The sequence below is a fragment of the uncultured Bifidobacterium sp. genome (genome assembly GCF_949292005.1).
In the GTDB taxonomy this organism is placed as follows: domain Bacteria; phylum Actinomycetota; class Actinomycetes; order Actinomycetales; family Bifidobacteriaceae; genus Bifidobacterium.
On sequence record NZ_CASEXV010000029.1, the window covers coordinates 1 to 56227 of the forward strand.

Here is a 56227-nt window from a genome sequence, read left to right on the forward strand (position 1 = left end):
GGACCGGCCGCCGCCATCGGGCAGCAAGGGATTAACTTACACGCGCCACGCGCCCCACGCAAACCCACGCCCCCACGGACCCCGCCCGAACCCCGGAAGCACGCGCCCCGCACGGCGTGTCGCGACACACCCACCACACCCCCCACCAAACACACCCACAGCATCTTTGCCTTGCAGAACACTATGCCGCCTTCAACGAAATGTCTTGCGCCATGCGACGACCCTGTCACATCGCTTTGGACTCCTGAAGCAGAAGCCGTCGATGTTCCGCCCGTGGTCATTTCCCGATTCCCTAATGGCGGAGACGTCATCGAAACCGTTGATTGAAGCGATTGAATAACAAAAACCCGAAACCGTTGGAGAACCAACGATCCCGGGATATCTTGCGGATGAGGCGAGATTCGAACTCGCGGAGGATTTCGTCCTCACACGCTTTCGAGGCGTGCTCCTTAGACCGCTCGGACACTCATCCACTGCCACCCACTGGGCAACTCGCTTAGTATACGGAGAATCCACGTGACACGCAAACATGAGCGCGTCGGATCAATCATCAAGTGTTCTGAGCGCTTTGATGGCCTCCGCACGGACTGCCAGAGCGGAATCGTCAGGATATTCCACGTGCTCCAACGTCAATCCCCTAGCAGGAGCCGGTCCCGTGAAACCCTCTCGCAGGGGAACTGCGATTTTCGATGCAAGCCATTGCGGATCACGCACGCCCGACCCCACCGTGATTTCCGCTCCGACGAGGGACCGGACCATGTTGTGGGCGAATGCGTCCGCGCGTATGGTGAATTCGACGAGATCCGTCACCGAGTCACCCATGAACCCGTCCGGAGACCGCCCGATTCGCCTCCACGATGCCTCGAGAACATTCCGTATGGTGGTCCCATGCGGGTTGGGTATGGCGAACGAGCCAAAGTCATGTAGTCCGATCATCGAGCGCGCCGCCTCGTTCATCGCATCAAGATCGAGTCTGCGCCGACATGAGGAGACAAATCCGCGTAGACGCGGATCAACGACGCCGTCTCCATCCACCAGCCGGTACACATAGACCCTGTCAAGTGCGGAGAAGCGCGCATCGAATCCCGCCGGCGCCTCAGACACGCTACGAATCCGTATATCACCTGGAAGCAGATGGTTAAGCCTGCGCGTCATGGCGTCGTCCCATTCCACGTCCCCATGACCGTCAAGCCTTTGCAACAGGAAATCGTCGACATCAAGGTGGCACACCTGGTGCGCAGCATGGACACCGGCGTCGGTGCGTCCCGCGACAACAAGCCTCCCTATCGACGGATGAACGTTCCCCGACGTCCCGTCAGATCCCGGATCACGAAAGGGAGCGCGAAGAATGGTGGACAGCGCCTTCTCCACGGTGCCCTGAACAGTTGCCATCCCCGGTTGACGCGCCCAACCATGGAAACGGGTGCCGTCATACCCAAGATCGATTTTGACCCTCACCCGCACAAGTATATGGATTGCCCCAAACCGACCTGCGAAATCGAGCGTTGTGGCCACCGCCACGGCCACGGTACATCACAAGCGAATGCTGTTTTTGCGACGTTGTTATTTGAGGTGGGTTATTTGGGGGCGTGTTTGTTGCGCAGTATGCAGTCTCGTATGAGAAAGAGCGAGGCCCGTCATTGCGCTTGTCACGCAACGACGGGCCCAACCCGTGCTGACTGTTGATCATCACTTGGACGACTTGGCCGCATCCTCCGCAGCATCCGCGTTTTCTTCGGCCGATGCCTCAGCGGCATCAGCGTCGTCGGCAACCTTGTCAAGGTCGATGGCGGCCTGATCTGCGGCCTTGACGTCGGAGCCGTTCTCGTTGGCTTCGACAGCCTGCTCCACGGCGTCCTTGGCCGCGCCATCAGCGATGGACGCATCCGCGGCGGCCGCGACTTCTGCGGCGTCATCCTTGGCGGCGACCTTCGTTGCGGACTCCGCCTCGGCGACAACTGCCTTCTTATCACTCAACGGCTCTGTAACCAGCTCGATGATGGCCCTCGGAGCTGAATCACCCTTACGTGGAGCGATTTTGACGATTCGAGTGTAGCCACCTTCGCGCTGCTCCATCTGCTCGGCTATCTCAGTGAACAGAGTGTGCACGACGGACTTGTTGCGGATGACCCTCATCACCCGACGACGCGAATGAAGGTCGCCCCTCTTCGCAAACGTCACCAAACGCTCAGCAAGTGGGCGAAGCCTCTTTGCCTTGGGAAGCGTCGTGGTGATGTGCCCGTTCTGGAACAGGCTTGTGGCCATGTTCGCGAGCATAAGCCGCTCGTGCGCGGGACTCGAGGCCAGACGCGGGCCCTTCTTTGGTGTTGGCATGGTATGTGCTCCTTATTGCCCGGTGCTAGGTGGGCAAAAGCCCGAACATCCAGCACCGGGGTTGATTTTGAAGGTCGACGGCCTACTACTCGTCCTCGGGCGAGAAGAAAGTGCCGCCTTCCAGATTGTTGGTGTCGAAGCCCAGAGGCGAGGCCTTAAGCGAAAGCCCCATGGTCTGGAGCTTCTCCTTAACCTCATCGATGGACTTCATTCCGAAGTTGCGGATGTCGAGAAGATCCTGCTCCGTGTGGGAGACAAGCTCCCCGACAGTATGGATTCCCTCACGCTTGAGACAGTTGTAGCTACGCTGCGTGAGATTGAGGTTCTCGATTGGAACCGTCATCTCGGGATCGGCCTGCTCCACAACAGGGGCGGGCCCCACCTCGACTCCCTCGGCCTGAGCGTTCAGCTCTTTGCAAAGCCCGAAAAGCTCGACAAGAGTGGAGCCAGCCGATGCGACTGCATCCCGAGGCGTGATGGCGGGTTTGGTCTCCACGTCAAGAATCAGCTTGTCGAAATCTGTCCGCTGCTCGACGCGTGTGGCCTCGACCTTGTAGCTGACCTTAAGAACAGGAGAGTAAATGGAATCAACCGGAATCCGGCCAATCTCATCATTGTCCTGTTTGTTGAGCTGGGCCGGGACATAGCCACGCCCCCGCTCCACCGTGAACTCAATCTCAAGCTCTCCATCATCGGCCAAAGAGGCGATGTGCAGATCGGGATTGGCCACCGTGACACCCGCCGGAGGCGTGATGTCGGCCGCTGTTACTTCGCCTTTACCTGATTTGCGCAGGTACATGACAACCGGCTCGTCATACTCGCTGGTCAGCACGATTCCCTTGATGTTGAGAAGGATTTCGGTGACGTCCTCCTCGACTCCAGGAATCGTGGTGAATTCATGCAAAGCCCCCGAGATGCGCACCGATGTGACGGCTGCACCCGGAATAGAGCTCAAAAGAGTGCGACGTAGGGAGTTGCCGAGCGTGTATCCAAACCCCGGCTCAAGCGGCTCGAAGATAAAACGCGAGCGTTGCGGGGTGAGAGATTCCTCCGTAAGTGTCGGACGCTGTGCAATAAGCACTGTGATATCCTTTCAGCCTCTAAGCGGTGGTGCACTCACCGTTCGCAGGCACATTGGACGAATTGAGATGACGTAGTGCTCAGACGCGACGGCGCTTGGGAGGACGAACCCCGTTGTGCGCCTGGGGAGTGACATCGGTGATGGATCCGACTTCAAGACCTGCGGATTGAAGCGAACGTATCGCGGTCTCACGACCCGACCCTGGCCCCTTCACAAAGACGTCGACCTTCTTGACGCCATGCTCCATCGCCTTGCGGGCTGCGGACTCGGCCGCCATACCTGCAGCGTAGGGAGTCGACTTGCGGGATCCCTTGAAACCGACATCGCCACCGGATGCCCAGGACACCACCGCGCCCGACGGATCCGTGATGGAGATAATCGTGTTGTTGAATGTGGACTTGATATGCGCCTGCCCAACCGGTACCGACTTGCGGTCCCGGCGACGCGGCTTGCGCGCGGCCTGCTTCGTGGCTGCCATTGACCCTCGTTTCCTGAATATCGACCTGTTAATTTTCGTCCAGACGATGAGATATCACACTCGTGGCCCGGACAAAGCCACCGGATTACTTGGTGACTTTCTTCTTTCCAGCCACTGTGCGCTTCGGTCCCTTGCGGGTGCGCGCATTGGTCTTCGTCCTCTGTCCGCGAACAGGAAGTCCGCGACGATGACGCAAACCCTGATAGCAATTAATCTGAATCTTGCGGCGGATATCAGCATCGATCTCTCGACGCAAATCACCTTCGATTTTGTAATTGGACTCGAGGTAATCACGGAGCGTGATCAGCTGCTCATCCGTCAGATCTTTGACGCGGGTGTCCGGATTAATACCGGTCGCGGCAAGCGTCTCCTTCGCGCGAGTACGTCCAACACCGAAAATGTAGGTGAGGGCTATCTCGATGCGCTTGTCATTGGGGATGTCGACTCCGGCAAGACGTGCCATTGCCATTCCTTTTCTGCCTCGCAGGTCGTGCACCAAGTCTCCCGGATTCCCGGCCCGGGCCTGCGTCCCCGGGGTTCAGCGATCTGCTGTGACTTAGCGCCTTATGTTTTTTGTTGATGCCGCTGGGATCTGCTCAGCCTTGGCGCTGCTTGTGGCGCGGGTTGGTGCAGATCACCATGACACGGCCGTGACGGCGGATCACGCGGCAATTCTCGCAGATCCTCTTCACGCTTGGGCTGACCTTCATGGTTTTCCTTTGCCTTTACTTATACCGGTACGTAATTCGACCGCGGTTGAGGTCGTACGGGCTCATCTCGAGCACCACGCGATCCTGAGGCAGAATGCGGATGTAGTTCTTCCGCATCTTGCCGGAGATGGTGGCGAGAACGATGTGCTTGTTCTCCAGTTCCACGCGAAACATCGCGTTGGGCAGCGCTTCCACTACCTGACCTTCGACTTCGATCACACCGTCTTTTGCCATGGGCCTCATTCCATTCCTTGGCTGAGTTACGTGACGTGCCCAAAGACACACCAAATTACAATGATAAAGCACGCGGATGGTTTTCACCACCCGCGTGTCGCACATGAGAGCAGCAAGACTCCGCTACGTCCGCTACTTCTCCAATTCGGCGATAATCCTCGCCTGGATGTCTTTCACATCGCCGGTACCATCAACGGAGACCAGCTTACCGCGTTCTGAATAAACGGAAAGCAGTGGAGCGGTCTCCTTCTCATATGTCTTAAGACGAGTGGTGATGACCTCGGGCGTGTCGTCCGAACGCCCCTCCGACGCCGCGCGCTTCACCATTCTGTCAAGGAGAACATCACGATCCGCCGACAGCGCCACAGCCTTATCGAGATCGATGCCGAGTTCTCCAAGAATGGCGTCAAGAGCCACTACCTGACTGGCGTTACGCGGATACCCATCAAGGATCCACCCCTGCGCGGCATCCGGCTGCGCGAGACGATCCTTAACAATCGAATTGGTCAATTCATCCGGTACAAGCTCCCCCTTGTCGATGTACGCCTGCGCCTTGACTCCCAACGGGGTGTGGTTCTTCAGGTTGAAACGGAAAATGTCACCGGTCGAAATCGCGGGAATCCCGTAATGGGAACTCAGCAAAGCCGCTTGCGTACCCTTCCCTACACCTTGGGGTCCCATAATCAGAAGTCGCATTGAATCCGCGCGTCCTTTCGTGTCATTGTCCTTCGACGTGTGAGGTGTTCTCGAACAGAAAGCCGTTGTATTGGAACTGCTCGGTCTGCGCTTTGGCCTGACGGAGGGTGTCGAGGCCAACACCGGCGATTATCAGAATCGTGGTTCCACCGAACGGCAACGAGTTGCTCAGCTGAAGCCACATGATCAGCACCGTCGGGATAAGAGCGACGAAAAGAAGGTACACCGCGCCAACAGTGTTGAGCCTGTTCATCACATAGTTCAGATAGCGGCTGGTCGCGTTCCCCGCCCGGACGCCGGGAATGAATCCGCCGTACTCCTTCATATTGTCCGCCGTCTCATCGGGGTTGAACGTGATCGAGGTGTAGAAGAAGCAGAAGAAGACAATCATCAACGCATACAAGGAGATGTACCACACCGATGTCGTCGAGGCCAGATTCGTGTCGATCCACGACACCCAAGTATCTGAGCTGCTCCCGAATTGTGCGATCAACGTGGGTATGGCAAGAATGGAGGACGCGAAAATTGGCGGGATGACACCACTCATGTTGATTTTCAGCGGGAGGTACGTGGACGAGCCGCCATACATTTTCCGGCCAATCATCCGGCGCGTGTATTGAACGGGAATGCGCCTCTGGCACAGTTCGACATAATCGACGAAAATCAGAATCACCAGAAGAACGGACGTGACGATCGCGAACTTCGTCCAGTCGCCGTCGGTGCCGGTCGTCCCCCAGCCAATCTGCCACAGCTTGGGAAGGAAGCCGGAGCATATGGACATGAAAATCAGCACGGACATTCCCTGTCCGATGCCCTTGTCGGTGATAAGCTCGGCCATCCACATGATGAGGCCCGTTCCACCAGTCATGACCAGGACCATGACCACCAGGTTCCATACGGAGCCATCCGGCACAACCTGCGAGCACTGGTAGTTGAACAACGCTCCCGAACGTGCCGTCACAAGAATCGTCGTCGACTGGAGGACGGCAAGGCCGATAGTCAGATATCGCGTGTACTGCGTCAGCTTGGCCTCGCCTGACTGCCCCTCCTTGTGAAGAACCTCAAATCGCGGAATGACAACGCGAAGCAGCTGAATAACGATTGACGCCGTGATGTAGGGCATAACACCCAAAGCGAAGATCGAAAGCTGGAGCATCGCCCCACCCGAGAACAGATTCACCAAACCGATGAAGTTCTCGGACGTTGTGCTTGAACTGCTTATGCACGACTGCACAACGGAATAATCGACGCCTGGCGTCGGAATAAACGATCCAATGCGATAGATGATGATGATGCCGAGAACAAAAAGAATCTTGTTGCGAAGCTCTTTCGTTCTTAAGGCTTGGATTAGCGTCCTCACCTGGGGTTCCTCCCTTGTCCTGCGTCTCTATCGACGCGGATGGACCACTATTACTGCTTCAGCGGCCACGATGCATGAGTCTACCGTACCGCCTCTACCTTGAAGCACACGCACGGCCAGACAGCAATATCGCCATGGATTCGGCCCCTCCCGAAACTCGAAAGGGGCCGAATCCATCACAACTCATTGACCAAGGTTCCGGTCAGGATCAATCCTGAGTCACGGATCCTCCGGCGGCTTCGATTTTGCGAAGTGCCGATGCGGAAGCGGCAACACCCTTGACGGTGAACGCCGCGGTGGCCTCACCGTCACCGAGGACCTTGACGGGACGGCCAGGACGAACCGCGCCCTTGGCCACAAGATCCTCAACTGTGATGACGCCACCGTCCGGGAACAGATCGGACAACGCAGAAACGTTGACGACCTGGAATTCCTTCTTGAACGGGCTGCGGAAACCACGAAGCTTGGGAAGACGCATGTACAGCGGAAGCTGTCCACCTTCGAAGCCAGGACGAACCTGATAGCGCTTCTTCGTTCCCTTGGCTCCACGCCCTGATGTCTTGCCCTTCGAGCCCTCACCACGGCCCACACGAATGCGGTCCTTCTTAGCTCCTGGGGCAGGATGCAGATCATGCATCTGGAGAATTGCTGGCTCCTCGTTCGCCATTGTCAGTCGACCTCCTCTACGGTGACCAGATGACGAACCGTGTTGGCAAGCCCCCGGTTGGCGGGGGTGTCCTCACGGACGACGCTATGGCCAATCTTGTGCAGGCCCAGAGTCTGAACCGTTGCCCTTTGGCGTGGAGTCGAGTTAACGATGCCACGCACAAGTGTGATCTTGAGGTTGGTCATCACTCACCGTCCTTCTTCTCGGCAGCCTTGGCTTCCTCACGAGCCTTGCGGGCCTCGGCGATGCCTTCGGCGCGAGCACGGAGCATCGCGTCCGGAGCGACCTCGTCCAATGCCATTCCACGACGCGCCGCGATCTCCTCCGGCTCCTCGAGCTTGCGAAGAGCATCCACAGTCGCGCGGACGACATTGACCGGAGTCGCCGATCCCATCGACTTTGTCAGAATGTCGGTGATACCTGCGCACTCCATGACGGCGCGCACGGCTCCACCGGCGATAACGCCCGTACCCGGCGCTGCTGGACGAAGGAGAACGGTTCCCGCCGAATCATGTCCAATGACCGGATGGGTGACCGTTCCCTTGACACGGGGAACAGTGAACATATGCTTCTTGGCATCCAGCTGCCCCTTGGCGATCGCAGCGGGGACCTCACGGGACTTCCCGTATCCGACGCCCACGGTGCCATTCCCGTCACCTACGACGACAAGAGCCGCGAAGCTGAAGGTTCGACCGCCCTTGTGTGTCTTGGAGACGCGGTTGATGGTGACAACCCTATCAAGAAGCTCGTCTCCGCGGTTCTCCTCGCGACGTCCACGCTGGCCGCCACGACGCTGGTCTCCACGCTGTCCGCCGCGACGTCCACGACGGTCATCGCCATGTCCCTCGCCGGCTACGACGTTCTTGGTGTCCTCTGCCACTGGGGTTTCCTTCTGGTTGACGTTTTCGCTCACAGTGCCAGACCTCCCTCGCGGGCGCCCTCAGCCACAGCTGCGACGCGGCCATGATAGTTATTGCCTCCACGATCGAAGACAACCGTGGTGATTCCCGCCGCGGTGGCCTTCTGAGCCACAAGCTCGCCGACCTTGCGGGCGGCCTCGACCTTGGTTCCCTGGAATCCCTGGAAATCCGAAGTCAATGTGGAAGCACTCACAAGAGTCACGCCCTTGGTGTCGTCCACAATCTGAGCGACCATGTGACGATTGGAGCGTGTTACCACCAGACGCGGCTTCTCGGCCGTTCCTGCGATGCGCTTACGAAGACGAGCATGGCGACGGAGACGCGCGACCTTCGTACCTTTACCGAAAATCTTGACGCTCATATCACTTACCAGCCTTTCCGGCCTTGCGGCGGATGCGCTCGTCCGTGTACTTGATGCCCTTGCCCTTGTAAGGCTCCGGAGGACGAAGACGCCGAATGTTAGCCGCGACCTGACCAACGACCTGCTTGTCGGTGCCCTTGACAAGAACCTGGTTCGCGTTGGGAAGCTCGAACTCGATTCCTTCAGGTGGGTTCACGGTAATCGTGTGGGAATATCCCAGAGAGAACTCGATGCCCTTGCCCTTGAGCTGGGCACGGTAACCAGTGCCGACGATGTCGAGCGACTTCGTGTATCCCTGATGGACTCCCTGAACCATGCCAGCGATGATGGAGCGGCTCAGTCCGTGGCGTGCACGGGTTGAACGCTCATCATCGGCCGCCGTAAGCACGATTTCCGCGCCCTCGACGGTTCCTGTGATTCCATCGGGAATCACATAGCTGTCGGATCCCTTCGGACCCTTCGCCGAAAACTGCTGTCCCTCGATGGAGACCTCCACCCCCGCCGGAACGGCGACGGGGAGTTTGCCAATATGCGATGCCATGTTTAGCTCTCCCCTCTCACCACACGTAGGCGACGATCTCGCCGCCGATGCCCCGGTCGAGGCATTCCTTCTGAGTCAGCAATCCCGAACTTGTCGAGATAATCGCCACTCCCAGTCCTCCAAGAGGCATGGGCAGGGCGTCGGACTTCGCGTAGCGCCGAAGTCCGGGCTTGGAGATGCGCTTGATTCCCTGAATCGAACGCTCACCGTTGGGACCATACTTCAGCGTCAGCTCAAGCGTCTGTCCCACTCTGGCCTCTTTGGCGTCAAAGTCCTTGATGTAGCCTTCGCGCTTAAGGATCTCCGCGATGTGAGCCTTGAACTTCGAGTACGGCATCTCTACCGTCTCGTGCTTCGCCGCGCTGGCATTGCGCAGACGAGTAAGCATGTCTGCGATTGGATCTGTCATTGTCATGTGGGCTAACGCCCTTTCTCGCCGTGGTTTCCGGTGCCCGGCACATTGTAGGAATCTACCAGGCACGGACCTTCAGCGTCGATGTTTACCAACTGGACTTCGTAACTCCGGGCAACTCGCCACGGTGCGCCTTCTCTCGAAGGCAGATTCGGCACAGGCCGAACTTGCGATAGACGGAGTGCGGACGACCGCAAACCTGGCAGCGCGTGTAGGCACGCGACTGGAACTTCGGCTTGGAGGCCGCTTTGTTCTTCAGAGCGGTTTTTGCCATATCAGTTCTCCTTGAAAGGGAATCCAAGGTGACGCAGAAGAGCCTGCGCCTCCTTATCGTCCTTGGTGCTGGTCACCACGGTGATGTCCATACCGCGCTGGTGATCGATGGAGTCGGGATCGATCTCATGGAACATCGACTGCTCCGTGAGTCCGAAATTGTAATTCCCTTGGCCGTCGAACTGGTTCCCGTTGATTCCGCGGAAGTCGCGGATACGTGGAAGAGCCAACGTAAGAAGCCTGTCAAGGAACTCCCACATCCTGTCTCCGCGGAGGGTCACATAGGCACCGATGGCCTGGCCCTCACGAAGATGGAACTGGGCGACGGACTTCTTCGCCTTGGTCACCTTGGGCTTCTGCCCGGTTATAAGAGTCAGATCCCTGATCGCGCCCTCGATGAGCTTGGAGTCGCGTGCGGCGGCACCAACACCCATTGACACGACGACCTTCTGAACACGAGCAACCTGCATGGGGTTGGAATAATGGAATTCCTTCTCAAGCTCCGGGATGATCCGATCACGGTAATCCTGCTTGAGACGGGGGATCGCCGGCGCCTCGACTGTTGTATCGGTCATGCCAGCTCCTTTCCGGACTTCTTGGCGACTCGCACACGCACGGTTTTCACCCTGCCGTCGCGGGCCTCCTGCTTCACGACCACACCCACGCGGGTGGGCTGCTTGGTCTCAGGATCGATGAGCATGACGTTCGAACGATGAATCGGGGCCTCGGTGGGAACGATGCCAGCCTGCTGTCCCTGCTGGGTCGCCTTCACATGCCTCTTAACGATCTGCACACCCTCGACGATGAGCTTGTCGCCTGCGAGAACGCGGGTGACAGTGCCCTCTTTGCCACGATCCTTGCCACGGATGACCCTGACTTGATCGCCTGTTTTGATCTTGGCTACCATGTCAGATCACCTCCGGTGCGAGCGACACGATCTTCATGAAACGCTTGTCGCGAAGTTCACGACCGACAGGCCCGAAGATACGAGTGCCTTTGGGCTCGTGACCTGAACCGAGAATAACCGCAGCGTTCTCATCGAACTTAATGTAGGAACCGTCGACACGACGGTGCTCCTTGACTGTGCGGACGACAACCGCCTTGACGACATCGCCCTTCTTAACCGACCCGCCGGGTATGGCGTCCTTAACGGAGGCGACGATCACGTCGCCGATGCCGGCATAGCGTCGCTTCGACCCACCGAGCACGCGGATGGCAAGAATCTCCTTGGCACCCGTGTTGTCGGCGACGTGAAGCCGCGTTTCCTGCTGAATCATTGATTCTCCTTAGCCGAGCCGGTTCTCCACGTCCACCACAAGGGTGGGACGCGGAGCCTTGCCGAACCTTATTACTTGGCGCGCTCGACGATGTTATCGAGACGCCAACGCTTCGTTTTGCTCAAAGGCCGAGTTTCCATGATACTCACGAGATCGCCGACATGCGCGGCGTTCTTCTCATCATGAACCTTGACCTTACGAGTGCTGCGAACAACCTTGCCGTACAGAGGGTGGGTCGAACGCTGCTCGAGCTCGACGGTCACCGTCTTATCCATCGCATCGGACACGACGTAACCGCGACGCACCTTGCGGAAATTACGCTCCTGCTGATCAACCATGGTCACTTCTCCTTGGATGCTGTTTCGGTGGCTTCGGGCTCTTTGCTGATCCCAAGCTCACGCTCACGCAGGACTGTGTACATGCGGGCGATGTCGTGACGAACCGCCTTAAGACGAGCCGAATTCTCCAGTTGGCCTGTAGCGGACTGAAAACGGAGGTTGAACATCTCCTCCTTGGACTTCTTAAGAAAGTCCTCGATCTCGGCGGTCGTCTTGCCGTTGAGATTCTTGATGCTGTAGTCAGCTGTTCCAACCGACATCAGATGTCACCGCCTTCTCGCGCAATGATCCTGCACTTCATGGGGAGCTTGTCGATGGCACGACGGAGCGCCTCATGGGCGACATCCTCCGACACTCCACCGATCTCGAACATCACACGACCAGGATGGACGTTGGCGATCCAGAACTCGGGAGCGCCCTTGCCGGATCCCATTCGCGCTCCGAGAGCGTGCTTGGTCAACGGCCTGTCCGGGAAGATCGTGATCCACACACGACCGCCACGCTTGATGTAACGCGTCATGGCGATACGTGCCGCCTCGATCTGGCGGTTGGTGATGTACGCGGGGGCCAGCGCCTGAATCCCGAAATCGCCGAAGGCGATCTCGTTCCCGCCCTTGGACATGCCACGGCGGGTGGGACGCTGCTGTTTACGATACTTCGTCCTCTTAGGGATAAGCATTGCTCACTCCTTCGTTTCCGCGACGGCGGCACGGTCTGACTGGGCCGCGGCGTCGGACTTCGGCTGAGATTGCTGGGACTCGGGACGCTGACCACGACGGGGGCGACGGTCACCGCGGCGACCGGATCGTCCAGCGCCCTGCTGAGCCTGCTGCTCCTCGAACTCCTGCTCGGTCATATCGCCCTTGTAGATCCAGACCTTGACGCCGATGCGCCCGTAGGTCGTCTTGGCCTCAAAGAACCCATAATCGATCAGCGCGCGCAGCGTCTGCAGCGGAACGCGCCCCTCACGGTAGAACTCGGAACGGCTCATCTCCGCGCCGCCAAGACGGCCGGCGAGCTTGATCCTGATTCCCTTCGCACCCGCGCGCATGGCATCCTGCTGGGCCTTGCGCATGGCACGACGGAAGGTCACGCGGTTCGTCAGCTGCTCCGCGATGCCCTGGGCGACAAGCTGGGCATCAATCGCAGCGTTCTTCACCTCGAAGATGTTGAGCTGAACCTGCTTGCCCGTCAACTTCTCGAGCTTCGCGCGAACACGCTCGGCCTCCGCGCCACGGCGTCCGATCACGATGCCCGGGCGGGCTGTGTGGATGTCGATCCGCACACGGTCGCGCGTGCGCTCGATCACGATGCGTGAGACTCCGGCCCGCTCAAGATCCTTGCTCAGAACCTTACGGATCTTGTCATCCTCAAGCACGAAATCACGGTAACGCTCGCCGGCCTTGTTGGAATCGGAGAACCACTTGGAACGATGGCTTTCGGTGATGCCCAGGCGGTAGCCAAAGGGATTGATCTTCTGACCCATCTTTAGCGGGCTCCTTCCTTGCTGGCGACGACGACGGTGATGTGGCTGGTCCGCTTGTTGATGCGAGCCGCACGCCCCTGCGCCCTGGCGCGGAAACGCTTGAGGGTCACACCCTCGTCGACATACGTTTCCTTAATGAACAGCTCGTTCTCGCGGAACGGCTCACCATCCTTGTCGGCCTTCACGCGCGCGTTGGCGACAGCGCTCTCGAGGACCTTGCGAACGGGCAGCGCCGCGGCCTGAGGAGCGAACTTCAGGACGGTGATTGCCTCCGTCGCCTTCTTGCCGCGGATGAGGTCGACCATGCGACGAGCCTTGCGCGGCGTCACGCGGACGTGACGAGCGATTGCTTTAGCTTCCATGTGTCATGTCTCCTTAGCGGCGTACCTTCTTGTCGTCCTTCACGTGACCTTTGAAGGTCTTCGTGGGGGCGAACTCACCAAGCTTATGACCGACCATCGCCTCCGTGACGAAAACCGGAACATGCTTGCGGCCATCATGCACCGCGAACGTGTGTCCGATGAAATCGGGGGTGATCATCGACCGGCGCGACCACGTCTTGATGACGTTCTTCGTGCCCTTCTCATTCTGCTCGTCGACTTTCTTCTGCAGGTGGGCGTCGACGAAGGGGCCCTTCTTGATGCTACGAGTCATCTTATGGACGCTCCCTTACTTGCGGTTCTTACCATTGGGACGACGACGAACGATCATCTTGTTCGAGGCCTTCTTCGGACGACGAGTGCGGACCTCGCCCTTGCCCCACGGAGACACTGGCGGCTTGCCACCGCGGGTGCGTCCACCATGAGGATGGTCGACGGGGTTCATGGACTCACCACGCGTGATCGGACGCTTGCCGATCCACCGTGCTCGTCCGGCTTTGCCCAGCTCCACGTTGGCATGGTCGGAATTTCCAACCTCACCAATCGTGGCGCGGCAACGCGCATCGACATTGCGAATTTCGCCGGACGGCATGCGCAACTGGGCGTAGATTCCATCCTTGGCGACAAGCTGCACCGCAGCGCCTGCGGAACGCGCTATCTTGGCGCCGCCCAGAGGACGAAGCTCGATGGCGTGAATCACGGTGCCGGTGGGGATATTACGCAAAGGCAGGTTGTTGCCCGGCTTGATGTCGGCCTGGGCACCCGTCTCAATAACGTCGCCCTGCTTGATTCCCTCCGGAGCGATGATGTACCGCTTCTCGCCGTCGGCGTAGTGGAGAAGAGCGATGCGGGCCGACCGATTGGGGTCGTACTCGATGTGGGCGACCTTCGCGGGAACGCCGTCCTTATCCCACCGCTTGAAATCGATAAGACGGTACTGGCGCTTGTGTCCACCACCGCGGTGACGGGATGTCATGCGGCCGTAGGAGTTGCGCCCACCCGTCTTGCTGAGCTTGCGAACCAGCGACTTCTCGGGAGTGGAACGCGTGATCTCGGAGAAGTCCGAGACCGATGCGTTGCGACGACCTGCCGTCGTCGGCTTGTAAACGCGGATAGCCATAATGTAGTTCTTCCTTCGACTTTCTCGGCTAACCTTCAGTTACCGAAGATGTCAATCGTCTGTCCCTCGGCGACGGTCACGATCGCGCGCTTCTGATTCACGCGGCGGCCGAATCCCGTCTTGGTGCGCTGACGCTTGCCGGCGCGGTTGAGGGTGTTGACGTTTGTCACCTTGACATTGAAGATCTCTTCGACTGCCTGCTTGATCTGGACCTTGTTCGCTTCAGGCGCCACCACAAAGGTGTACTGTCCACGATCCGAGGCCGCATAGCTCTTTTCCGAGACAACAGGCTTGAGGATGACATCGTGAGCTGGGTTATGGATTGCGACCATAATCAGGCCTCCTTCACGGTCGGCTCGGCCTTCGCCGCGACGAAGGCGTCAAAACCCTCACGCGAGAAGACAACATACTGAGCGGTGACCACATCGTAGGTGTTGAGCTGGTCGGCGAACAGGACATGGACCGTGGGGATATTGCGCACGGAGAGCCACTCATTGATGTTGTCGCGAGACAACACGACTGTGGTGAAGCTGTTCGAGGTCAGCGGATTGAGAACGGAGACCGCCACCTTGGTGGACGGCGTCTCTCCGATGCCGAAGTCCACGACGGAGACCCTGCCCGCATTGGCCCTGTCCGAGAGGAGGTACCGCAACGCGGCAGCCTTCATCTTCTTGGGCGTGCGCTGCTCATAGGAACGGGGAACCGGTCCATGTGCGATGGCTCCGTGCGCCCACTGGGGAGCGCGAATCGAACCTTGACGGGCACGACCCGTGCCCTTCTGCTTCCAAGGCTTGCGTCCACCACCGGACACCGTCGAACGCGTCTTCACCGAATGGGTGCCCTGGCGCGCGGCCGCGAGCTGAGCGATGACCACCTGATGAATCAGCGGAACATGTGCCTGAATATCCTCGGCCGAAACACCGAAGATGGCTTCAGGAGCCTCAACCGTGCCCAGGGACTTGCCCTCGGCTCCGCTCACGTTCAGAGTAATGTTGGCCATGATGTTCAGGCTCCCTTCACTGCCGAACGAATGAGAACGATTCCACCTTTGGGCCCGGGGACAGCGCCCTTGACCGCGATGATTCCGTTCTCGACGTCCGAGGAGACGACGGTGAGATTCAAAGCGCTCGTGGTGTCATGGCCCATACGGCCCGCCATATGCTTGCCCTTAAGAATTCGGCTTGGCGTGGCGCATGCTCCGACGGATCCGGGACGACGCTCGTTCTTGTGCGATCCATGTGTGCGGCGATAGGACTTGAAACCCCAGCGCTTGATCGTGCCAGCGAAACCCTTGCCCTTGCTAGTCCCTGTGACATCCACCTGGACACCCTCCGCGAATTGCTCGGCGGTGAGTTCCTGGCCGGGCTCGTAGGAGTCGGCGTCCTCGGTGCGGACCTCAACGAGGTGGCGCCTCGGCGTGACTCCGGCCTTCGCGAAATGCCCGGCCAACGGCCGGGTCACCTTGGTGGGGTCAATCTGGCCATAGCCGAGCTGAACTGCCTTATAGCCGTCCTTCTCGCCATCCTTGACCATCGTGACCACGTTGGTGGAGACGTCGAGAAGCGTGACGGGAACGAAGTAACCCTTCTCGTCCCACACCTGCGACATACCAAGCTTCCTGCCGAGCAGGGCGCTACGGTTGCTTTTCTGCGACATTGCGATCCCTCCTCCCCTACAGCTTGATCTCGATGTTGACGTCTGCGGGCAGATCGATATGCATAAGGGAATCAACGGCCTTGGGGGTCGGATCCACGATATCGATCAGGCGCTTGTGGGTGCGCATTTCGAAATGCTCGCGCGAGTCCTTGTACTTATGGGGAGAGCGGATCACACAGAACACGTTCTTCTCCGTCGGCAGAGGAACCGGACCCACCACGGTGGCACCCGCATTCGTCACCGTTTCGACGATTTTCTTCGCCGACTGGTCGATGACCTCATGGTCATAGGACTTAAGCCTGATGCGGATTTTTTGTCCCGCCATTGCCGTCCGCCCTTTCTTGCGTTTGTCTTGCTGATTTACTTAACCCTGTTGCAATAGGACACCGGCAAAAGGCGTCGTTCTACGAAAGACACCGATCATCAGTGCGAGGCCAACCCCTACAGGCCCGAAGACCGGTTGAAGCGCCATCGCTCGCTTTTTTTCTAACAAATATGCGAGCCCAAAACAGGCAACTTCTCCATTAAAGCACCGCAGGCCGCCTATTGCAACGGCGTGTCGTCCGGCGGCGAGTCGTTCGCCGACCCGTGACAAGGGTCACATTTCATTGGCACGCACGGTGATGAGGGACGGAATATCGTGGAGGAGTGACAATCAACGAAGCCCAGAGCATTCGACCCATCAGCGAGGGCGGCGCCAACATGCTCTACCAGCATGGCACACTCGCCCAATTGGTTCCAGGCCTGCTCGAGGGAACGACGACGATCGGGGACATCCTCTCCCACGGCGACACCGGCATCGGCACCGGCGAGGGTTGGACGGCGAGATCATCATCATGAATTCCCACGCCTGGAAGGTCGGCGCAGACAGGCGCGCGATCGAGGTTCCGCCATCCTTCAGCATGCCTTTCGTAACAGTCCACAAAGCCGCGTTCCAATATCAATGCACTCGAAAAGACATCGGTCTGGAGGATCTGAACTCCAGGATCGTGGAGGCCAACGGACGCGCCAACACCTTCTTCTCCGTGATCGTCCACGGCCGCTTCAGTTTCATGAAAACCAGGGCCGTCATCAAACAGCACGCCCCCTATCCCACATTGGAACAGGTCGCGGACCGTCAGGCGATGTTTCTGGCGAACGACGTGGAGGGAACCATGTTGGGCTATTTCACCCCTCCCGTGTTCAATGGCGCCGCGATGGCCGGATTCCACGAGCACTTCCTGTCTGATGACCACACGGTCGGCGGTCACGTCCTCGATGGCGTGCTGGAGGAGGGGGATGTCCTCAGCCAAGTGTTCGACACCCTTGTGCAGCATCTTCCAGTGGACAATCCTCAATACCGCGAGCACGACTTCAGCGCCGACAGGGTTCAGGAGGCCCTTGAGAAAGCAGAACGGTAAGCGCATGACCGAATACGATCCGGAACGGGACGTGGACCGGAAAGGCGTCCGCAACCGGATCGCCCGGGCCCCTACGAGTGTGGGGGCCCGCCTCTGCGGTTGCCCCCACCTGATTCGTCGCCTTATCGGCGCCGCCCTCACAGCGATCAGATAACCGTCACAGCCTTTCCGAGGCCTCTTCGGTCGCGTCCTCTCCCTCACGCCGCACCCGCAGACGATGCCCCTCACTCTGGCTAACCCCGTAGTACGCCGCAATTGCGATGTCCTTCATGTCCTCGATCTGAGGAACCCGCGGATTGGCCGGGGTGCACTGGTCCTCGAACGCCCGCATGCCGATCTGATCGAGAACGCTCCAGAAATAATCCTCGTCAACGCCGAGCTGTTGGAAGCTGGAGTTCATGCCCAATTTGACGTCGCGGTATTCCTCAACGGCCAGAGCAAGGTTCTCCACTCCCTCCTGAGGCGTCTTTCCGGGATTGACACCAAGGTCGCGAGCCAGATCCTGATAGCGCTCGGCGGCCACGTACTTGTTGTACTTCGGCCAACTTGTCGGCTCCATCGGAATCGAGCCGTTGTACCGGATCACATAAGGCAGGAGCACGGAATTCGTGCGCCCGTGGGCGATATGGCACAGCGCTCCGATCGTATGGGCCATTCCATGGCACATCCCCAGGAACGCGGAGCCGAAAGCCATGCCCGCCATCGTGGCGGCGTTGTGCATTCGCTCCTTGGCCAGTGTGCGTTCCTCGCCGTCCTCACCGTTCACCGACATGTCGAGATTGTCCCAAATCAACCGTGCGGCATGCAGTGCCATCGCATCGGTGAAGTCGTTGGCGTAGACGGAGACATAGGCCTCCATGGCATGGGTCAAGGCATCGAATCCGGAGTCCTGGGCCAGTGTGCGCGGCTGGGTGCGCGCCAAGACCGGGTCGACGATGGCGACGGATGGCGTCAGCGCGTAATCGGTTATCGGATATTTATAGCCGGTCTTATGATCGGTGATCACCGCGAACGGCGTCACCTCGGAACCCGTTCCCGAGGAGGTTGGAATGCACACGAGTTTGGCCTTGTTCCCGAGCGGCGGAATCTTGAAGGCGCGTTTGCGGATGTCGAAGAACTTCTCCCGGACATCGGAGAAGGCGATCTCCGGACGCTCATAGAGGAGCCACATGATCTTCGCCGCGTCCATGGGCGATCCCCCACCAACGGCGATGATGGTGTCGGGCTGGAACTCGTCACGCATCATGGAGGCGCCCCGCTCGACGGTCTCCACCGAAGGCTCCGGCTCGACATAATCGATGATCCGGAAGGTCACACGGTTGTGCCTCGCACGAAGCTGATCGATCACCTTGTCGACGATGCCCAGTTGCTCCATAACCCTGTCGCATACGATGACCGCGCGCTCGATGCCATACATGTCGCGAAGATAGCGGATGGCGTTCGGCTCGAAATAGGTCTTCGCAGGAATCTTGAACCACTGCATGTTGTTGTTCCTCCGCGCGATCCGCTTGATGTTGATGAGATTCACGGCTTGTACGTTGCCCGACACCGAATTGCCGCCATAGGAGCCGCAGCCCAGCGTCAGCGAGGGCGCTATCGCGTTGTAGATGTCTCCGATGCCACCCAGCGAGGACGGGGAGTTCCAGATGATTCTGCAGGCATGCATCCGCAGCCCATACTCACGCACAAGATCCTCGTTGTTCGTGTGGATGGCCGCAGTGTGCCCGGCTCCGTGCTCCAGCATCTTCTCGCACATGAGGAAGCCCTGCTCCTGATCGTCCGCCTTGAGAACGGCCTGTACGGGAGCGAGCTTCTCCATGGTCAGAGGCTCATTCTCGCCCACCTCCTTGCACTCCGCGGCGAGGATGGTCACATCATCGGGAACCTCGAACCCCGCGGCGTGCGCGATGAACTGCGGGGACTTGCCGGGAACGACCGAATTGAGCTTCGGCGTCTTCCCGGAATATGAAACGCAGCCGAACATGTACTGCTCCAGCTTCGCCTTCTCCTCATCATTGACGAAATAGGCCCGGCGGCGCTTCAGCTCGTCGATAAGCGCGGAGTAAATCTCCTTGCGGGCGATGATCGCCTGCTCCGTCGCACAGATCATTCCGTAGTCGAAATGCTTGGACAGGACCAGATCGTTCGCCGCCCTGATCACGTCAACATCGGAATCGACATATGCGGGGGCATTTCCGGGGCCCACGCCCAACGCCGGTTTCCCTGAGGTGTACGCGGCCTTGACCATGCCGGGCCCCCCGGTCGCGAGGATGGTCGCCACCCCCGGATGGTTCATCAACGCGCCGGTGGCCTGAATGGACGGATGCTCGATCCATTGGATGCAGTTCTCAGGCGCGCCCGCCGCCACTGCCGCGTCGCGGACGATTCGAGCCGCCTCCGAAGAGCTCTTCTGCGCGAAGGGGTGGAATCCGAAGATGATGGGGCAGCGCGTTTTAAGCGCTATCAGCGATTTGAAAATCGCCGTCGATGTGGGATTCGTGACTGGAGTGACTCCGGCCACGACACCCACGGGCTCGGCTATCTCATCGATTCCCAGGACGTCATCCGATCGAATCACGCCTACCGTTCGCTGATTCGCCAGATAGTTCGTGACATGCTCGCAAGCGAAGATGTTCTTCGTGGCCTTGTCCTCCACAAGACCGCGGCCCGTCTCATCGACGGCCATCTTGGCGAGTACAAGGTGCTTATTCAGGGCGGCGATCGAGGCTTTGGCGACAATCCGGTCCACCTGCTCCTGATCGAGACGCTCGAACTCCGCCAACGCCTCTTGGGCCTTGCCCACAAGGGCGTCCACCTCGGCCTGCGCCTGCGCCTGGACCTCCTCGGGCGTGGGCTTGGCGAGATTCGCGTCATTGTGTTCGTCTGACATGCAGTCCTCCTCACATAATGCCCATTGCGCAATGGTCGACGGGCATCGTCAACGTCACCTATTTGTGACCTGCATCACAATGTATCGGACAAGATGTACGAGCCGCGGGACTGCGTGGAGTTGAGCGTTTCATGAATGAAGTCGGCCTGGGCATGTGCGGGGTTGAAACTATTGTGTGTGCTTCCGTGCGTTTAGGCGGCGCACCGGTCCGGGCACCGGCAAGCCCATGTCCGGATAAAAAATGCCGTCCCGGTCCCCATGGACCAGAACGGCAAGGACGGAGGTCGACGTTTAGCGCTTCGAGAACTGCGGAGCGCGACGAGCCTTGTGCAGACCCGCCTTCTTACGCTCGACAGCACGCGCGTCGCGAGTCAGGAATCCGGCCTTCTTCAAGGTGGGACGATTGGCGTCGCGGTCGATGCTGTTGAGCGCACGGGCCACACCGAGGCGGATGGCACCGGCCTGACCGGTCTTGCCTCCACCATCGACGAGCACGATGACATCGAATTTGTTCTCGAGCTTGAGCAGAACGATCGGGGAATTCACCTCGCGCTGCAGAAGCCTGGACGGGAAGTATCCGTCAAGGGTGCGCCCATTGATCGTCCACTGGCCGCTGCCGGGAACGAGACGGACGCGGGCGATGGCCTCCTTGCGGCGGCCTGTGCCGTAGCCCGGAGCGATCGCGGACGTGCCGGTGCCGGCCCCGGAGTTGGTCTCGGTGGTGTATGACGTCAGATTGTCCTCGGCCTCGACGGCGGAGGATGTGGTGTTATCAGCCATGGTCATTTTCTCCCTTCGGTTCACTTGGCCTGCTGCGAGACCTGAGTGATCTCGAAGATCGTGGGCTTCTGCGGTGTATGGGGATGCTCGGATCCCTCAAACACATGCAGACGTCCCAACTGAACGCTCGCCAGACGGTTCTTGGGCAGCATGCCACGAACCGCGGAGATGATGATACGGTCGGGGTTCGTCGCGAGCAGCCTTGCGTATGTGTCCGCGCGCAATCCTCCCGGTCGACCGGAATGGGAGTAGAGCTCCTTGCCCATCTTGTTGCCAGTCAAAGCGACCTTCGCCGCGTTGATGACGATGACATGGTTGCCGGAATCCGCGTGGGGCGCGAAGGTGGGCTTGTTCTTGCCGCGAAGCAGCGTGGCCACCTGCGTGGCGAGACGTCCGAGAACCACATCTGTGGCGTCGACGACATACCAATCATGAGTCAGATCGTCCGACTTTGGTGTGAACGTTTTCACGAGTGTACCTTTTTCTCGATATTGTGTTCCGGACCGCGGCCATCACGCGCTGACGCGCGAGGTGACAACTGGTCTCATTACCGTGGGCTCCCTGAAAGTCCTCGGTGGCGAGTGGGAAGCGCTTTGAAGGACCCCTTAGGGAAACACAACAATCCTTTACTATATCGCCGGTATGGACGAACCGCAACATGCCGGCTCGCGTGGGTCGGATTCCGACTCCAACCCACGCGAGCCCACACGGCAACGATCCAAACCCGATCAGCCGTTCATGATGTCGGCGAGCGACTGCATCCTCGGATTGTCGAACAGCGTCTCCAGCGGGACGACGTCCCCATTCGCATCGGCCAACGGAATCCTCCAATTGGGATACTCGTTGTTCGTGCCGGGTTGGTTCTGCGCGCGCCGCTCTCCCACGCCATCGACGACGGCCGCCGCGAGTAGCCTGCTCGGAGCCCCCTTGAGGGCCTTGTACAGGGCCTCAACGATTTCCTGCTGATGCGCGTCCTCATCCTTGAGCAGCTCCGGATCCAAAAATCCGTTCTCCACAAGCATCGCCATCATGGCGTTGTGCTCCTTGACCGCGTCGGCCTTGAACTCCTCGGCCGACGTGGTCAGAAGGTTCAGGCGCTGCCTGATCTTGACCTGCTCGTAGCTGAGATAGCCCGACGCCGGTGGAAGATCATGGGTATTCACCGAAGCGAGGGCGTTCACGCGCCACGACGACGGCTTGCGGAACACGCCGTTGCTCTGCTCGAACCACTCGACCGTGCAGCCGAACACCCCATGCTTGGATAGGGACTTCGTCACATACGGGGGAACGACTCCGAGATCCTCTCCGACGACGACCCCGCCGGCACGGCTGGCCTCGATCGCAAGGATCCCAAGCATGATCTCCGAATCGTAGTAGACGTACGCGCCATCTTTGGCGCTACAGCCCTCCGGAATCCACCACAGGCGGAACAATCCCAGAATATGGTCGATTCTGACGGCGCCCGCCTTGGCGAACATCCCATGGACCATATCGCGATAGACCACGTATCCGGTGTTCTCAAGCTCCACAGGACTCAGTGGGGGCTGACTCCAATTCTGCCCCTGCTGGTTGAAGTAGTCCGGAGGCGCACCCACAGTGGCGCCCTTCGCAAACCTTTCGGGATTCCACCACACGTCCGAACCCGTCGGGTGCACACCAACGGCCATGTCGGCCATGATGCCCAGACGCATCCCGGACTCCTTGGCCGACCTCTGCGCATCCTCCAACTGCTGGGTGGCAATCCACTCCAGCCAGCGATAGAAGTCCAAAGTATCAGGGAACTGCTGCCTGAGTCCGGCGACCTCGGGAGACTCGCGATTGAAGCGACGCTCCCAATTGTCATCGGAGTCGCCCGGCTCGCCCCACTTGTCATAGCACAGGCACCACGTGGCATATGACTCGAGATCGGCGCCGCTCTCGCTCCGGAAGGCATCGAACTCATCCTGCCGCTGCTTGGGGCGGCCGGACTTGAAGATGATCCACAAAGCCCTCATCTTGACGCGCCACATCGTGTCACGGTCAATCAGCTGGGCGTCTCCGTTGAGCGGCTCGACCTGGTCGTGGAGTTCGGTGATCTGATGTCTCACGTCGGCATCGAGCATCGCGTACTCGGGAATCGATTCTGGTCTGATGTAGGTGAAGTTCACGAACCGGCGCGAAATGGGAAGATAGGGCGATGGAGTGAGCGGAGCTATCGGCTCGCTCGCATGAAGAGGGTTGATGAGAATGAAGTCGGCCTTTGTCCTTGCCTTGGCGGCGACAAGCATGGACTTGAGATCCTCGTAATCGCCGACGCCCCACGATCCCTCGGAACGAATCGAGTACAGCTGCGCCATCCATCCCCAGAGCTGTTCCTTCTCAAGAAAATCAGGAAGCGCGATGTGGTCCGGCGCGGAAATCACCGTGGCATCCTGCGTGCGATCGCCCACACTGACATGCAGAGTGTGGTACCCCATGGGGAGATCGGACGGAATGGTCACCGTCGCGGTGGAAACGAACTTGTCCCCCAGCGAATATGCCTGGGAGCCATCTCCCGGACCGGTCTCAATCACACCCTCATATTCCGCTCCCGATTCCAGAGTGATCGAGGCCACGGGTATCTCCAATATCCCGGTGTTCACGGAGACCTGGGAATCCTCACCAGTGGTGTGGAGAATGGTGGGTGGAACGAGCCGTTCATGTCGAGCGTCAAGTATCTCTCGGATGGACTCATCAATGGCCGCATCGTTCGAGGCATCGATGCCCAGAGCCTTCAGGATGGCGACCAGAACCCCGTCGTCAATCTGGTGGTAGTCGTCGGACTGCCCAACATAGTCCGTGCCGACGCCAACAAGCTTGGCAAGACGGATGAGCGGACGGGCCAGACGTTCTTCGCTTTCGGTCTTCTCTGTCATACGGCCAGTGTAACCCCCCGACCCCGCTCACGCAGTGCGATGAGCCATGACACGCCGAGACTTATCAGGCCCCTTCCCGAGAGGCCATCCGGCGCACCCCGGAATCGGAATCCGAGGCCAGAGCGCGCCGGGTCTCATCGTCGCAGGAGCCGTTCGCAGCGACCGCACGACGAACCATGGCAGCGAGGACGGCGGGAGCCCCGTCATCCTCCCCCGCCCCCAGAGTCGCCAGAAAGGACAACGTTCCGGAATCGATCGCCGAATCCTCCGCCCCCTCAAGCCGCGTCCGCCATGAGGCCTGCGGGTTGCGCAAGGCGGCGGCCCTCACCCTAGAATCGGGGTCCTTCGCCAGTCGGCCCACAAGCCAGTTCTTGTCATTCGCATTTCCCGCCACAGCCGCCCGGACCAACGGATCATGATCCGTTGACAGCTTCACCAGCACGTTGGGAAATGGCATCTCGGTGGCAAGGTATATACGATCCTCGACGGGGGTCCTGTCATTCCCGGCCACCGCCTCCAGCAAGGCGGTGGCACGGGAGAAAGCCGCCTGATCCGACCTGTCGGGAAGAGGTCTGCGCGCGAATTCGCTCAGCGAGGCCGAGTCGTCCGAATGCCGCAACTTCTCGTAGGTGACGGTCAAAGGCTCAAAACCGTCGTCATCATTCGTCTGGCTCATATCCCCCACTTTATCCCCAGCCTCCATGACGCATCAGCTCCGATGGTGGACTAGGCGCGGATCGGTACCGCGATACGGACGACGCCCCGACGTTCCGGCTGGACGTATCCGGCGGTTCGCTCCCGGATCCCGAGCTCGAAACCAGAGGATTCGCCGCACGGCACGGCGATCTCGCATTCGACACGTTCCCCGTAATCGACCCGCAGAATGCGCGCGGACGATCGCGCGGCCACCGTCTCGACAACTGCGAACGACGCGTAATCGGCGACGATCGAATACGCCCAGCATTCGACGAGAGCCGCGAGACGCGCGGCATCCAGCGCTCCGGAGGCCGCCGCGGAATAAGCCCGCACAAGACCTCCCGCTCCCAGAAGGACCCCACCAAAATACCGAGTCACGACAACGACGCAATCAGTCAGATGTCTGGCACGAAGAATATCCAGCATCGGACGGGCCGCGGTTCCCGAAGGCTCCCCATCATCGCCCATACGCACATCCAGCGACCCTGGATCCGACCCAAGAATGGACGCATGAACGACGTGCCGCGCCTTGGGATTTCCACGCCGCGCACTTTCCACGGCCCGCGTCACACCAACCGCGTCATCGACATGGGAAACCCGCGCGAGGAAACGCGATCGGCGCTGGTCGTACTCATGGACGGCAGGGGTCCCGGGGTCATCTACCACGGTGAACAGCTTGTCCGTCATCCGCCACATCCCGTCGACAGTCCGTGGGAACCGGTTGCGCGGGACACCCGGAATCCCACTGGCCGGTAACCGGAAAAGCACCGGCCCGAAAATCAATAACAGGAATCACAAAAGGGCCCCGAAAACTCCCGAAGCCCCTGTCTTGCGGAGTCAGAGGGATTCGAACCCTCGAGCCGCTTACGCGACTAACACCTTAGCAGGGTGCCCCTATCGGCCACTCAGGCATGACTCCACGTTACGCGCTGGCGCAACAAGTGATTACTGTACCATCCCATGCGGATTTGACCCGCCGACAACACCGTGCGTCGACGAGCCCCTCCAATCGGCCGAGTCCGATCGACCGTTCCCGAAGGAGTGGCATCCCGGACTAAGCGTCACGACGATGCGTGATGAGCTTGAGATTGACGAACTCCCTCATGCCAAGCACGCCCATCTCACGCCCGAAGCCCGAATTCTTCACACCTCCAAAAGGAAGCTCGGCGCTGTCGGCGCCCGCCTCGTTGACATAGGTCATCCCCGTCTCCAGCCCATCGGCGAAGAACTCGGCCTCGGCGGGATCCGTCGTGAAAACATAGGACCCCAGGCCATAGGAGGTGTCGTTCGCCACATCCAGAGCCTCCGCGGCGTCGCGAACCCGGTAGAACTGGGAGACGGGACCGAAGAACTCCTCGTGGCGGGCATGCGAATCCCGGGGAATGTCCTCAAGAATCACGGGACCGAGATACGCGCCATGGTTGTCGGGATCGCCCATGACGAGGGACGCCCCGTCGTCCAGCGCCCTGTGGACCTGCGCGCTCAGTGACGCCGCGGCCTCGCGCGAGCATAGAGGAGCGAGATCCAACGCCTTCGACGCCACGACGAAGGATTCGAGAAAACGGTCGTACAGATCATCAACGATGATGAACCTCTTCGCGCCATTGCAGATCTGCCCGACGTTCTCGTACCTGGCAGCTATGGCGTAATCCACCACACGGTCGAGATCGTCGGCGCTCATGACGATGAAGGCATCGTTCCCGCCAAGCTCGCACACCACCTTCTTCAAAGCGCGCCCGGCGGTGGCGGCCACTTGCCGCCCGGCGCGCTCGGAACCGGTCAGCGAGACGCCGCGGACGCGCGGATCCTCGATAACGCGCCCGATCTGCTCGACTGTGGCATACACGTTCACGTAGGAGCCATACGGGAATCCGGCGTCACGGATGATGGATTCCATGGCGGCCGAGGACTTGGGGCACATGGAGGAGTGCTTGAGGATGATGGTGTTGCCTATGAGCAGATTGGGAGCAGCGAAGCGAGCGACCTGATAATAGGGGTAGTTCCACGGCATGATTCCCACCAGAGGTCCGATGGGCAGCTTGCGCACCACGGCATCGCCTCCCGCCACTCGATCCACCGGCATATCCATCAGAAGCTCCTGGGCATTGTCGGCGTAATAGTCGTAGATATCCGCCGAGAAGTCGACCTCGCCCAGCGCCTCCTCAACGCTTTTTCCCATCTCATGATGGATGATGTCGGCCAAAACGTCGCGCTGGTCGCGGTACGCGGCGGCCACCGCCTTCATCAATTCGACGCGTCGGGCAAGCGTGGACTCGTGGAACCATCCCCGGTACGCCCGATCCGCCGCCGCGACCGCCTCTGCGACCCGCTCGTCATCGAATGTCTCAAACGTCTCCTCGACCTCGCCAGTGGCCGGATTCGTAACCGCGTACATCGCACACTTCCTTTCCTCTCCGAATACGGCCTGCGCTCCGCACGAAGCCGCCGGACATCCCTCAGACCGGATTGGTCTCTCAGTCGGACATGAGATCGCGGGCCATCTGCGAGAAGGCCTCGATGTACGCGTCGCACGCCTTGTCGTCATGGGCGACGGAGAGGGTCCATTCCTCCTCGCGACCGGGCGTCATGAACACGCCCCTGTTCATGGCGTACAGCCAGCACAGCTGGTTCAGGTCCGAGCGCTGGCCCTGCCTGAACGTCACATAATCGACTATTTTGTGCGGCGAGAAGGTCACGCAGCCCTTGGCTCCGAATCCCACCGCGTATCCGGGGAATCCATAGCGATGAACCACCTCGCTGCATCCATCCATAAGACGCTTGTTGAGATGATCGAAATGATCGTAGGCATCCGGAGTGAGAACCTTCTCCAGGTTCGCACGCGCGGCGGCCACGCACAGAGGATTTCCGCTGTATGTGCCCACCTGGTAGACCTCTCCGCTTTCGACCACGCTCATGACCTCCTCGGTGCCTCCGATGGCTCCCATAGGAAGCCCGCCACCCAGCGCCTTGGCCATGGTGACCATGTCGGGACGCACTCCAAACAGCTTTGTGGCGCCACCGGGGCCTATGGTCAGACCCGTTTTGACCTCATCGAATATCAGCACCATGCCGTGCCGGGTCGTGATGTCCCTCACGGCCTCCAGATACCCCGGCTCCGGCGGCACGATGGACATGTTCATCAGACACGCCTCCATGATCAGGCAGGCGGGCGCCGATCCGTCCCTCTCCATCTCGACGATTCGATGCTCCAGCGCCTCGGCGTCATTGAAGGGCACCGGCACGGTCAGGGGGATTGTCGCCGCAGGAATTCCCGCTCCATAGGGAAGGGACCTCAGATGCAGACGATCGCCGATCTTGTCGTAATCCTCGGCGATGGATATCATCACCGCGTCGTGATGGCCATGGTAGGACCCGAATATCTTCATGATGGGGTCCCTGTGCGTGTACGCGCGCGCGATGCGAATGGCGTCCATTGTGGACTCGGATCCCGAATTCGTGTACCTCCACTTCGGAAGTCCGAAACGTTCCGACAGCTCGCCGGCGACAACGAAGTCATCCTCGTCGGGGAGCGCGAAGTGCGTGCCCTTGGCGAATCGCGTGTTCACCGCCTCGCCAATCACCGGATTCGCATGCCCCTGGACCATGGCGCCGAAGCCGTTGTGGAAGTCGTAGTATTCATTGCCATCCACATCCCACACGCGGGACCCCTCCCCGTGGTCCACGTAGATCGGCCACGGGTCACGCAGCTGATACGACGAGGCGACGCCGTTGCACAGATGCTCGCGCGCCTTCCCGTACATCTCGCGCGACTTGACCAGCTTCGCGTCGAGCTTGTCGGACTCCTTCGCGGTCAGTTCCTTGAGTCGTGTCGAATCGATGTTTCCCATCATGGGATTCTCCTTATGTCCATTCCCTAGACGACGACATTCACATCAGTAGACGCCGGGAACTTCGTTTTTAGTGGTGTTTTTACCTAATCAGATAATTATTTCTTCGCCGTGAACTTACAACAATTCGAATTCCATCGTCTCGTAGGAACGATTCGTTGCTTCCGCCGACGCGAGGCGTCATCTCTCATAAACCCGAGATCCGTCAAGCCACGTCCCCAGAACGCGCGTGCGGGCGATGTCGTCCGGGGGAATCGCTGTGATGTCCCTCTCAAGAAGAACCATGTCCGCATGGCGCCCGACATCGAGAGTCCCCCGGAATCCTTCGGTGAACCCCTGCATGGCGCTACCTCGGGTGGCCATGTCGATGGCGTCTTCGACGGCGATCCTCTCCTCGGGAATCCACCCCTCCTCCGGCACGCCCTGATCTGTCTTCCGGGTCACCGCACGCCCGATGGACATCACTGGATTGTTGCTGGAGATAGGCCAATCCGAACCGTGGGACAGCGTGACGCCGGCCTTGTGCAGGTCGGCCAAGGCATACTGGCGGCGAGATCTCACCTCACCAAGACGGGGCTCCGTGAGACGGACCATCAGTGCGTCCTGCTGCATCCACAAAGACTCGACGTTGACAATCACCCCCAGATCCGCGAACCGACCCATATCGTGCTCATCGATGATCTGGACATGGGTGACGACCGGCCGTCTGTCCCAACCAGCGTTGCGCCGCATCGCCGCCTCGATGGCGTCAAGCGCGTTGCGAACGGCGCGGTCTCCTATCGCATGAATATGCACCTGGAAACCCAAAGAATCGGCGAACATGACCGCCTCTGCCAGCTCATCGTGATCCCACACCTCCATTCCATTCCCGCCACCGTCATCGAGGTAGGGTTCGAGCATCGCTCCCGTCCCGGATTCGATGACTCCATCGGCGAAAAACTTCACTGTCCGCGCGTCAAGAAAACGCTCCTGCCCCATGTTGCGTATGTCCTGGCGAGCGCGTTGAAAACCCTCAAATTGCCTGCGCCAGTATCGGGAGTCCGCCCTGAAAGCCAGATTGGACCGCACGGAGAGATCCCCCTGTGACAGAAGATCGCGATACGGCAGATCCATGCCCTCATCCACCCAGGCGTCCTGCATCCACGTCACGCCGCACTTGTTCTGTTCCTCGCACGCGGTGTGCAACGCGCGATCTAAAGACTCACGCGACGGATGAGGGGCCACCTTCGCAAGCAAATCGACGGCCCCCCACTCACGAAGCGTCCCTTTGGGCTCGCCGCCCTCCCGTCGATCTATGCGACCAAGGGGAGGATCGGGCGTGGCAGCCGTTATTCCCGCCAATGCGAGCGCTCGGGAATTGCACCACGCGGTGTGGTAGTCGTGGGCCCGAAGCCACACCGGACGATCAGGGACGACCTCGTCTATCCATCGCGCGTCGAAGGATCCCCCTTGCGCGAGGGCGGGATCATAGCTCGCGGCAAAAATCCAACCGCCACCCGGATGCGAATCAGCCCAATCCCTCAACGCGTGCTGAATCTGGGGGATGCTCGTCGCATGAGCGACATCAGGACCCTGCGATTCCAATCCCCCGAAGATGGGGTGGCTGTGACCGTCGCCAAAAGCGGGAAGCAGCAGCCCCGAACGCAGGTCCACCACCTCGTCGGCCTCGGCGGACAAGTGCTCGGCGGCTTCCCCCAAGGCGACGACGACCGCTCCCCTCACTGCGATTGCGGATGTCGTCACACCCTTACGGACCCACACCCGGCCATTATGGAAAACGTGAAGGGCATCATCGCGGTGGTCTGTGCGCGACAGCAGCATCTGACTCATCATCACTCCTTGAATTGTTCCCAGATCTGGGTGTATTTGTTCACGACCGCCGTGGAACACTGCGGAACGTCCATGAGCTTGACATTGCTGGGAGTGATGATGGCCGAATCGTTCTTCAGGTCGGCAGGCATGAGGTCCTCGACCCCCTTGATGTATGAGTTGTAGTTGTTGTACTCAACCGCACGTAAAGAGTTCTTCGGTTTCATCATCCAGTTGATGAAAGTCATGGCCTGCTGAACGTTTTTCACCCCGCTCGGAATCGACCAGTTGTCCTGGTACATGAGCGCACCCTCTTTTGGATAGACCCAGATGAGGTTCTTGTTCTCCGCGGCCGCCCTGTGCCCGTAACCATTCCAGATCATCGAATCGGTGTTCTCGCCCGTCACCAAACGGTCCAATGTTCCGTTCGAGCTGATGTTTTTCACCCTCTTCTTGAAACTCATCAGAAGATCGCTGGCTGCCTGCAGCTCCTTGGCATTGTTCGTGCAGGGAGTCCCCCCTGTAGCCAGAAGCGCCGCGTTGACGCCGTCGTTCTGATCGTCATGGATTCCCGGAGTCGCCGACCATGCCGCGCTTGACGTGAAATAGTCCTTCCATGTGGTCGGCGCCTTTTCGCCTTTCGCCAGTTTGGAGGAGTCGTACATGTACCCCGTCACTCCATAGAGATAGGGAGCCGAGTACTCTCGATTCTTGTCGAAATAGGGGTGCCGCCCAGCCGTGGAAATGTACTTTCCATTGGGAAGATCCAGCGCATCGAACTTCATCAGCAGACCTTTGACGATCATTTCCTTGACCGCGTATCCGCTGGGAACGACAACGTCATATCCCGAAGTTCCCGCAACCTCCAACTTCGAGATGAGCTCCTCGTTGTTCTGGTAATAGTCGATCGTCGTCTTGATTCCCGTTTCCTTAGTGAAGGCCTTGAGCGCGGACTCGGGAAAGTAGTCCGACCACGTATAGATATGCAGCACCCCTGACGTCGCCGCAGTAAAGGCAGGCGCCTGGGTGTCCGAGGAGCCCGAGCCATCTGATGCAGAGGACACCGAGCACCCCGCTACAGACAGAACCAGCGCCACCGTCGACCCGGCAGCCCCGACAATGCGCATCATCGCATGTTTCGTCAACGACATAACTCTTCCCTTCTCGTGTTTTCCGTGCCTTGCGCTTTCCTTGTGGTGGTGGTGTTCCCGTCTTACCCGCCGTCCGTTCTGCAGTCGGCTATGCCGTCACCTCGCACGCCGACGATCCATGCGACGATGCAGATATGGCTAGCGACGGAAGTCCTCGAAAAGCTGCGTGTAATAGTCGTTGACCTTGTTGGAGCACGACTTCTCTATCCGCAGCGTCTTGAGTTCCACACTGGAGGGAACAATGACGTTGCTTTCCCGCATCTTCTCCGGAAGTAGCTCGTCCCCACCTTTGAGGACGCTTCCGGCGCCGCCCGCCTCCTCCACTGGTTCCTTGTTTTTCGGGTTGAGCATCCAATTGATGAACGTCTTGGCTTGGGCCACGTTCTTGGCGCCGGCCGAGATGGCCATATTGTCGACGAATTTCGACGTACCGTCGGTGGGATAGACGAATGTGAGATTCGGATTCGACGTAATGGCCTGATACGCGTCGTAACTCCACGCCATGCCATACTTCTCCTCTCCGGAGGCCAAACGGTCCGCGACCCCCTCGGAGCTGAGAACACCGACCTTGCTTTTGAAGTTCGACAGAAGCTTCGACGCCTTTTGGTAGTCATTGGCGTTGGTCGAGCACTGATCCGAGTCCACCGCCCTCAATGCCGCATTGGTGATCTCGATCTGATCATCGAGCACCTGGGCCTTGCCAAAAGACGAGGACAAGGCGAAGAACTTCTTCCATGACGTCGGCGCATCCGCGGCGGGAATGGTTGACGAATCGTAGACTATTCCCGTGTATCCAACGATGTAGGGGGCCGAGTACTCCAGCTTGGTGTCGTAGTAGGGGCTGGTGAACTCGTCGTCGATGTTCTTCGCGTTCGGAAGGCTGGACGTATCGAATTTGAGCAGCAGACCCTCGGAGATCATCTGCTTGACCATGTAATCGCTGGGCATGACGATGTCGTAGCCCGTTCCGCCAGTGGACTTCAGCTTGGCCTCAAGCGCCTCGTTGCTGTCGAAGGTGTCTACGGAAACTTTCGTCCCCGTGGCCTTCTCATAGGACTTGATCACGCTGTCCGGCAAGTATCCAGCCCAAGTGTACACATGCAATTCGCCACCTGTGGCCGCCGTGAACTTGCCCGTCGCCGCGGACGTGGACCCAGACGACACGGAATCGCTCACACCACCGCTACAGGCTCCTGTGGCGAGGACCAACGCGGCGACCAAACCAAACGGCACCATCTTTCTCATTACCGACATGGGCATCCTTTCTCCATTTCCCTGCTTTTTCTCTCCAGCGCCACCGGCGGCGCACCTGACACCCTTCGTGCACAGGTGAATGTCACGACTCATCCTTCCGACCGCTGGTCAGAAGTGTGGACACCACGGTCACGATGATCGCCATCAGCAGCAGCATCGTCGCCACGACGTTGATGCTGGGATTCACTCCCTTACGAATCAGGGAGAAGATATAAATCGGCAATGTGGTGGTTCCCGCGGATGTGAGGAAATTCGAGATCATGAAATCGTCCATCGAGATCACGAAGGCCATGAGCGCACCCGAGATGATCGCGGGGGTCAACATGGGAAGAGTCACCCTCATCACCGTCCGCATACGGGTGGCCCCCAGATCCACCGCCGCTTCGAAGCACGACTGATCAACGGTCTGGATCCTCGCCCGCAACGGCATGACGACGAAAGGTATGCAAAACGTCGTGTGCGCCAGAATCAGCGGGATGAATCCCGGCGACATTCCCAACAGTCTGATGAACGCCATGGTCGATATGCCCAAAACTACTTCGGGGATGATCAGGGACGCGTTGATCAGACCGGAGGCAAGGGCCGAACCGGCCCGCGACATGTTGTCCGCGGCGAGGACGAAAGCGACGCCGAGAATCGTGGATAGCGTCATGGCGATGGAAGCGACCTCCAACGACACGAGGGTCGCGGATATGATCGAGGAATCGGTGAAGACCTTGCCGAACCATCTCACGGAGAAACCCTTCCACAACAGAGCCTGCTGACCTCCGTTGAAGGCGAACACGACCACGAAGATCATGGGGACGTACAGAAAGAACAAAACCAGAATGCCTATGGGCGTCACTCCGGGAAACCTTCTTAGGGAGTTGCCGTTATGCCGCCCAGATCGTCGCGTGCTCAACGGCCGTCCAACGGGCTCACCGACGGTTCGAGACGATGGCGTCCCACCGTTTTCGGTAGTGGTGATGGTCGGTGACATACTCACATCAACTGCCCTGCCTTTCTGGATGCCCTGCCACCGAGAACAGTGGCGGCAGCCCCGCAAACGAATGTGACCAGAAGGATGATGGTCGACAAAGCCGCGCCAAACGGCCAGTTGCGGGCTTCCGCGAACTGTGAGGCGATAAGGTTGCCCATCATAAGAACCCGTCCTCCTCCTAAAAGAACCGGTTGGACATAGGATCCAAAAGCCGGAATGAAGCACAGAGCTATGGCCGACACCACCCCGGGCCTCGCGGCGCGCAGAATGATCCGGCGCATCACCGTCAGTTTTCGCGCGCCCAAATCGAAGGCCGCCTCGACCAAGCGGAAGTCGAATCCCGACAAGGCCGAGTACATGGGGAGTATGGCGAAGGGGAGGAAGGTGAAGATCAATCCGATCAAGGACGCCGACGAGGTGTACAGCAGTTGCCTGGTCCCCAACCCAAGCGCTCGCAGCACCACATTGATGGGGCCATTCTCGTTGAGGATCAACATCCACGCGTAGGTGCGCACGATGAGATTGGTCCAGAACGGAATCGTTACCAAAAGCACGAGGATTCGCTGGACGCGACGCTTCTGCAACGACATCCACAAGGCGATGAAAAACGACAGGACTATGCACGTGACCGTCGTGACCAGCGCCTGGAGAAAAGACGTCCAGAACACCTCGAGATAGCGGGAGTCCAGAGAGCGATTCCCCAGGAAGTCCTCACGGTAGATCAGTTGCTCATAGGCTTTTGTGCTGAATTGAAACACCACGCCGCCGCCGGACTCCGGCTGGCTCATGAAGGAGAACGCGACGATCACGCCCACCGGCCCAAGCGTGAAAAGAAGGCCAATGAGGATTGAAGGAGCCGCGTACCAACGCCCAAGCATTCCCGGCCGCACGACCTTTCGCTTCCGGGAATCGTGACGGGCTTCGGCGCCGGACCGGATGGACGATGCGTGCGTCGAGAAGCCGCGCCGCCCTCCCATCACTTCACCACCCTCATGTGATCACGACGGATGGTCACGGTCACCGGCGCCTGCGGGGACAAATCAACATCAAACGAGGATGGGGACAGTCTCGCCATCAACTCGCCTCCATCCGCCAGCCGCACCGAACACCTCACGTTCGCCCCCATGAACGTGACCCAGGTGACGGTCCCGTGAAGTCCCGAATCACCCGCCGGCGACAACGCGATATGCTCCGGCCTCACCGCGACGCACACCTTCTCCCCCTGCGGCACGGCCGTGATGTCCTGATCGAGTTCGAAGCTCGACCCCTCGAGAACGACCGAGTTGCCGCTTCCCTTGTGCCCGTCGATGAGGTTAATGTCCCCGATGAAATCAGCCACGAAGCGGTTCACCGGCTCGTTGTATATCTGTTCGGGCGTCCCCACCTGCTCGGGCCTGCCGTTGGAGAACACCGCTATCCGATCGGCCATCGACAGCGCCTCCTCCTGGTCATGGGTCACGAAGATGAACGTCACCCCGGTCTCACGCTGGATTCTTTTGAGCTCGATCTGCATCTGCCGCCGAAGCTTGAAATCCAACGCGGACAGGGATTCATCGAGAAGAAGGACCTCGGGGCTTTTCGCCAAGGCGCGGGCGAGCGCGACGCGCTGCTGCTGACCTCCCGACAACTGGTCAGGACGACGCGATCCGATGTCGCGAAGATGGACCAGATCGAGCATGTCGGACACGATTCGGCGAATCTCCTTCCTGGGCTTGCGCTCCATCTCCAGTCCGAAGGCGATGTTCTGCTCGACGGTCATATAGGGAAAAAGCGCGTAGCTCTGGAACACCGTGTTCACCGGACGCTCATATGGAGGCAGATCGTCGATCTTGCGGTCGTCGAGGTAGATCTCGCCCGCATCCAGTGTCTCCAGCCCTGCGATCGACCGCAGAAGCGTCGTCTTTCCGCATCCCGACGGCCCCAGCATGACGAAGAACTCGCCCCGGCGGATGGCCAGGCTCACATCATCGATGGCGTGGACCTCCCTGCCCTCGGCCGACCGGAAAACCTTGCTCGCCCTGTTGATGGTGAGTCCGGACTCCCGTAGCTCAACTTCCCGGTCCCGTCCAACCGTCGCATCCACCGCGTCAGTCATCGCGCCATCCTTTCATCCCACCGCAACGGCGGCGAAGAGCGAGGGAAACCACACCACCACAATCACCGACCGGAGAAGACGAAACGAACATCTTGCGATTTTTCATTTTCAGGTGCGGTTCACAAAGTAGATATGGTTTTTTGATTTGTTTTTATTTGCCTACATCAAAGTTTGTTTTGATTTCCATAGAGTAAAATCCATATTGCCGCTCACGCTTCTTCGTAACGACGAGTTTTCGTGCGAAGAGCCTCGCCGAGTCCGAGGGGATAATGGGGTCATGCCAACAGAACAGACGCACGACGAATCCCGACGCAACGACACCGGACCCCACGCACTCCTCGATGACATCAACAAGGTGATCATCAAACAGCTTCAGGAGAATGGTAGACGCTCGTACGTCTCGATCGGCAAATCGGTCGGACTGTCCGAAGCGGCCGTCAGAAGCAGGGTCCAGCGTCTGACCGAGGCGGGAATAATCCAGATCGTGGCCGTCACCAACCCACTGCAGCTGGGCTTCACCCGCCAGGCGATGATCGGGGTGACCATAGGCGGTTCGGCCAATCTGGACGAGATCCTCGACCACCTCAAATCCGTCTACAACATCGACTACATCGTGGTGACGGCCGGACGGTTCGACCTGCTTCTCGAGGTATTCAGCTCATCGGACGATGAGCTGCTGTCCGTGGTGACCACCATTAGGGCCATTGACGGGGTTCTCAGAACGGAGATATTCACCTATCTGACATTGGCCTCTCAGCGCTACGATTTTGGAGTCAGATAGACTTATCGACAACGATATGAACACTTAGTTCATATTCTCATAAAGAAAATCGAAATAATAAGCCACCATCATGACATCCATGCCCACATCCGCATATTCCGAAGAGACCGCGACTCGACCCGGCGGCGACCCGGTCGGACGCCGGAGGCTGCCCCGCCTCATGCTTGTGGCGGCCGCCGCCATCTGGGGCAGCACCTACACATTGTCGAAAGAGGCCATAGCCGCCATACCGGTCCAGCAGCTTCTAGCCATACGGATGCTCGGCGGCATCATCCTCATGTGGGTCTTCTTCGGCAAACGGATACTCTCCACGCTCACCGCGGCGTCCCTACGGTCCGGAGTCATCGCCGGAATCCTGTACTACGGCGCCTTCCTTCTCCAAACCGTCGGACTACAGGGGATGCCTCCAGGGCGCAATGCCTTTCTGACGGCCTCCTACTGCGTTCTGACACCATTTCTGATGTGGGTTTTCCGCAAAAGGGCACCCGGCGTGCAACATATCGGCGCATCATTGCTATGCCTTGCGGGAGTGGGACTTGTGGCCTCATCCCAGGGCGGAGGTCTTACGAACGGTACCACCCATGCGCTCTGCGACACCATCACTCTTCTCGGCGCGGTCGCATGGGCACTGTACTTCTTCCTCATCGCGATGGCCTCCGTGCGCCACGACCCCATCACGCTGACCTTCATCGTGTTCTGCAGCTCGTTCGTTCTCTTTCTGACCGGTTCCCTTCTCTTCGAACGCCGATTGCCAGCCTTCCCTCCGCAACCGCGAACCCTCTGGGTGGTCGCCATCCTCCTTCTGGCCACATTCGCCGCCCAAGTTCTGCAGAATCTCGGCATCGCGGGAACGCCGCCAAACGAGGCGTCCATCCTGTTGTGCACCGAAACGCTGTTCGCCCTGATCCTGTCGATCATGGTGTACTCCGAACGCCCCACGCCCGTCGCCGCGACCGGATTCGCACTGATCTTCGGTTCGGTGATACTGTCCGAAATCGCCAATCGTTGACGATTCGTGCCGTGGCCGCCGCCTCCCGGAATTCACGGCACGAATCGCCACCGCGTCCTAGGATGGCTACATGAGCACCTCGCCACGTCCACCCGAAGCCAGACGCGACTGGGGGCACGATGAAACGGGATGCCACATCTTGCACGTCGATATGGACGCCTTCTACGCGTCCCTTGAAATGGCGCGGCATCCCGAGCTTCGCGGACGCCCCGTGATCATCGGCACCGGCCCGCGATCAGTGGTGTCGGCGGCAAGCTACGAGGCTCGCAAATTCGGAATCAACTCCGCCATGCCCACTGCGCAGGCCCGGCGGCTATGCCCCGACGGGGTGTTTCTGCCGGTCGACATGACTTACTACCGCGCGGCGTCCCGTAGCATCTTCGCGAATATTCTGGGACGGGTCACCGATCGCATCGAGCAGGTGTCGGTTGACGAGGCCTATATGGATGTCGCCGGGGCGCTTCTGACATGGGAACGGCCCACCGCCGTCGCCCGTTGGATACGGGAGCAGGTGAGCGCCAGATTCCATGTGACATGCTCCGTTGGAGTGGCGTCCAACGCCATGGTGGCCAAATTGGCCTCGACGATGGCAAAGCCGGACGGTATGCTGCTCATTCCGCTGAACAGGCGCCGGGATTTCGTCGCACTGATGCCCGTGCGCTCGATTCCGGGAATCGGCCCCGCGATGGAACGGCGTCTGTCCGCATGGGGGATACACACCGTCAGCGACCTATCCAGCCTCGACGACCAGGCGCTGCGGTCGGCCGCCGGATCCGATATCGTCGCCGAGCGATTGATGAAGGTCGCGCTGGGAGACGACGACAGAATCATCAGACCCCGCTCAGGGGAGAAGTCCATCGGAGCAGAGAGAACGTTCACCGAGGACACAGCGGATGCCGACACAATAACCCGGCTGATTCGTTGGTGCTGCAAAGATGTGTCCGCCACCCTGCGCGACCATCACCTCGTGGCCAGAACCGTCACCGTGAAGGTCCGGTATCCCGATCTCCGCTATGAATCACGGTCACGTAGCCTGCCTTCGCCCATCGACCTTGAACCCAGCCTCCGGTATGAGGCCTCCCTGCTTCTCGGAAGGATCATCGGCCCGACCGACGGCACATCGTCGGCCGCCCGCTATGCGACGCCTATACGGCTGGCCGGCGTCTCGGTAAGCTCTCTGTCGCAAGCGGACGCGACGGCGATACAGCCATCGCTGGGTGATACGGCGTCCAACGGCTCCCCCACGCAATCCGACCTGTCCGACAAGCTTCGGCTGGCGCAGAACGCCTTGGACACCGTGCGCCGCAAATATGGATCCGACGCCGCCCAGATTGGACTGTGAGCACGGAATTATGGACACGAGATCAATGAACACCGAATCAATAAGTGCCTGGAAGCACGGGAGCATTCGACGCGCGCCGAATGCTCATTCGGGCAACGACCCGCATCTGTCAGAGCGCTACGAGATCGCGGGAAATGCGCTCGCAGGCGGTGTCGATGTCCGCGTCACGCGCCGTCGCCGAAAAACGCAGATACCGCGAATCTCCATAGAACTCACCGGGACTGGCAAGAACCCCCACACGGGCGAGGTTCCTCATATCCTCCCAGCAATCGCATCCAAGCGCGCGCACCCAAACGTAAAGCCCGCCTTCGGGCATGGAAGCGTCGTAGCCCGCCGTGGACAGTGCCCCCACGATGCGCGTCAGACGCGAATGGTAGCGCGACGCCTGCTCATTGACATCCCGCACGCCGCGAAGGGCTCCGACCATGGCGCCCTGAACCGGTCCTGGAACGATAAGACCCATCTGCCGGCGATATGACACTATCCTGTCGACGAGGGATGCGTCACCGGCCAGAAAAGCGGCACGATACCCCGCCATATTCGACTGCTTACTCAAGGAATACAGCATGATGACACCAGAGCAGTCGATTCCGCACACAGCGGGGTCGAGAACGCTTCTCGCCGGCAGACCCGACCATGACATCAGCGCGTAGCATTCATCGGACACGACAACCGCCCCGATGGATCTTGCGGCCTTCACTATCGCCGCCATCTGAGCCACGGAGAGCATTCTTCCCGTGGGGTTGGACGGAGAATTGACCCACACCATCCGCACGCGGTCATCATGCGACCACGATTCGACATCCGCCACATCGTCGACCTTGAGCACAGTGGCTCCCGCGATCTGCGTGCCGATCTCATACGTCGGATAGGACACCCGCGGCTGGACGACGACGTCCCCGCGTCCCAGACCCAGAATCGAGGCCATAAGAGCCACGGCCTCCTTGGACCCCACTGTGGGAACCGTGGAGGCACCCATCTGTCTGAGGTCCACGTCACGGAAATTCATGGTCCAGTCCGCTATCGCCGTTCTCAACTCCGGCGACCCTATCGTCGCCGGATATCCGGGATAATCCGCCGCATCCGCAAGCGCTATCATGACCCTGCGCGGCACGGGGTCAACAGGCGACCCCACGGACAAATCCACCGAACCGCCGGGGCACCCATCGGCGATATTCGAGTATTCCCGGAGACGGCCCCAATCGTACGGCGTCTCAAACGCACCTAGTCCCATGCTCCTCCTATCGCGGTCCGGCGTGCGTCCTCAGGATTGAGCCTGAGGAGGCAGGGCGGCGACCTGCGCCGGATCGTGGCCCAGAGGTCCGGCTGCGGACGCTCCTCCTAAATCGCCGACCTCGGAGAAGAAACTCACGGCGGCGTCCTTGTACCATGCCCACTCCTCAGGCAGATCCTCCTCGTAGAAAATCGCCTCGGTGGGGCACACCGGCTCGCACGCCCCGCAGTCGACACACTCGTTCGGATTGATATACAGTGAGCGATCCCCCTCGTAGATGCAGTCGACAGGGCACTCGTCCACACATGCCTTGTCCTTGACGTCCACGCAAGGCTGCGCAATCACATAGGGCATATCGTTCCTCCTTTATTCCACATCCATGCTCAGGCTACCCACGACAGAGGACTCAGACATCCCCCACCCCGCGGGGAACATCCGAGAGGGACGACATGGGATCGTCTGCAAGACCCACACGCGCATGACGATATCCATAAGAGAAATAGACGATGAAACCCACCGCGAGCCACACCACGAAACGGATCCATGTGAGAACCGAAAGATTCAGCATAAGCCACAGGATGGCCACCGAGATGAGGATGGGAACCCAGGGATTGCCTGGAACCGCGAAGGCGCGAGGAAGATCGGGACGCTTCCGGCGCATGATCGGAATGGACAATGCCACCAGCGCGAAGGCGGACAGCGTACCGATGTTGACCATGTCACTGAGGGCATCAATGCCAAGGAACGACGCGACCAGAGCCACGACCACACCTGCGGCTATCTGCAAAGCCACGGGGGTTCCACGCTTCCCCGTCTTCGACAGTCCGCGCGGCAGAAGGCCGTCACGGCTCATGGCGAACACGACGCGGGTCAGCCCCAGAAGAAGGACCATCACGACGGTCGCCAATCCCAGAACGATTCCGAAACTGATGATCTTGGCCGCCCAATTCGCGCCGACAAGCTCGAAAGCCGTGGCGAGCGAGGGATTCGACTGCTTGGCGAGATCACGGTAGGAGACCATTCCCGTCGTCACAAACGCCACAAGCATATACATCACGATGATGAGAGACATCCCCACTCCAATGCCCAGAGGGACGTTGCGGCGCGGATTCTCGGTCTCCTCCGCCGCCGTGGCGACCACGTCGAAACCAATGAACGCGAAGAACACCAGCGCCGCACCGGATATGATGCCGGTGACGCCGTACACGGTGGGCTGCATTCCGGTGACGAACTGCCACAGAGGCTGCGTCATCGACCCCTCAACGGCGGAGGCCCCGGACACCGACGAGGCCGGTTGGCTCGGAGGAATGAACGGCGTGAAGTTGGACGCCTTGACATAGAAGAATCCGACTATAACGACGAAGAAGACGATTCCAATCTTCAGCACCGTCATGGCGCCATCGACCCGCACCCCGATCTTCGTGCCGAACACCAACAGCGTGGTGAAGAACGCGACGATGACTATGGGAGCCACATCCACATGGACACCTGCCACGATGAGGTTGGTGTTCGCGTTCCATCCCATAAGACGGATGAAATCATTGAGATACACACCCCAGTACTTGGATATGACCGACCCCGCCATAAGCATCTCGAGAATCAGGTCCCATCCGATGATCCATGCCATGATCTCACCGATGGCGGTGTAGGTGAAGGTGTAGGCGGACCCCGCAACAGGTATGACCGATGCGAATTCCGCATAGCACATCACCGCCGCCCCGCAGACGACACCCGCGATCAGAAAGCTGATGATGACCGCGGGTCCGGCATGGAAGGCCGTTGCCTGGGCACCCACGGAGAAGATGCCTGCGCCGACCGCCACCGCGACACCCATGATCGCCAGATCCCACCACGTCAGATTCCGTTTGAGCATCCGGCCTTCCTCACCGGTCTCCGCTATGGTCTGCTCTACCGATTTGGTACGGAACAGCTGCATCGCCCTCATCCTCTCTCTCCACAAATCTCTCCACAGATGCCGCCGCCGGCAAGGCAGGCAGTCCAGATTTCGTCAGTCGTCGACGCCGATCACGCGTGTGCCAACACAGTCAATCCCACGGCCACCGGTTCCGGCACCAACGCCACTGCGAAGGCACGGTCCACGCCCGCCGCCACCGTGCGGGCAAGGTCCGCGATCTCGGCCGCGGTTGCGCCGCCTCTGTTCGTCAACGCCAAGGTGTGGCGGGTGGACAGCGACGCACGGGAATCCGGAGATAAGCGGAAGCCCTTCGGGAATCCCGCATGCTCGATAAGCCAAGCCGCCGATGTCTTGACCCCACGCGAACCGTCCGGAAGAACCGCATCGAACCGCGGGGCATCCGACGGAAGACGATTGGCTTGGGCGGTCGTCAGAACCGGATTGACGAAAAAACTTCCGCAACTATGCCGATCCGCCAGATCGCCTCCATCCAGTCCTTTCTGACGCGAAAGGGCATCAGAAACGCTCTCCGGAGACCTCATCGACACCATGGCATCCGTGGCGTAGCGGTTCGCGTCCTCAACCATCCCCTTGGCTCCCCGAATGGCGAGCACAGCATGGCGAACGGCCGCCACATCCATACTATCACCCACGACGACGTCCAAGGCCTTGACAAGCTGACCGTATCCAACAATGGATTTTCGCCCCACGGCCAGATCGAACGTCACAGACAAAACCACGAAACGCGGTGTGGGGAAGTACGCGCGAACGGGAACAGTCCCGGACGCGTACATGCTGGCCTTAAGCATGCTGGTCCGGTATCCGAAGCGCATGCGTTCCGCGGGCAGCTCGCGGATCATGCCATCGAGCCTGTCCCACACCCGCACCGATTCCACCGTCGATGCCACCTCTTGACCGTAGGCTCCGATGTTCTGCACGACGCTGGCTCCGACCGTCCCGGGAATCCCCGACAATCCCTCGACGCCCTGCCAGCCGCGTTCAACGGCATCGGCCACGAAATCGTCCCACACGCATCCCGCCTCGACCTCGACATGCACGCGGTTCCGGCCACAGACGCCATCGGAATCCCGGCGGCCGCGGCAAAGACTCATACCCCGACGCGCATCCCGAACGACGACACCCTCGAAGGGGTCGTCGGACACAAGGATGTTCGACCCTCCGCCAATGACGAACACGGGGATGCCGGCATCGTCGGCACGGCGGACGGTGTCCACAATCTGCGATTCCTCGGTGGGCTCGACCAGGGAGGACACGGGACCACCCACACCAATGGTGGTGAGATCGGCAAAAGACGTCATTCTCGACATGATAGTGGGGTCGCCTCCCCTGAACTGGCGGAACAGGGGAAACAAAAGGCCCGGCGTGTGCCGGGCCTCCTGCGACGCATGTTTCGCTATCGGGTCTCGCGATGGACGGTCTGCTTGCCACAACGGGGGCAGAACTTCTTCAACTCAAGACGATCCGGAGTGTTACGGCGGTTCTTCGTCGTGATGTAGTTACGCTCCTTGCACACAGTGCATGCCAGCGTGATACCCGGACGAATGTCGGCGCTCTTGCTTGCCATTACCTCACCTCTGCGTTCGTTTGGTCACCGGTCTGCACCGGTGCTTTGTAGCGAGGAAGAGACTCGAACTCTTGACCTTACGATTATGAGTCGTACGCTCTAGCCAGCTGAGCTACCCCGCCATCGAGCCTCGAGTGAGAATCGGACTCACGACCTCTTCCTTACCAAGGAAGTGCTCTACCACTGAGCTATCGAGGCGTGGCGGATAGTGGATTCGAACCACTGAAGCACGAAGCGGCTGATTTACAGTCAGCTCCCTTTGACCGCTTGGGAAATCCGCCATGTTGCCGCACAAGACCCAAGCCTCAACCGGCAACTTGGCCATATTGCCACGTGTCCTCGACTTGCGCAAGTCGAGGACACGCCGCGACGTCATATCGCTAACGCTGCGCCGATTCCTCGGATGCGTGGCTCAGCGCCGCGCACACGGCGATCACACGGTCGTTGGCCTCCCTCTCGCCGATGGATATCCGGATACCCTCATCGGCGAACACCCTCACGGACAATCCCGCATCCGTGAAAACGCGGGCGGCCTCGGCCACGCGTCCGCCCAACGGCAGCCAGAAGAAATTCGCGAAGGGCTTGGGGAAGTCCCATCCCTGATCGACGAGCGCACGCGTCACACGCTCCCGTTCGGCGATGATCGCGTCGACGCGCTCACCCAGCTCATCGGAGGCCTCCAAGGACGCGAGCGCAGCCTTCTGCGCAAGATCGGTGACCGCAAAAGGCAGGGACAGCTTCATCATGGCCTCGGCCACATTGGGATGGGCGACCCCATATCCTATCCTCAACCCGGCCAGCCCATACGCCTTGGAGAATGTGCGCGCGACCACAACATTCGGATACGCCGCGAAAAGATCCATGGCTGAGCTCGTCCCCACCGATGTGTTGAACTGCCAGTAGGCCTCATCGAAAAGGACGATCACATCTCGGGGAACCGAGTCCATGATCCTGCGCGCGTCCGAGTCCGACAACGGGGTGGATGTCGGGTTGTTGGGATTGTTGAGTATCAGAAGCCGGGTGCGCTCGTTGACCGCCGAGATAAGCGCGTCGACATCATGGGATCCGTCGGCGCGGTTCGGCACCTGGACGCTTGTGGCACCCGCCCCGGCGACGATGATCGGATAGGCCTCGAAGCTCCTCCACGGATAGACGACCTCATCCCCGGACCCCGCCACGACGTTCACCAGTTGTGTGATGACCTCGGTGGAACCGCATCCGAGGACGACATTCTCCACCTCGACGCCAAGCAACGACGCGATGCGCGCGCACACGTCCCAGCCACGCATGTCGGGATAACGGTTGATATGCCCCAGGGAGCGCGAGGATATGGCCTCGACAACGCTGGGAAGCGGCTCAAAGGGATTCTCGTTGCTGGATATCTTGAACGACCTCCGTCCCGCCGTATGGGGCGCGGGTTTGCCCTGGCGGTATGCAGGTATCGTGTCGACGATGGGACGATGTCGGAAGGTCATACGTCCATCGTAGACGCGCGGCGGACAGGACCCGTCGCCTCCATGCCTATACGCGTTGCCGATAGCACGTTGCAGACAGGCGTGGAACCGCGCGGAAACGGCCATCACGCGCGATTGACCGCCCTCCTCTTCGATGGCACCCTGAAGGCATGACCTCACATCTTGTGCACACAGGCAGGTCCTTCGACGACCACCCATTGGGATTCTCCACACGAACCATTCATGTCGGCAACGGCGTCGACGCGGAAACGGGGGCCATCCGCAGGCCTCTGACCTTCGCCAACGCCTACGCCCTCCCCTACGACCCCTCGGATATCAATTGGTCCTCCTCCGACGTCAATCTCTACGCCAGAAACGGCCATCCGAACCAGCGCTATCTGGAAAGGAAACTTTCCAACCTCGAGGGATCCGAGGACAGCGTGGTTCTCGCGTCCGGCGTCGCGGCGCTGTCCGCCACCTTCACGACGTTCCTCAACGCCGGCGACCACGCCGTCTTCTCCGACAGCACCTATATAGCCGCCTACAGGCTCCTCCACCAGATCCTTCCGGAGAAATACTCGATCCGCACCAGCATGGTGGACTCGTCCGACGTCAACGCCGTCGCATCAGCCATCGAGGCTGATACGAAACTCGTCCACATCGAGACTCCTGCCAACCCGACGCTGAAGGTCACCGACATCGCGGCGGTATCCGCCGTCATCCGCGACGCGGAGCGCCGTTACGGGCACGAGATCCTCCTCAGCGTCGACAACACCTTCAACAGCCCCTACAACGTGCGCCCTCTCGAACTCGGCGCGGACATCGTCATCGAAAGCCTGACCAAATACATCAATGGACACGGCGACGCGCTGGGAGGCGTCGTCGCCACGACGAAGGAGCGGACCGACCTCATCAGATACACCTATCAGGTGAACTACGGCGGCGTGATCAGCCCGTTCAACGCATGGCTCATCAATCGGGGAACAAGCACGTTGGCTCTTCGGATGCGCCAGCACAACGCGTCGGCCCTAGCCGTGGCCAAACATCTCGAAGGCCTCGACGAGGTCCGCTTTGTGGCCTACCCGGGTTTGGAGAGCCATCCGGGACATGATGTGGCCCAATCCCAGCTCGCCACTGAGACGTCCGGCTTCGGAGGAGTCCTGAGCTTCGGATTGGACACCGACCATGACGGACACAACCGCTTCGTCTCCAACCTGAACGTGATCACCTCGGCGGTCTCGCTGGGGCACGATGAAAGCCTCATCGTCTTCCTCGGCGAGGACGATGAAAGGCAGTATCTGTATCCTCCACGCTTCCATCGTGGATTCCTGCGGCTTGCCGTGGGTCTGGAGGATCCGGACGACATCATCCGCGACATCGACAACGCCATAGCGCAGTCACATCTTTCCGACTGAGGCCTTGTCTGGTTGCAACCACACGGTGTTGTAACCACAAGGCCGCCACCGCGACATACGGATGGATACACAAGGAGAACGGACACAATAGAAAACCCCGGGGGCTAACGGAATTCATTCCGTTAGCCCCCGGGGTTTGAAATATCAGTCGGGCGTATCAGTTGAGAATGGCCAGAACGTCCCTCGCGGCGACGATCAGATAATCCTCGCCCTTGTAATGGACCTCGGTGCCGCCGTACTTGGAGTACAGAACCTTGTCACCGACCTTGACATCGACTGGGATGCGCTTGCCGTCGTCATCACGACGTCCCGGACCGACGGCAAGGACCTCGCCCTGCTGGGGCTTCTCCTTGGCGTTGTCGGGGATGAACAGACCCGATGCGGTCTTCTCCTCGGCCTCGGCCTGCTTGACGATGATCTTGTCTTCCAACGGTGTGAGTGAGATCGACACTGTGGACCTCCTCTTTCTGATTAAGAGAAATAGATAATGCCCGCGACGAAACGCAACCCCGTGGCTGACGATCACGATTGACCGCGTTCCTTCGCGCTGGCACTCATAGTAGCGCGATTGCTAGCACTCTGCCAACTCGAGTGCTAACGCTGTGAGTGAAACCCATGCGCCGAAACGCGGATCACTCATTTGGATCTGCGCGCCAGAATCGACTCGATTCCCGTTCCCAACGATTCAGCGGTCGGCTCGGGCGCATCGACATCCGCATCAAGCTCGCCCTCATGGAACCCCGCGGCAGTCTGGTGATCCGCCTGGGGAACCGCCTTGGCAACCTGCCGTGTGGATTGAATCTCGCGGCTTTCGGGACCATCCACGCGAACCACGTCGGCTTCGGCAGTTCCCAGAGAGAACGAGATCAAATCCTGTTCGACGACCTCGGCCAGGGAATCCGACTCGGGAACCGCCTCGACCGCGACTGATTCGGCCGCCGCCGCCTCGGACCGATTCTTCTCCCCATCGGACCGCGCCACCTCCCGATCACGATCGGCGCGGGCGCGGTTCAACGCCTGGCGGATCTGCCGGGCCTCCAAAACATCGGTCGGGGTCTCGTCGCGGGACACCGTTGCGTCAGGAACATCCCGAGGACCCGACACGGCTTGTGACCGCGCGGACCCACTCGGGGACGCGGACCGCTCCGAAGACGTGTGCGACACGTTGGTCCGGGCGACCATACGCTCCCATTCACGCGCGTGGGCCGAGACGCGGGCGCCCATCCCGAGGACCGCCAGACATGGAGCAAAAGCCACAAGCGACCACCACAGCGATATGTGCAACGCCGCGAGCGCCACAAGCGCAACCACTCCAACAGCCAGAAGAGACAGGACAAGAATCCTCCGTCGACGAGCCGCCTCGCGCCGCATACGACGCACTTGGACGATTCGTGATCTCGTCAACCGTGACGAGGCAGTCCCTGGCTGCATCAGCACCCCTTTCACCGTTGGAGTCACCCCATCGGAGAACCGCGTCCCGTCGGAACCATCAATCAGATGCAGCGACGGGGAATGCCGGTCCTGTCGGTGTTCGGTCACCTTTCTCATGCTGTCCCCGGTCCGTCGAGGAAGCCACACAACGACCATGATGACGATAACGAGAAGCACTATGGCAGTGCTCACCCATTCATCACCCATAAGTCCCAAGGATAGAAGACTCCTGGACGGCTCACGACGGCGCGCCGGGGTGTGTCGGAACATCCTGACGTGCGACAGTGTCTTGCGACGGAGCGTGGCGGCCGTTCCCATCCTCCGAACCAGCCCATGCCGACGCGGCCGCACAGCTGCTAGAACTGAGGAATGACCTCCCCCTCAGCAGTCAAGACGACGATGAGACGCGCCGCGATCGCGCGCAGGCGGCGGATTCCCCAGAAAAGCCTCATCGAGGCCGGTGAATCCCTCGCCACCGTGGTCATGTCGACGATTCCGCCGCTAACCCCACGCGACATCGTGGCGGCCTATGTGTCGATGGGTACGGAGATTCCCACGCATCCCACTCTCAAGGCCCTTCTCGACACAGGCGCCACGCTTCTCGTCCCCCGTCTGGGTTCAGGCGAACACGACGACGTGGGATGGGGGCGGCTTGAGAGCATAGACGATCTGCGGCACCCACAGGGGCGCCCCCGTCCGTCCGGATATCCCGATGAGCCACCGGGAGAGCGCCTGGGTGTCAACGCACTGAGATCCGCATCCTTCGTCCTTGTTCCGGCTTTCGCGGTGGATTCCGCGGGAAACCGCTTGGGTCGCGGCGGCGGGTGGTATGACAGGGCATTGAGATATGTCCCTCCAGCGACCCCAATAGCCGCGGTGTGCTGGCCTTGGGAGCTCGTCTCCGCGCCGCTGCCCGCCGAAAATCACGACATGCGTGTGACGATTGCGGTGACCCCCGAGGGATGCGCCGGTTTCGACAATCCGGCCTAAGCGGATCGCGGATCCCACACCTGCGTATATTCTCTTCACGATATGTGAAAAGATTGCGGTTCACTGCCTCGTATTAGGATGAGGGCATATTGATTCACGACCCACAATGGCCCGGAGGTATGGCGTTGCCCACTTATCATTATCGCTGCAAAAACTGTGGATACGATTTCACCATGTACCAGTCGTTCGAGGACGACCCTGTGACCGTCTGTCCCACATGCCACGAGCCGCAGGTCCGCAAGGTGTTCTCCGCCGTTCCAATCGAATTCAAGGGACACGGCTTCTATCACACGGATAGCGCCGGTTCGTCGAAATGAGCGAGCGGGCCGCAGCCTTTGCTCCACATTGGTCGGAGACGTGACGTCCCCTTGACATCAGGGGTCACCATGGATTCATGGTGACCTTTTTTCATATCCCGTGGCTCTTTCAACGTCCTTTGTCGCGGCAGTCTCTGGCCAGACGCCGACGTCTACGCGCCATCCGTCGCGCCCTGTCTGCGGTCGGGGTGCCGTTGCTCCTCATCGGGCTCGCAACCGCATTGGTCGATGGCACCACAACGACTGTGATCGTTGCCGCAAGGGCCATATCCGCGGGGAGAGTGCTGTCGGAGAAGGACCTTGACGCCCGGAGCGTACCGAAGAACAGCTCTTTGGGAGGGGTGTTCTCTGACGCTGGCGCGCTCGTCAATCGTGTCATCACCGTGGATGCGAACCCCGGCGATGTCCTCTCCCGCTCGATGATCACGTCGGCCGCCGCGCCCTCCCACTATTCGACGATTGAGGTGCCGGTCATCGGCGAGCCCCAGGGGAACCCCATAGGGCGCCACGTCTCGCTGGCCACGGACGGCGAATGCGACGGATCGGAGCGAACGACGGACGGACTCTGCGTCATCAGCTCCGACTCCGTCATCCTTTCGGCTCCGCGAGATGTGAATGGGACGACGACGCTGTCATGCGCCATGTCCGGCTCGGACGCGTTACGCGTCTCGCGCGCAGTCCGCGAGTCCCCACTCGTCATCGTTATGAGCGCCGATTGAACACCGCCCAGTGCGGGGGGAGCTCCCGGAGTATCCGCTCGTCATCGTCCCGGTTGACGGATTCCTTGGTGATGGCGCGTCCATCATCGTCGATACCGCGACGGCTCCACGAACGATCGTCCCCATCACCTGTCTCCGTGCCGACGCGCACCACGCGGCCATGACCGCCCCGCGGGGTGCGGCGCGTGGAATCGTAGGAGTCCCGTCCGGCTTGGACCATCAGTGTCCCGCCGTTCCGCCGCGGCCGGAGACCTCACCCAAACGGGTGATGATGCGCTCCACCTCCTTGTCCGGATTCACAAACGCCGCGACGCTCCAGACAGTGAGAACGGACCATCCAAGGGACTCCAGCTCACGGGCGATGGCCCTATGCCGGACACGCGTCGATTGCACGCCCATGAACACGGCATCGTCGGTCATGATGGCGACGGTATACGGGCGCCCCGGAAGTCCCACAACCAGCGGTATCCTCGCCCCGCCCGCAGACCCGTAGTCGACGGCGGCGGCCACTCCACGCGATGTCAGTCGCGCCGCGAGATCCTCCAACAGGACATCCCCTCCGCCCGCGCGGGCGGAGGACTCGTCCTCGGCCTCCCCATCGCGCAACGTCTCGCCCCACTGCAAAAGCCTTTTGAGCAGCCGCGGCCCCGGCTGATGAAGCCGGCTGTCGTCAAGGTCCTCGGACCCGAAGGCCGCCGTGATGTCGACGTTCCGCCGTCCCAGCGCGCACGCGTCGAGAAGGAGACGGTCGCCATGCTCCCCCTCCAGACTGCCGAATTGCTGCAGCAACCGTCCATGCGCCGTTTTCGCATAGCACAGCGACACGATGACATCGACGCCAACCGCTCCGCAGACCTCCGATATGTCCACGATCCGCACATGCCGAAGAAAGCGTGTGCGCGCCTTGTCACGGACGGCCACCGACTTGAGCTCGGCCCCAAGCCTGTCCCTGAACGCCTTCGTCAGGGCAACGACGGTGAGTATGTAATCTGCGGGGACAACGGTGAAGGATTTGGACCGCTCAAGAATGAGATGGACCACCTCATCGATCTCCGGTTGGCTGCTTTCCACAAGTCCGGTCGACATGACGGGGGCACCTGTGGCCTCGACGCGATGAAGCCTCACCTTGCCACGGTACGGCCCGCACACGGGATCCTGCCGCAGCTCGCCATAACCGTTCTCCTCGAGGAACCGCGCCAGACGAGGATCCCTGCATGTCCCGGCGGGCGGGCATTTGACACTCGGAAGCATTGATACCAGCGACGCCACGGCGGGAGACGTGACGGTGGCCGCATGGGCGATCACGACCACCTGACGAGCACGGGCGAGAACGGACAGCAGCTCAAGCGATGGCATATGCGCGCCCGAATCAACTATCGCCAGATCGGCCATGGGCTCCATAGACGTCGAAGCAACCACGGAGGCCGCGGTTCCCACGACAACAGGCTTGGCTGCCGCGACGATCTGCGGATACCGTGACCTGAATGCGGAGAACGGGACATGGCTCCCACCGGCGAGAAGCGTATGAAGCTGGTTGGACTCCTTGGCGTGGGCAAACAGGAGATCGCACAAACGGCGCACGGACTCCTGGCGCACCATCGGCCCTATCGCACGGATATGATCGGCATCCACCTGCGAGAACCGTTCTGCCGCCGACCGCATCGCCATGCCATCCTGATTGGATATGATCGCCGAGGAATGCACGATGTCCTCGAAAACGGTCGTCCACCACGCCAGGCGAAGCTCGCCGTCCACGTCCCGTGGGTCGACCCGGCGCTCGCGGAAATCGGAGACAAGCGCCGACAGCCCCGCTTGGGAGAACTCCCTTTCCAGAACCCATCGTCCCGGAAGCGTATCCAAGGCATGCTGGTCTGCATGGAGGGATTTAAGCCTGTCCTCCAAATCGACGAACGACAGGCCACCGAGGTCCCCACCGGCCATCGTCGTTCCAAGAACGGACCCCAACGATGTCAAACCACTGGCAAGCCCATCCGCCTGAGTGACGATGTCGTCGAGCTTCCCCGGAAGGACCGGCCAACCACCGTGGGGAACAAGCTCACGCCACTGCTTGGCCTGCTTGGCGACGACGATCAGCGCCTTGTGCAGGCTTTCGATCTGGGCGCCCGCGCGCAGAAGGCCTCTGGCCTCCTTCGTCCGGCGCCTGCGCTCCCAGAACCCCATCGTGGTCCCTTCGGCCTTGCGCTCCTCCTTCGGCTTCGTCGCCTCGATCATGGCCGTTATGTCACGTTCGAATATCTGCGGCTGGAAAACGTTCAGCACCAGACGAAGGTTCCGAAGAACCGCCACCTGCGCCTCCCACTCGTCAGCCGTCTGTGGAATCGGGAAACCACATGCCTGAACGGTGGACGCGATATGGGCACGAGTCGCCGGGAGCGTGTTTCTCAGAAGATCGTCGATCCTGCGGTACACCGACACCGCCTGCTCCTCGGATTCGATCGATGCGCCGAACCACGGGGTATCCTGCGGACCCACACGGTACTCTCCCAACTCCCCCGCACGCCTCAGTTTGTCCGACCATTCATCGATATGACCGGACAACGCCGCCGCGCAGTCCGGCGACAACCTCACCCGGGTGCTGGGATGCGTGGGCAACGCGGCGATGGCCGCAAGATGCTCCATGGTCTCATACGCCGACACACCCCATCTGTTCGACGTCCCATGCAGATCGCCAAGATACCGGGTCAACCGGGACCTGACTCCCACCAACTCATCGGCCAGACGGTTGAAATCCGAAGTCGCAGCACCCTCTTGGAAACCGACCGCGGCGATAAGCTGCTGGTCCACATCCTTAGCGGGATTATCGTCGGCAAGATCCAAAATCAGCGCGCCAAGATCAAGCCGCTCCATAACCTTACGGAATCGACGCCGCTGCTCGGTCACGCCGGACACATACAGGACGGTCCTCCCCTCGGCTACGCAGCGCGAGGCTATGGCCGCGGACTGCAGCGCCGTGTCGGACCCATCGGCGGCGTCGATGAGCAACGATCGCCCCGAGGCCGCGACGTCGGCCGCGTATCTGATCACGTTGTCGACATCACCAGCCGCGAACTCACCGTGCGGATCGGCGTCAAAAGGACTGTACTCGGGCATCGTCTCGCCCTTGAGCGCGGTCATCGCGTCCACGTCGCCGGACAACGCGTCGAGAACGGTGTTCCCCGTTCCGCCGGATGCCATCCGATCGATCATCCGACGGCTCTCCAGTAGATACAGCGCGGACGCCTCCATGAAACATCCGAGAATGATATGACGCTCGATGTCGAAATCCGCAATCGTCGAACCGACCGCATCGACTATGGCGTCAAATAGCGCGGACGTCTGTGGTCCGTTCTTTCCATACTGCGCCACGTCAAGAAGCTCGTCCTCGTGGAGCTGGACATCCTCCTGCCGCATCAGGGACACAAAGGAATGGTTCAGTGCGGCCGGGCCGACCATCGAGATCACGGCGTCCGTGCAATCACCGTCGGCCTGCCGTGTGACATCGATGGGATACAGGAGGACCGGAACCGATCTGCCCTTCCATGACGCCAGGCCGACGACCAATGAGACCTGGGAGATTCCACCCGCACGATCCTTCGCCGCGCGATCGTCAAGAACCCTCTCAAGCCTGCGTCCGGCGGCGCGAAGCGTTCCCGGATCGCGGAACAACGATGTCAACGGGGCGCGTCCCGATGCGAACAACTGGGCGATTCCCGATGGATGGCCGTGTGTGATGTCAAGCCGTGCGGGAAGCTTCGCGATGTCATCTAACGGGGATGGGCCAAGGCCCTCCTGATATTCGGACCTCCACCTGCGGATGCCCTCGAGTGACGTGCGTTGCACTGCGCTCATGTCAGACTCACTTCCCTATCGTTTTGCGGTATTCACGATACCCGGCGTTCCGTTCCAGAGCCTCGTCGATGTCCTTGTCCCCCTGCGCCGCCAACCAGGCGTAGAGATCGTCGTAGAGTCCCGGATTCATGGCGAGGAACCTAAGGAGCTCGGTATGGCGCGCCATAGCAAACTGCTCCGTGTAGTCTCCCGAGGTCCGGGCCTGCTCGGACGTGAAGCCGCCGACCTCGACCTGGGGGCTCCTATCGGCGAATGAACCGGAGCTCACACGATGGAAGACCGAACCCGGCTCGAAAACGGAACCACGAACACTCTGGCTACCGGCAGGGAAAACGGTCGCCCCATTCTGGACCGGCATGGCCGTTTCCTCGTCGACCGTGTGTCGGCGTCCTGAAGAACCGTCAGGATCCATTCCGTCGGAGTCAGTGGACAGCGGCGACGACCCGGCCGTGCCAGCGGCCGCCTTCGCACCATCATCCGCGTTCGCACCATCATCCGTCGAGGTATCTTTCGCCAATGGGTCAGACGAGGGTGGAACAACCGTATGGTCCTTGTCTCGGGCGACGCGCGCCGTGGGAATCAAAAGCGAAGATTCCGCGGTGCTCACGGGCGAATCGGAATCCCCCTTCCCGGACCCATCCATATCCGGCTGACCGGAACCGTCCACGCCAGCCGCCCGGACAGCGTCATCCCCCACTACAGTGCCACTCTCCAAGGCCTGGTCATCCACGACATCCCCAGCAACATCCTCCGGGGAAACCAGCTTCTCCGTACTGGGTGCTGTCACCGGCATCGACGCATCGGAAACCTCATCCTGTGCCTGCTGGCGCATCTGCTGATCCGGTGTCTGCTGATCCGGCGCCTGCCGATCTCCGGGTTGAGCGTGGAACACGATCGTGGGTTCACCGACGCGGACATCAAGGATGTCCCCGACGGAAAGTCCGGTCAGGTCGCGCTCCGGTTTCTCCGACTCTGTCCGCGCATATCTGAAAAGATCCTTGACCTCATCGCCGTCCTGCTCATCCGACTCGGTCTCGATGCGTGTGAGCTCTATCGGCACGTCTCCGAACTGCATGCGCATAGACGATGTCGGAAGGAGGAAGTCCGCGCCCGGCTGAATTCTCATCAGTCCGCCATCGGCACGCAGGACGTAGCTGCCATTGGTGGAGTTCAGATCACGCACGGTGGCCATTCCCGATTCGTCGACGGACAAAGTCGCGTGACGCTTCGACATGGACTTGGTTGCATCGGATATCTCCACACGCGCCATCCCTGAATCTGCGATGGGTCGAATCGGTCGACGCCCTATCTCAACGGATTGCCCCTGCTCCACGCGCGCGCATTCGACCCCATTCGCCGTGACGACCCACTGCTTGGTGATCCGTTTCAGCGTCATTACTGATCTCCTTCCATCCGCATCCACCATGCTTGGGGGTTCTACGACAAAACCTCACACCATTATCCAGTATCACGCTGATATGCCCGTGCATACGGTATCCGAGGCGTTTCCCCCAGATTCCCCACCAAGACGACACGCCGGGGGTGACCTCCGTGAGGCAACGGCCAACGCGGCCATCCTATCGCGAAAACATCTTCCCCCGCCGGGATCGCTCCACGACGGGGGAAGAAACAACGCGGTCAGACCGACCACATCGCGCTCACTTGAGCTCGACGGTGGCTCCGGCCTCCTCAAGCTGGGACTTCGCCTTCTCGGCGTCCTCCTTCTTGGCCTTCTCGAGAACTGGCTTCGGAGCCTCGTCCACGAGCTTCTTGGCATCGGCGAGACCCAGCGAGGTAATCGCCTTGACGGCCTTGATGACCTGGATCTTCTTGTCTCCGACGGCGGTGAGGACGACATCGAACTCCGTCTTCTCCTCCTCCTCGGCGGCCGCGGCGGCCGGAGCGGCGGCGACGGCGGCGACCGGAGCGGCGGCCTCGACGTCGAACTCCTCCTCAAACGCCTTGACGAACTCAGAGAGCTCGACGAGGGTCATGTCCTTGAACGCATCAAGCAGCTCGTCCTTGGAAAGCTTTGCCATGATGGCTTCCTTTCGGTTGTGGCGGAG

Annotated in this window: 63 protein-coding genes, 5 tRNA genes and 1 pseudogene; 8 read left to right on the forward strand and 61 right to left on the reverse strand. The window is 60.2% G+C overall.

What is annotated here, in order from left to right:
- Positions 1-386 precede the first annotated feature (386 nt).
- The 31 genes from Q1X90_RS01885 to rpsJ form a co-directional block, all read right to left on the reverse strand.
- Positions 387-472 (reverse strand) — tRNA-Ser (locus Q1X90_RS01885).
- 71 nt (positions 473-543) lie between these two features.
- Positions 544-1470 carry a tRNA pseudouridine(38-40) synthase TruA gene (gene truA, locus Q1X90_RS01890; protein WP_300766044.1) on the reverse strand — a complete coding sequence of 309 codons (927 nt, stop codon included), beginning with the start codon at positions 1468-1470 and terminating at the stop codon, positions 544-546.
- Positions 1471-1689: 219 nt separating this feature from the next.
- On the reverse strand, positions 1690-2334 hold the full coding sequence (gene rplQ, locus Q1X90_RS01895; RefSeq protein ID WP_300765969.1) for a 50S ribosomal protein L17: 645 nt from the start codon (positions 2332-2334) through the stop codon (positions 1690-1692).
- 85 nt (positions 2335-2419) lie between these two features.
- Positions 2420-3415, reverse strand: a complete 996-nt coding sequence (locus Q1X90_RS01900) for a DNA-directed RNA polymerase subunit alpha (RefSeq protein WP_300765970.1) — start codon at positions 3413-3415, stop codon at positions 2420-2422.
- A gap of 79 nt (positions 3416-3494) precedes the next feature.
- The gene (gene rpsK / locus Q1X90_RS01905) at positions 3495-3893 is read right to left on the reverse strand and encodes a 30S ribosomal protein S11 (protein WP_022860898.1); all 399 of its coding nucleotides are present in this window, start codon (positions 3891-3893) and stop codon (positions 3495-3497) included.
- An 85-nt stretch (positions 3894-3978) separates the two neighbouring features.
- On the reverse strand, positions 3979-4356 hold the full coding sequence (rpsM, locus tag Q1X90_RS01910) for a 30S ribosomal protein S13 (RefSeq protein ID WP_300765971.1): 378 nt from the start codon (positions 4354-4356) through the stop codon (positions 3979-3981).
- Between the two features lie 133 nt (positions 4357-4489).
- On the reverse strand, positions 4490-4603 hold the full coding sequence (gene rpmJ / locus Q1X90_RS01915) for a 50S ribosomal protein L36 (protein WP_003814578.1): 114 nt from the start codon (positions 4601-4603) through the stop codon (positions 4490-4492).
- Between the two features lie 15 nt (positions 4604-4618).
- Complete coding sequence (gene infA, locus Q1X90_RS01920; protein ID WP_003808114.1) at positions 4619-4837, reverse strand: translation initiation factor IF-1; 219 nt, start codon at positions 4835-4837, stop codon at positions 4619-4621.
- Between the two features lie 132 nt (positions 4838-4969).
- A complete protein-coding gene (locus Q1X90_RS01925) occupies positions 4970-5533 on the reverse strand; it encodes an adenylate kinase (RefSeq protein WP_300765972.1) in 564 nt (187 codons plus the stop codon).
- A 22-nt stretch (positions 5534-5555) separates the two neighbouring features.
- Positions 5556-6893, reverse strand: coding sequence for a preprotein translocase subunit SecY (gene secY / locus Q1X90_RS01930; RefSeq protein WP_300765973.1), 1338 nt, complete (start codon positions 6891-6893; stop codon positions 5556-5558).
- Positions 6894-7101: 208 nt separating this feature from the next.
- Complete coding sequence (rplO, locus tag Q1X90_RS01935; RefSeq protein WP_300765974.1) at positions 7102-7560, reverse strand: 50S ribosomal protein L15; 459 nt, start codon at positions 7558-7560, stop codon at positions 7102-7104.
- A 2-nt stretch (positions 7561-7562) separates the two neighbouring features.
- A complete protein-coding gene (gene rpmD, locus Q1X90_RS01940) occupies positions 7563-7745 on the reverse strand; it encodes a 50S ribosomal protein L30 (RefSeq protein WP_300766046.1) in 183 nt (60 codons plus the stop codon).
- On the reverse strand, positions 7745-8473 hold the full coding sequence (gene rpsE / locus Q1X90_RS01945; protein ID WP_300765975.1) for a 30S ribosomal protein S5: 729 nt from the start codon (positions 8471-8473) through the stop codon (positions 7745-7747). The genes rpmD and rpsE overlap by 1 nt, the downstream gene beginning before the upstream one ends.
- The gene (rplR, locus tag Q1X90_RS01950; protein WP_300765976.1) at positions 8470-8841 is read right to left on the reverse strand and encodes a 50S ribosomal protein L18; all 372 of its coding nucleotides are present in this window, start codon (positions 8839-8841) and stop codon (positions 8470-8472) included. Before rplR ends, rpsE begins: the two co-directional genes overlap by 4 nt.
- A 1-nt stretch (position 8842) precedes the next feature.
- A complete protein-coding gene (gene rplF, locus Q1X90_RS01955; RefSeq protein WP_300765977.1) occupies positions 8843-9382 on the reverse strand; it encodes a 50S ribosomal protein L6 in 540 nt (179 codons plus the stop codon).
- A gap of 16 nt (positions 9383-9398) precedes the next feature.
- A complete protein-coding gene (rpsH, locus tag Q1X90_RS01960; RefSeq protein WP_300765978.1) occupies positions 9399-9797 on the reverse strand; it encodes a 30S ribosomal protein S8 in 399 nt (132 codons plus the stop codon).
- 85 nt (positions 9798-9882) lie between these two features.
- Positions 9883-10068: a type Z 30S ribosomal protein S14 gene (locus tag Q1X90_RS01965; protein WP_022860888.1), complete on the reverse strand. Its 186-nt coding sequence runs from the start codon at positions 10066-10068 to the stop codon at positions 9883-9885.
- A gap of 1 nt (position 10069) precedes the next feature.
- Positions 10070-10642 carry a 50S ribosomal protein L5 gene (gene rplE / locus Q1X90_RS01970; protein ID WP_300765979.1) on the reverse strand — a complete coding sequence of 191 codons (573 nt, stop codon included), beginning with the start codon at positions 10640-10642 and terminating at the stop codon, positions 10070-10072.
- Positions 10639-10974, reverse strand: a complete 336-nt coding sequence (rplX, locus tag Q1X90_RS01975; protein WP_300765980.1) for a 50S ribosomal protein L24 — start codon at positions 10972-10974, stop codon at positions 10639-10641. Before rplX ends, rplE begins: the two co-directional genes overlap by 4 nt.
- A 1-nt stretch (position 10975) precedes the next feature.
- Positions 10976-11344: a 50S ribosomal protein L14 gene (gene rplN, locus Q1X90_RS01980; RefSeq protein WP_300765981.1), complete on the reverse strand. Its 369-nt coding sequence runs from the start codon at positions 11342-11344 to the stop codon at positions 10976-10978.
- Positions 11345-11415: 71 nt separating this feature from the next.
- Positions 11416-11682 carry a 30S ribosomal protein S17 gene (rpsQ, locus tag Q1X90_RS01985; RefSeq protein ID WP_300765982.1) on the reverse strand — a complete coding sequence of 89 codons (267 nt, stop codon included), beginning with the start codon at positions 11680-11682 and terminating at the stop codon, positions 11416-11418.
- A 2-nt stretch (positions 11683-11684) separates the two neighbouring features.
- Positions 11685-11942 carry a 50S ribosomal protein L29 gene (gene rpmC / locus Q1X90_RS01990; RefSeq protein WP_300765983.1) on the reverse strand — a complete coding sequence of 86 codons (258 nt, stop codon included), beginning with the start codon at positions 11940-11942 and terminating at the stop codon, positions 11685-11687.
- On the reverse strand, positions 11942-12361 hold the full coding sequence (gene rplP, locus Q1X90_RS01995; protein ID WP_300765984.1) for a 50S ribosomal protein L16: 420 nt from the start codon (positions 12359-12361) through the stop codon (positions 11942-11944). The genes rpmC and rplP overlap by 1 nt, the downstream gene beginning before the upstream one ends.
- Positions 12362-12364: 3 nt before the next feature.
- Entirely contained in the window at positions 12365-13168 is an 804-nt protein-coding gene (gene rpsC / locus Q1X90_RS02000) for a 30S ribosomal protein S3 (RefSeq protein ID WP_300765985.1), read from the reverse strand.
- A 2-nt stretch (positions 13169-13170) separates the two neighbouring features.
- On the reverse strand, positions 13171-13530 hold the full coding sequence (gene rplV / locus Q1X90_RS02005) for a 50S ribosomal protein L22 (protein ID WP_300765986.1): 360 nt from the start codon (positions 13528-13530) through the stop codon (positions 13171-13173).
- Positions 13531-13543: 13 nt separating this feature from the next.
- Positions 13544-13822, reverse strand: coding sequence for a 30S ribosomal protein S19 (rpsS, locus tag Q1X90_RS02010; protein ID WP_022860879.1), 279 nt, complete (start codon positions 13820-13822; stop codon positions 13544-13546).
- A 15-nt stretch (positions 13823-13837) separates the two neighbouring features.
- On the reverse strand, positions 13838-14668 hold the full coding sequence (gene rplB, locus Q1X90_RS02015; protein ID WP_300765987.1) for a 50S ribosomal protein L2: 831 nt from the start codon (positions 14666-14668) through the stop codon (positions 13838-13840).
- 35 nt (positions 14669-14703) lie between these two features.
- Positions 14704-15000, reverse strand: a complete 297-nt coding sequence (gene rplW / locus Q1X90_RS02020) for a 50S ribosomal protein L23 (protein ID WP_300765988.1) — start codon at positions 14998-15000, stop codon at positions 14704-14706.
- 2 nt (positions 15001-15002) lie between these two features.
- Positions 15003-15668, reverse strand: a complete 666-nt coding sequence (gene rplD, locus Q1X90_RS02025) for a 50S ribosomal protein L4 (RefSeq protein ID WP_300765989.1) — start codon at positions 15666-15668, stop codon at positions 15003-15005.
- 5 nt (positions 15669-15673) lie between these two features.
- Entirely contained in the window at positions 15674-16324 is a 651-nt protein-coding gene (gene rplC / locus Q1X90_RS02030; protein ID WP_300765990.1) for a 50S ribosomal protein L3, read from the reverse strand.
- 16 nt (positions 16325-16340) lie between these two features.
- Positions 16341-16649, reverse strand: a complete 309-nt coding sequence (gene rpsJ / locus Q1X90_RS02035; protein ID WP_003827292.1) for a 30S ribosomal protein S10 — start codon at positions 16647-16649, stop codon at positions 16341-16343.
- Between the two features lie 377 nt (positions 16650-17026).
- On the opposite strand from rpsJ, the pseudogene budA reads away from it, so the two are divergent.
- Positions 17027-17724: pseudogene (budA, locus tag Q1X90_RS02040) on the forward strand (acetolactate decarboxylase).
- A gap of 157 nt (positions 17725-17881) precedes the next feature.
- Here the strand turns inward: budA and adhE are convergent.
- The 15 genes from adhE to Q1X90_RS02115 form a co-directional block, all read right to left on the reverse strand.
- The gene (gene adhE / locus Q1X90_RS02045; RefSeq protein ID WP_300765991.1) at positions 17882-20614 is read right to left on the reverse strand and encodes a bifunctional acetaldehyde-CoA/alcohol dehydrogenase; all 2733 of its coding nucleotides are present in this window, start codon (positions 20612-20614) and stop codon (positions 17882-17884) included.
- Positions 20615-20905: 291 nt separating this feature from the next.
- Complete coding sequence (rpsI, locus tag Q1X90_RS02050; RefSeq protein ID WP_300765992.1) at positions 20906-21394, reverse strand: 30S ribosomal protein S9; 489 nt, start codon at positions 21392-21394, stop codon at positions 20906-20908.
- A 20-nt stretch (positions 21395-21414) separates the two neighbouring features.
- Entirely contained in the window at positions 21415-21864 is a 450-nt protein-coding gene (rplM, locus tag Q1X90_RS02055; RefSeq protein ID WP_300765993.1) for a 50S ribosomal protein L13, read from the reverse strand.
- Between the two features lie 258 nt (positions 21865-22122).
- Positions 22123-24288, reverse strand: coding sequence for a 4-alpha-glucanotransferase (malQ, locus tag Q1X90_RS02060; protein WP_300765994.1), 2166 nt, complete (start codon positions 24286-24288; stop codon positions 22123-22125).
- 64 nt (positions 24289-24352) lie between these two features.
- Entirely contained in the window at positions 24353-24964 is a 612-nt protein-coding gene (locus Q1X90_RS02065) for a HEAT repeat domain-containing protein (RefSeq protein ID WP_300765995.1), read from the reverse strand.
- Between the two features lie 50 nt (positions 24965-25014).
- Entirely contained in the window at positions 25015-25671 is a 657-nt protein-coding gene (locus tag Q1X90_RS02070) for a YigZ family protein (RefSeq protein ID WP_300765996.1), read from the reverse strand.
- A gap of 145 nt (positions 25672-25816) precedes the next feature.
- Positions 25817-25903, reverse strand: a tRNA-Ser gene (locus tag Q1X90_RS02075).
- A gap of 135 nt (positions 25904-26038) precedes the next feature.
- Positions 26039-27379 carry an aldehyde dehydrogenase family protein gene (locus Q1X90_RS02080; RefSeq protein ID WP_300765997.1) on the reverse strand — a complete coding sequence of 447 codons (1341 nt, stop codon included), beginning with the start codon at positions 27377-27379 and terminating at the stop codon, positions 26039-26041.
- Positions 27380-27458: 79 nt separating this feature from the next.
- The gene (locus Q1X90_RS02085; protein ID WP_300765998.1) at positions 27459-28835 is read right to left on the reverse strand and encodes an aspartate aminotransferase family protein; all 1377 of its coding nucleotides are present in this window, start codon (positions 28833-28835) and stop codon (positions 27459-27461) included.
- Between the two features lie 177 nt (positions 28836-29012).
- The gene (locus Q1X90_RS02090; protein WP_300765999.1) at positions 29013-30665 is read right to left on the reverse strand and encodes an amidohydrolase; all 1653 of its coding nucleotides are present in this window, start codon (positions 30663-30665) and stop codon (positions 29013-29015) included.
- Positions 30665-31792: an extracellular solute-binding protein gene (locus Q1X90_RS02095; protein WP_300766000.1), complete on the reverse strand. Its 1128-nt coding sequence runs from the start codon at positions 31790-31792 to the stop codon at positions 30665-30667. The genes Q1X90_RS02090 and Q1X90_RS02095 overlap by 1 nt, the downstream gene beginning before the upstream one ends.
- Before the next feature lie 138 nt (positions 31793-31930).
- Positions 31931-33046 (reverse strand): spermidine/putrescine ABC transporter substrate-binding protein, encoded by a 1116-nt coding sequence (locus Q1X90_RS02100; protein WP_300766001.1) that lies wholly within the window; start codon positions 33044-33046, stop codon positions 31931-31933.
- A gap of 82 nt (positions 33047-33128) precedes the next feature.
- Complete coding sequence (locus Q1X90_RS02105) at positions 33129-33890, reverse strand: ABC transporter permease (protein ID WP_300766002.1); 762 nt, start codon at positions 33888-33890, stop codon at positions 33129-33131.
- Positions 33891-34027: 137 nt separating this feature from the next.
- Positions 34028-35002: an ABC transporter permease gene (locus tag Q1X90_RS02110; RefSeq protein ID WP_300766003.1), complete on the reverse strand. Its 975-nt coding sequence runs from the start codon at positions 35000-35002 to the stop codon at positions 34028-34030.
- Entirely contained in the window at positions 35002-36120 is a 1119-nt protein-coding gene (locus Q1X90_RS02115) for an ABC transporter ATP-binding protein (protein ID WP_300766004.1), read from the reverse strand. The genes Q1X90_RS02110 and Q1X90_RS02115 overlap by 1 nt, the downstream gene beginning before the upstream one ends.
- A gap of 277 nt (positions 36121-36397) precedes the next feature.
- Here Q1X90_RS02115 and Q1X90_RS02120 point away from each other — a divergent pair, with 277 nt between their 5' ends.
- The 3 genes from Q1X90_RS02120 to dinB all read left to right on the forward strand — a co-directional run bounded on the left by Q1X90_RS02120 (position 36398) and on the right by dinB (position 39252).
- Positions 36398-36901 carry an Lrp/AsnC family transcriptional regulator gene (locus Q1X90_RS02120; protein WP_300766005.1) on the forward strand — a complete coding sequence of 168 codons (504 nt, stop codon included), beginning with the start codon at positions 36398-36400 and terminating at the stop codon, positions 36899-36901.
- 79 nt (positions 36902-36980) lie between these two features.
- Positions 36981-37910: a DMT family transporter gene (locus Q1X90_RS02125; RefSeq protein WP_300766006.1), complete on the forward strand. Its 930-nt coding sequence runs from the start codon at positions 36981-36983 to the stop codon at positions 37908-37910.
- 70 nt (positions 37911-37980) lie between these two features.
- A complete protein-coding gene (gene dinB / locus Q1X90_RS02130) occupies positions 37981-39252 on the forward strand; it encodes a DNA polymerase IV (RefSeq protein WP_300766007.1) in 1272 nt (423 codons plus the stop codon).
- Positions 39253-39361: 109 nt separating this feature from the next.
- Here the strand turns inward: dinB and dapC are convergent, their stop codons facing one another.
- The 9 genes from dapC to Q1X90_RS02175 all read right to left on the reverse strand — a co-directional run bounded on the left by dapC (position 39362) and on the right by Q1X90_RS02175 (position 45461).
- Positions 39362-40486 (reverse strand): succinyldiaminopimelate transaminase, encoded by a 1125-nt coding sequence (gene dapC / locus Q1X90_RS02135; RefSeq protein WP_300766008.1) that lies wholly within the window; start codon positions 40484-40486, stop codon positions 39362-39364.
- Positions 40487-40516: 30 nt separating this feature from the next.
- Complete coding sequence (gene fdxA / locus Q1X90_RS02140; protein WP_300766009.1) at positions 40517-40840, reverse strand: ferredoxin; 324 nt, start codon at positions 40838-40840, stop codon at positions 40517-40519.
- Positions 40841-40892: 52 nt separating this feature from the next.
- Positions 40893-42422, reverse strand: coding sequence for an amino acid permease (locus Q1X90_RS02145; RefSeq protein ID WP_300766049.1), 1530 nt, complete (start codon positions 42420-42422; stop codon positions 40893-40895).
- 89 nt (positions 42423-42511) lie between these two features.
- Positions 42512-43720: a UDP-N-acetylmuramate dehydrogenase gene (locus Q1X90_RS02150; RefSeq protein ID WP_300766051.1), complete on the reverse strand. Its 1209-nt coding sequence runs from the start codon at positions 43718-43720 to the stop codon at positions 42512-42514.
- Positions 43721-43815: 95 nt separating this feature from the next.
- Positions 43816-43986: a 50S ribosomal protein L33 gene (rpmG, locus tag Q1X90_RS02155; protein ID WP_026647380.1), complete on the reverse strand. Its 171-nt coding sequence runs from the start codon at positions 43984-43986 to the stop codon at positions 43816-43818.
- 48 nt (positions 43987-44034) lie between these two features.
- Positions 44035-44108: transfer RNA gene (locus Q1X90_RS02160), tRNA-Met, on the reverse strand.
- A 4-nt stretch (positions 44109-44112) separates the two neighbouring features.
- Positions 44113-44184: transfer RNA gene (locus Q1X90_RS02165), tRNA-Thr, on the reverse strand.
- Between the two features lies 1 nt (position 44185).
- Positions 44186-44267, reverse strand: a tRNA-Tyr gene (locus Q1X90_RS02170).
- A 99-nt stretch (positions 44268-44366) separates the two neighbouring features.
- Positions 44367-45461: a histidinol-phosphate transaminase gene (locus Q1X90_RS02175; protein ID WP_300766010.1), complete on the reverse strand. Its 1095-nt coding sequence runs from the start codon at positions 45459-45461 to the stop codon at positions 44367-44369.
- A 149-nt stretch (positions 45462-45610) separates the two neighbouring features.
- Here Q1X90_RS02175 and Q1X90_RS02180 point away from each other — a divergent pair, with 149 nt between their 5' ends.
- Positions 45611-46855, forward strand: coding sequence for a PLP-dependent aspartate aminotransferase family protein (locus Q1X90_RS02180; protein WP_300766011.1), 1245 nt, complete (start codon positions 45611-45613; stop codon positions 46853-46855).
- 157 nt (positions 46856-47012) lie between these two features.
- Here the strand turns inward: Q1X90_RS02180 and groES are convergent, their stop codons facing one another.
- Together groES and Q1X90_RS02190 are read right to left on the reverse strand one after the other, a co-directional pair.
- Complete coding sequence (groES, locus tag Q1X90_RS02185; RefSeq protein ID WP_300766012.1) at positions 47013-47306, reverse strand: co-chaperone GroES; 294 nt, start codon at positions 47304-47306, stop codon at positions 47013-47015.
- Between the two features lie 185 nt (positions 47307-47491).
- On the reverse strand, positions 47492-48478 hold the full coding sequence (locus Q1X90_RS02190) for a hypothetical protein (RefSeq protein ID WP_300766013.1): 987 nt from the start codon (positions 48476-48478) through the stop codon (positions 47492-47494).
- Between the two features lie 177 nt (positions 48479-48655).
- Between Q1X90_RS02190 and Q1X90_RS02195 the strand changes: the two genes are divergently transcribed.
- The 3 genes from Q1X90_RS02195 (at position 48656) to Q1X90_RS02205 (ending at position 50312) form a co-directional block, all read left to right on the forward strand.
- Positions 48656-49276, forward strand: coding sequence for a 5-formyltetrahydrofolate cyclo-ligase (locus Q1X90_RS02195; RefSeq protein ID WP_300766014.1), 621 nt, complete (start codon positions 48656-48658; stop codon positions 49274-49276).
- 125 nt (positions 49277-49401) lie between these two features.
- A complete protein-coding gene (locus tag Q1X90_RS02200; protein WP_300766053.1) occupies positions 49402-49593 on the forward strand; it encodes an FmdB family zinc ribbon protein in 192 nt (63 codons plus the stop codon).
- 77 nt (positions 49594-49670) lie between these two features.
- Positions 49671-50312, forward strand: a complete 642-nt coding sequence (locus Q1X90_RS02205; RefSeq protein WP_300766015.1) for an SAF domain-containing protein — start codon at positions 49671-49673, stop codon at positions 50310-50312.
- Here the strand turns inward: Q1X90_RS02205 and Q1X90_RS02210 are convergent.
- The 4 genes from Q1X90_RS02210 to rplL form a co-directional block, all read right to left on the reverse strand.
- On the reverse strand, positions 50296-50532 hold the full coding sequence (locus Q1X90_RS02210; protein WP_300766016.1) for a hypothetical protein: 237 nt from the start codon (positions 50530-50532) through the stop codon (positions 50296-50298). The genes Q1X90_RS02205 and Q1X90_RS02210 overlap by 17 nt on opposite strands.
- Positions 50532-54161, reverse strand: a complete 3630-nt coding sequence (locus tag Q1X90_RS02215; protein ID WP_300766017.1) for a helicase — start codon at positions 54159-54161, stop codon at positions 50532-50534. The genes Q1X90_RS02210 and Q1X90_RS02215 overlap by 1 nt, the downstream gene beginning before the upstream one ends.
- Positions 54162-54168: 7 nt before the next feature.
- Entirely contained in the window at positions 54169-55557 is a 1389-nt protein-coding gene (locus tag Q1X90_RS02220) for an FHA domain-containing protein (RefSeq protein WP_300766018.1), read from the reverse strand.
- A 262-nt stretch (positions 55558-55819) separates the two neighbouring features.
- Positions 55820-56200: a 50S ribosomal protein L7/L12 gene (gene rplL, locus Q1X90_RS02225; RefSeq protein WP_300766019.1), complete on the reverse strand. Its 381-nt coding sequence runs from the start codon at positions 56198-56200 to the stop codon at positions 55820-55822.
- Between the last annotated feature and the right edge of the window lie 27 nt (positions 56201-56227).

Coding starts and splice junctions, on each gene's coding strand:
- rpsH (WP_300765978.1), bottom strand. CDS start 9,797: ATGACAATGACAGATCCAATCGCAGACATGCTTACTCGTCTGCGCAAT.
- rpmD (WP_300766046.1), bottom strand. CDS start 7,745: ATGACCAACCTCAAGATCACACTTGTGCGTGGCATCGTTAACTCGACT.
- rplP (WP_300765984.1), bottom strand. CDS start 12,361: ATGCTTATCCCTAAGAGGACGAAGTATCGTAAACAGCAGCGTCCCACC.
- Q1X90_RS02115 (WP_300766004.1), bottom strand. CDS start 36,120: ATGACTGACGCGGTGGATGCGACGGTTGGACGGGACCGGGAAGTTGAG.
- rpsS (WP_022860879.1), bottom strand. CDS start 13,822: ATGACTCGTAGCATCAAGAAGGGCCCCTTCGTCGACGCCCACCTGCAG.
- rplD (WP_300765989.1), bottom strand. CDS start 15,668: ATGGCCAACATTACTCTGAACGTGAGCGGAGCCGAGGGCAAGTCCCTG.
- rplC (WP_300765990.1), bottom strand. CDS start 16,324: ATGTCGCAGAAAAGCAACCGTAGCGCCCTGCTCGGCAGGAAGCTTGGT.
- Q1X90_RS02100 (WP_300766001.1), bottom strand. CDS start 33,046: ATGTCGGTAATGAGAAAGATGGTGCCGTTTGGTTTGGTCGCCGCGTTG.
- rplO (WP_300765974.1), bottom strand. CDS start 7,560: ATGGCGAACGAGGAGCCAGCAATTCTCCAGATGCATGATCTGCATCCT.
- rplR (WP_300765976.1), bottom strand. CDS start 8,841: ATGAGCGTCAAGATTTTCGGTAAAGGTACGAAGGTCGCGCGTCTCCGT.
- Q1X90_RS02065 (WP_300765995.1), bottom strand. CDS start 24,964: ATGAGCCAGACGAATGATGACGACGGTTTTGAGCCTTTGACCGTCACC.
- dinB (WP_300766007.1), top strand. CDS start 37,981: ATGAGCACCTCGCCACGTCCACCCGAAGCCAGACGCGACTGGGGGCAC.
- rplL (WP_300766019.1), bottom strand. CDS start 56,200: ATGGCAAAGCTTTCCAAGGACGAGCTGCTTGATGCGTTCAAGGACATG.
- rpsI (WP_300765992.1), bottom strand. CDS start 21,394: ATGGCTGATAACACCACATCCTCCGCCGTCGAGGCCGAGGACAATCTG.
- rplB (WP_300765987.1), bottom strand. CDS start 14,668: ATGGCTATCCGCGTTTACAAGCCGACGACGGCAGGTCGTCGCAACGCA.
- rplN (WP_300765981.1), bottom strand. CDS start 11,344: ATGATTCAGCAGGAAACGCGGCTTCACGTCGCCGACAACACGGGTGCC.
- Q1X90_RS02090 (WP_300765999.1), bottom strand. CDS start 30,665: ATGATGAGTCAGATGCTGCTGTCGCGCACAGACCACCGCGATGATGCC.
- Q1X90_RS02195 (WP_300766014.1), top strand. CDS start 48,656: ATGACCTCCCCCTCAGCAGTCAAGACGACGATGAGACGCGCCGCGATC.
- rplV (WP_300765986.1), bottom strand. CDS start 13,530: ATGGAAGCTAAAGCAATCGCTCGTCACGTCCGCGTGACGCCGCGCAAG.
- Q1X90_RS02095 (WP_300766000.1), bottom strand. CDS start 31,792: ATGTCGTTGACGAAACATGCGATGATGCGCATTGTCGGGGCTGCCGGG.
- rpmJ (WP_003814578.1), bottom strand. CDS start 4,603: ATGAAGGTCAGCCCAAGCGTGAAGAGGATCTGCGAGAATTGCCGCGTG.
- Q1X90_RS02085 (WP_300765998.1), bottom strand. CDS start 28,835: ATGATGGGAAACATCGATTCGACACGACTCAAGGAACTGACCGCGAAG.
- rpsK (WP_022860898.1), bottom strand. CDS start 3,893: ATGGCAGCCACGAAGCAGGCCGCGCGCAAGCCGCGTCGCCGGGACCGC.
- rpsC (WP_300765985.1), bottom strand. CDS start 13,168: ATGGGTCAGAAGATCAATCCCTTTGGCTACCGCCTGGGCATCACCGAA.
- Q1X90_RS02110 (WP_300766003.1), bottom strand. CDS start 35,002: ATGGGAGGGCGGCGCGGCTTCTCGACGCACGCATCGTCCATCCGGTCC.
- fdxA (WP_300766009.1), bottom strand. CDS start 40,840: ATGCCCTATGTGATTGCGCAGCCTTGCGTGGACGTCAAGGACAAGGCA.
- Q1X90_RS02210 (WP_300766016.1), bottom strand. CDS start 50,532: ATGGTCCAAGCCGGACGGGACTCCTACGATTCCACGCGCCGCACCCCG.
- Q1X90_RS02215 (WP_300766017.1), bottom strand. CDS start 54,161: ATGAGCGCAGTGCAACGCACGTCACTCGAGGGCATCCGCAGGTGGAGG.
- Q1X90_RS02220 (WP_300766018.1), bottom strand. CDS start 55,557: ATGACGCTGAAACGGATCACCAAGCAGTGGGTCGTCACGGCGAATGGG.
- rplE (WP_300765979.1), bottom strand. CDS start 10,642: ATGACCGATACAACAGTCGAGGCGCCGGCGATCCCCCGTCTCAAGCAG.
- Q1X90_RS02125 (WP_300766006.1), top strand. CDS start 36,981: ATGCCCACATCCGCATATTCCGAAGAGACCGCGACTCGACCCGGCGGC.
- Q1X90_RS01965 (WP_022860888.1), bottom strand. CDS start 10,068: ATGGCAAAAACCGCTCTGAAGAACAAAGCGGCCTCCAAGCCGAAGTTC.
- dapC (WP_300766008.1), bottom strand. CDS start 40,486: ATGGGACTAGGTGCGTTTGAGACGCCGTACGATTGGGGCCGTCTCCGG.
- Q1X90_RS02180 (WP_300766011.1), top strand. CDS start 45,611: ATGACCTCACATCTTGTGCACACAGGCAGGTCCTTCGACGACCACCCA.
- adhE (WP_300765991.1), bottom strand. CDS start 20,614: ATGTCAGACGAACACAATGACGCGAATCTCGCCAAGCCCACGCCCGAG.
- malQ (WP_300765994.1), bottom strand. CDS start 24,288: ATGACAGAGAAGACCGAAAGCGAAGAACGTCTGGCCCGTCCGCTCATC.
- Q1X90_RS02070 (WP_300765996.1), bottom strand. CDS start 25,671: ATGACGGACAAGCTGTTCACCGTGGTAGATGACCCCGGGACCCCTGCC.
- Q1X90_RS02150 (WP_300766051.1), bottom strand. CDS start 43,720: ATGACGTCTTTTGCCGATCTCACCACCATTGGTGTGGGTGGTCCCGTG.
- rpmG (WP_026647380.1), bottom strand. CDS start 43,986: ATGGCAAGCAAGAGCGCCGACATTCGTCCGGGTATCACGCTGGCATGC.
- rplF (WP_300765977.1), bottom strand. CDS start 9,382: ATGGCATCGCATATTGGCAAACTCCCCGTCGCCGTTCCGGCGGGGGTG.
- rpmC (WP_300765983.1), bottom strand. CDS start 11,942: ATGTCGGTTGGAACAGCTGACTACAGCATCAAGAATCTCAACGGCAAG.
- Q1X90_RS02080 (WP_300765997.1), bottom strand. CDS start 27,379: ATGTACGCGGTTACGAATCCGGCCACTGGCGAGGTCGAGGAGACGTTT.
- rpsM (WP_300765971.1), bottom strand. CDS start 4,356: ATGGCACGTCTTGCCGGAGTCGACATCCCCAATGACAAGCGCATCGAG.
- Q1X90_RS02145 (WP_300766049.1), bottom strand. CDS start 42,422: ATGCAGCTGTTCCGTACCAAATCGGTAGAGCAGACCATAGCGGAGACC.
- rplW (WP_300765988.1), bottom strand. CDS start 15,000: ATGGTCGCAATCCATAACCCAGCTCACGATGTCATCCTCAAGCCTGTT.
- rpsQ (WP_300765982.1), bottom strand. CDS start 11,682: ATGGTTGATCAGCAGGAGCGTAATTTCCGCAAGGTGCGTCGCGGTTAC.
- rpsJ (WP_003827292.1), bottom strand. CDS start 16,649: ATGGCGGGACAAAAAATCCGCATCAGGCTTAAGTCCTATGACCATGAG.
- rplQ (WP_300765969.1), bottom strand. CDS start 2,334: ATGCCAACACCAAAGAAGGGCCCGCGTCTGGCCTCGAGTCCCGCGCAC.
- Q1X90_RS02205 (WP_300766015.1), top strand. CDS start 49,671: ATGGTGACCTTTTTTCATATCCCGTGGCTCTTTCAACGTCCTTTGTCG.
- Q1X90_RS02120 (WP_300766005.1), top strand. CDS start 36,398: ATGCCAACAGAACAGACGCACGACGAATCCCGACGCAACGACACCGGA.
- Q1X90_RS02175 (WP_300766010.1), bottom strand. CDS start 45,461: ATGACCTTCCGACATCGTCCCATCGTCGACACGATACCTGCATACCGC.
- Q1X90_RS01925 (WP_300765972.1), bottom strand. CDS start 5,533: ATGCGACTTCTGATTATGGGACCCCAAGGTGTAGGGAAGGGTACGCAA.
- rplX (WP_300765980.1), bottom strand. CDS start 10,974: ATGGTAGCCAAGATCAAAACAGGCGATCAAGTCAGGGTCATCCGTGGC.
- infA (WP_003808114.1), bottom strand. CDS start 4,837: ATGGCAAAAGACGGTGTGATCGAAGTCGAAGGTCAGGTAGTGGAAGCG.